The following is a 42877-nucleotide window of genomic DNA, read 5'->3' as shown; positions in this document are numbered from 1 at the left end:
AACCCGAAATATGCAATAGACAATCTATTAAGTGCTGAAATCGCTTCAAAATCAGCCACTTCCTTGCTGATTTCAATTTACCCATAGCGGTGCTATGCTAAAATCTCCAAACAGCCTGATTTTCTTGCGATTGCAACACTTATCACGAATTCTATTACATAATCCGAGTTAAAATTAGTCACCTTTTATTAATTTATTAAATGAAAAACCGAAAAATTAACTTAGAAGAAAGGGAAATACCAGAAAACTGGTACAATATCATTGCGGATATGCCTAACAAGCCATTGCCGCCATTAAATCCAGGAACCATGGAACCACTTGGGCCTGAAGCTTTGGCTCCTTTGTTTCCAGAGGCCTTGATCAAACAAGAGATGACCACTGATAAGTGGGTCTCGATTCCTGATGAAGTTAGAAATATGTATTCCATATGGAGGCCTACTCCAATGTACAGGGCTTATGGTCTGGAAAAAGCTTTAGATACACCTGCAAAGATTTATTATAAATATGAAGGAGTCAGTCCTTCGGGTTCTCATAAGCCAAATACGGCTATTCCCCAAGCTTATTACAATAAACAAGAAGGGGTAAAAAGAATAACCACGGAAACAGGTGCAGGTCAATGGGGTAGTGCTTTGAGCTTTGCTTGCCAGCATTTTGGGATTGAATGTGATGTTTATATGGTTAGACTTTCCTATAATGACAAGCCATATAGGAAAATGATGATGAATACCTGGGGGGCTAATGTATACCCATCTCCATCAGACAGAACCGAAGCCGGAAGAAGAATTCTGGCAGAGCATCCAGATTCTCCAGGAAGTCTTGGTATTGCTATTTCGGAGGCAGTGGAAATGGCTGCTACTAGGGAGGATACAAAATACGCTCTCGGAAGTGTCCTTAACCATGTGAAATTGCACCAAACTATTATAGGACTAGAGGCCATCAAGCAGTTGGAAAAAGCAGGTAGTGATATGCCCGATATTGTTATTGCTCCATTTGGTGGAGGATCAAACTTCGCGGGGCTTTCTTTTCCGTTTTTAAGATTAAACTTAGAGGGGGGGAAAAATATCCGTTGTATAGCGAGTGAGCCCTCATCTTGCCCTAAACTTACTCGAGGAGTTTTTAGATATGACTTTGGAGATACAGCAGGTATGACACCATTATTGCCAATGTATACACTTGGACATGATTTCATCCCAGCCCCTATTCACGCAGGAGGCCTTAGATACCACGGTGCAGGCGTGATTGTTAGTCAATTGCTAAAAGATAAGCTGATTGAAGCCCAGGCGCATGACAACCTGGAAATATTTGAAGCAGGTGTACTTTTTGCAAGGTCGGAAGGTATTATTCCAGCTCCTGAAGCCAATCACGGTATTGCCACAGCTATCAAAGAGGCCAAAAAGTGCAAGGAAGAAGGTGTTTCCAAAACCATCTTATTTAATCTTTGTGGACATGGGAATTTTGACATGAAGGCCTATGATGATTATTTCTCTGGTAAAATTAAAAGTCATGAACTTAGTCAGGAAGAGATAGATAAATCCATTGCAAAATTAAATACTCCCGAAATCCCTGCTTAAGGGAAGTGGAATTCACTAGATGGATAGGAGAACATTTATGAAAAAAGGAGGCTTAGCCTGTGGCGCATTGGCACTGCAGGATAGTGCTCCTTTTTTAGATTTACAGCACTTAGATAAGGATAAAATCCCTTTGATAGATACCCATCTTCATTTATGGGATTTAGGTCATTTGGATTACCCCTGGTTGAAAAATCCTGAAAATCCCCTTTCTCGAAATTTCTTAATAGCAGATTATCACGAGGCAACTGCAGGATTGCCAATAAAGAAAATGGTATTTGTAGAATGTGGGCGCGCACCAAACCAATACTTACAGGAGGTAGATTGGGTGCTGGGAATTCAAGAAAAAGACAAGAGAATTGCAGGAATGGTAGCCTATTTCCCCTTAGAAAAAGGAGCTTCTGGTCTGAGGGAAATGGAAGCTTTGGCCGAAAGAAAAATTGTAAAAGGTATTCGCAAAGCTTTTATGCCTAATCATAAGGCATTTTTAGAAGGGGTGAAATTGCTTAGCAGGTTTGGATGGTCTTATGATCTCAATATTCGTACAAAGGATCTTCCAGCTGCATATGTGTTTGCCAAAGCTCACCCTGATCAAATTATAGTTTTGGATCATATTGCAAATCCTGATATTGGAAACAATGAATGGCAAGACTGGAGGAAAGGCATCTCAGCCTTTTCTAAATTGGAAAATGTGTCCTGTAAAATTTCAGGAATGCTAACCAAAACAAATCCCTCAGAGGAAAGTATAGATCAAATGAAACCCTATTTTGAAACTGTTTTAGATGTATTTGGTATGGATAGAGTACTCTTTGGGGGAGATTGGCCGGTTTTATTAAGGGCTGCAAGTTACCAAAAATGGGTACATGACTTTTATGAAATGGCCCATGCCCTGACACCAAATGAAAAGCAAAAACTATATCACCACAATGCCAAACAAAAGTATAAGCTCTAAGGGGTTAAACTTTAATTAATATCCAAAAAGGAAATTATAGATAGTTTTTTTATATTTATTTAATCAAAAAAATTAACGATGCTTGAAAAACCAAATAATAATAAAACTCCTGATTCAAGGAGGGATTTCATTAAAAGTTCTTCCTTAGCAGCAGCGGGATTTTTTATTGTCCCAAGGTTTGTGTTAGGAGGTAAAGGACATGTGGCGCCAAGTGACAAGGTAAATGTTGGGATGATAGGGGTAGGGGGCAAAGGAAGGCAAAATGCCCAAGACTTGATGAAGTTAGATGATGTACAAATTACTGCTATAGCTGATCCTGCTGAATACTGGGACTTGGCTAATTTTTACTACAAGTCCATTGCAGGTAGACATCCAGTAAAACGAATGGTGGAAGACCATTATGAAGATAAAACCGAGAATTTTAAGGTAAATGAATACCTGGATTTTCGTGAAATGCTTGAGAAGGAAAAAGGCTTGGATGCAATTTGTTGTTCTACACCAGACAATACTCATGCTGTTATTACTTATGCTTCTATGAAGTCTGGAAAGCATGTCTATTGCGAAAAACCACTTACACATAATATATGGGAAGCCCGGATGATCAAAGACCTTACTAAGGAGACTGGTTTAGCTACTCAAATGGGAAATGTGGGGCACAGCACTGATGGTATTCGACAGACAGTAGAATACCTAAGAGCAGGTGTCATAGGAGAAGTAAAAGAAACTCACTCTTGGGTACCCGCCTCAAGGTGGATAGATGAAATGCAAGCAGTACCTACAGCCAATACCCAAAAACCTCATGGTTTTGACTGGGATCTTTGGCTTGGACCTTCTGCAAATAGACCTTTTCATGAATGGTATACTCCTGTAACATGGAGAGATTTTTGGGATTTTGGTTGCGGTGCTTTGGGGGATTTCGGATGCCACGATATGGATGCTGCTACTTGGGCTTTTGAACTTGGTCACCCGGATACCATTGAAGTTTTTCCTGCGGGATTCAGCAATGAAAATATCGCTCCATATGGTGAAATAGGCTACTATAACTTCCCGGACAATAATACTGGTAAACCTATACAGCTAACCTGGTATTCCGGAGGGCTCAAACCACAGTTGCACCAATATTTACCAGAAGGCTACAAGTGGCCTTCCAGAGCTACATTATTCGTTGGAGATAAAGGAATAATTGTGAATGGTGGAGATCGTGTACCTCATGTTTTCCCAGAGAGCTTGGCAGCAAATATGAAAAAACCTAAGGAGGTAATCCCTAGATCAAAAGGTCACTTTAGAGATTGGGTGAACGCAATTAAGGGTGGTCCTGCGGCGAGTTCTAACTTTGAATACGGGGCTCACTTGACAGAAATCACCTTATTAGGGGTGCTTTCCCTTAGGATGAAAGGACAGAAAATCAATTGGGATGCTAAGAACCTCAAAGCAACTGGAATAGGAGAAGCTGATCAATACATTAAAGAACCAGTAAGAACTGGCTGGGAGATGAGTTGATAACCCACTCTTCAATAAAAAAACCGACTTAGTAATAAGTCGGTTTTTTTATTGTTTTAATCCAAGAGGAAGTTATTGAAAAACGTACTTTTTAAAGCCATCCAAACAAAGAAAAAGAGTATGCCCCAAATGAGGTATGGTCTATAGTAATCCATCGTTTCCTTGTATCTGGATTCTATGATTTCAGCTTTTTCTAATTCATCTATTCGCTTAAATATATTTTCCAGGGCTTTGTCATCAGAAGCTCTAAAGAATTCAGCTTTTGTGATTCTGGCTATATTTCTTAATGTTTCCTCATTGAGGTAACTTTCGATCATTTGTGGCCGCCCAAAAAAATCAGTTCCATAAGGTACCATTCCGTCTTTACCGACAGCAATGGTATAGATCTTAACATCCATAGCTTCGGCTAACTGAGCGGCAAAAACTGGATCAACATTACCGGCGTTATTGTCACCATCACTAAGCAATACCATTACTTTGGATTTGGCTTCAGATTCTCTCATTCTGTTGATACCTGTAGATACCGCGCTGCCAATGGCCGTACCCTTGGCATCCATCATATTAAAAGTAATACTGTTGACCAAATCTGTCAGAAGTTCGTAATCTGTAGTAAGAGGAGCTAGGGAGAATGCTTCACCGGAGAATATTACCATTCCAATTCTGTCAGCAATTCTACCATTGATAAAATCTATGGCCGTTTCTTTGGCAGCTTCCAATCTATTGGGAGTGAAGTCCTGTAAATCCATGGATTCGGATATATCCATTACCAACATGATATCAATACCTTCAGTATACTGTTCTACTTTTTCATTGGTGCGCTGAGGTCTTGCAAGTGCAATCACCACCATCCACAACGCGAGAAGAAAGAAAAACGATGGAATGAGGCGCAGGTAGGTCCAAGGATTGTTGGAAGCAACAATTTTAGGAAGAGATAGTTCTAATACTGGTTTTTTCAGCAGTTTTATAAACTTTCTGATTAATAACACTATTGGAATGATCCATATTAAATGAAGCAAGGAATAGTTTTCCCACTCAAAGCTTCGGAGGGTTTCTGGCGTAAACCAACTCCAAGAGAAAAAGGAAGAGACATCAGTCATGATTGTAAATTTTTTCTATTTTTTCTTCCAATAGACCTTCTGATATTTTTAATAAATTATCACAGGCTTCCCGAATATTATCATCTACCCGATTGGCATATATAATCAGTTCGATTTTTCTAAAATCTTTTATTATTTCAGGTTTATTCAGGTGGATGGAAATTTCAGTGGAGGTCCACTCCTTATAGGGCAGTCCCGTTAAATTCTCCAAATAATTTTTCCACAAACCTAATAATTCATCAGCTTTCTTAATGTCCGGTTGCTGAACAAGGTCATTCATTGAGTTATCCCAATTGGAGATGAAATTGCGCCATTTTTTTCTTTCTCTATAGGCTTTCCACCGATTGAATACTCCCTTACCAAATATGACGAAAGCAAGTACTAGTAAGATTACCAGAATCAAGACGCCAATGATTAAATAAGGGTAATTGAATGCCTGAGGAATATTTAAATAGCTATTGTTCTCTTCAAAGGCCAACTCCTCGGGTATCTCATCAATGGTAAGGGTAAGCGCTAGGTTAGCAGCTGGAGGGAAATGGCTGATGCTGTCATAATTCAATACTTCATATACAGGCATTCGAAAAGCTTGCACGGAATCCAATGAAAAATTAGATATCCAATAAACAGCACTGTCTAAACTAATACTGTCCTCCGAATAGGAAGAAAATATTTGTTTGTCCAAATACTCAAAGTTACCAAAGTCATAGGTTGAGTCTGGAAATATTACAGGCAAATCACTTGGGTAGCGTGATTTTAAAACATAGCCTACCCTTTCACCTAATTTTGCAGAATCCTGCAAAAAATATCCCTCTACTACAACATCCTGGGCTTGAGCCAAAGGAATAGATGAGATAAGAAAGATAACTAAATAACATAGTTTTACTATTCTATCCACGTTTCATGGTTTTATTTCTCAACTTAAATAATTCCATCAAAGGTAGGACGATGTCTTGATCTGTGGCTATCTGTAGGTAATTGATCTGATTTTTTTTGCAAAAATCTTTAAGTTGCGCCCTGTCAGAAGTAAATGAGGTGGCGATTTTTTTCGAAAATCCACCAAATGCAGTATTTACCCAGGTGGTTTTACCCTCTTCTTTATCAAAAACAGGTATAATCCCTAGGGATGGTAAAGCAGATTCTATTGGGTCTGTCATTTGTAATACCACTAAATCATGTTTGAATGCCAGGGCTTTTAAAGGTCTTTCGTAACCTTCATCAATAAAGTCAGAAATGACGAAAAGAATTGATCTTTTCTTAATGAGGTTAAGACAAAATGTAAACATACCATTAAGGTCTGTCTTTTTTGATTTGTTGTCTTTGCTAAAGATCCCTTTTATAACCTTCACCGCCTGTCGAGTTCCTTTTCCCGGAAGGATGATACTTTCTTTTTGATCTGAATAACCTATTAGTCCTACCTGTGAACCGTCATGTATGGATGCCAAAGTCAATACACCGGCAATTTCTTTTCCAAGGTCGATTTTTTTACGCACTTTACTGCCAATATCTTGAGATCCGCTTACGTCCAAAAGGAAGTAGACGCTTTGATCTTTGTCCTCTTTAAACGTTTTAACAAAAGTGCCATGACCTTTTGCTGAAACTTTCCATTCTATGGTTCTTACATCGTCACCATACTGATAGGGGCGAAGATCATCGAACTCCAGCCCAGCACCTTTGAAAATAGACTGGTGATCCCCCTGAAGGTGACTATTAGCCACTTTTCTGAGTAGAATTTCATATTTTCTTAGCTTTTTTAACAGTTGGTTCATCTTTATTTTTTAATCAGAGGCCTAATTTAGCAGTCTCATTCGAATAATAAAACGACTTAGCCTTTACTTATTGCCAATTTTAAAAGGAATTAGGTAATTTTGGAATGTGAAACACCTATATATAGCTTTTGCTTTTCTTTTCGGGACGATCTCTTGTCATGAAAATGAAGGATCAGACAACATCTTGTCAGAGGATGATATGGTCAATATCCTTGTGGATATACATCTGACAGAGGGGTTTGTGCAGTCTCTCTCCATTCCATATGACTCTACTAAAATCCTTTATCCGATTTTAGAAAGACGCATTTTTGAAAAACATGGTATTCCTGATTCAGTTTACATTAAAAGTCTGGAATATTATTTGAGAGATGCTACCAAAATGGAATATTTATATGAACGGGCAATTGATTCATTGTCAGTTAAAGAAAAAGAAGCACAGCAAAACCTACAACCATAAATGAAATTGTATCCTGATAATTTGGAGGAAAAGATTGACTTTGATAAGATCAAAGATTTAATTAGACAAGAATGCACAGGTGTTCTGGGTGCTGACTTTGTTAAAAAAATAGCTTTTTCTAAGGATCGACGATTACTCAATAGATTGCTCACGCAGACTGAGGAATTCAGACAGATTTTAGTCTCGGGAGATCCTTTTCCTAGCAATAACTATATTAATATCTACCCTTACCTCAATAAAGCCAAGATTGAGGGGACTTTTCTTTTTGAAGAGGACTTTCATGAAATTCGCCTTGGGCTCAAAACCCTTGCGGGATGTGTACTTTTTTTTAAGAAAAATGCAGAAGAATATCCTCAACTGCATCAGTTACTTGGGATGGTAGAGGAGGATATACCATTGGAGTTTAGTATAAATAAGGTACTTGATGACAAAGGAAAAATAAAGGACAATGCCTCCAAGGAGTTAAACATTGTCAGAACCCAGCTTGCTTACGAAGAGAACAGAATTCGCAAGGTTTTGGATAGTATCTATAGATCTGCAAAATCGCAAGGGTTTACTCCTGAAGATGCCTCTATTACTATTCGGGGAGGCCGAATGGTGATCCCTGTACTGGCGGAGTATAAAAGGCGCATTAAGGGGTTTATCCATGATGAGTCTGCAACTGGGCAAACGGTATACCTTGAGCCAGCAGAAGTTTTGGATATCAATAATGATATCAAGGACCTCTTGTACATGGAACGAAGAGAAGTTCAGAAGATTCTCACAAAGCTAACTGATGAACTTAGAGCATACATTCCGACCCTGAGAAGGGCCTTTTATTTTCTTGGAATGATTGATTTCATTAGAGCAAAAGCCAAGTTTGCCATTAAAATTAATGGGATTAATCCGGAAATGGTTAAGGAGAGGGAGATGTCTTGGATAAAAGCAAGGCATCCATTGCTGGAAATGTCCCTGAAACAGCAACAAAAAGAGATTGTGCCGGTTACCATTAAGCTGGATCCGAATAACCGTGTTTTGGTTATTTCAGGCCCCAATGCAGGTGGTAAATCAGTCACACTTAAAACAGTTGCACTTGTTCAGTTCATGTACCAGTGTGGTTTGCTTGTTCCAATGGAACCCAAATCTAAATGTGCTCTTTTTGATCAATTTTTTATGGACATAGGGGATGAACAAAATATAGAAAATGATCTAAGTACATACAGTTCACACTTGATGAACATGAAGCACTTTACCTTTTATGCCCATAAGAAAACCTTGTTCTTTATTGACGAATTTGGGACAGGAACTGAACCTCAGTTTGGAGGAGCGATAGCAGAAGCCATTTTGATTGCATTAAATAAGTCTGGTGCTTTTGGATTGGTGACCACTCACTACGGTAACCTAAAGCAATTGGCCTCAAAAAGTCAGGGCATGGTAAATGGAGCAATGAGGTTTGATGTAGATCGGCTTGAACCGTTATATGAACTGGAAATAGGAAAGCCGGGAAGTTCTTTTGCCTTTGAAATTGCAGGGAAAATAGGTATTCCCAAAGAGATCGTTCTTCATGCCAAAGCCCAGATTGGAGAGACGCGTGTGAGGTATGACAAGTTGCTTTTGAAAGTGGAGAGTGAGAAAAGTAAATACGAAAACCTTTTGGCTGAGGTGGAGCGTAAAGATAGATTGCTGGCGATTAAACTTAGGGAATACAATTCGTTGAAAGCAACCCTGGACAGTCAACAAAAGGTCATTTTAAATGAAGCAAAAGCGCAAGCCAAGGTATTACTAGATGATACCAATAGGAAAATAGAGAATACGATACGATCGATTAAAGAGTCTCAAGCCAATAAGGAAGCGACCAAACAAATAAGGAAGGAACTGGATGAGCATAAAGAGGCCATAAAGCCAGAGAAGAAGCCAGTTGAGCGCAAAGAAACCATCAAGGTGGTTGGTGGCACCATAACAGCAGGAGATCAGGTTAGGATCAAGGACAATGGCGCCTTGGCTGAGGTGTTGGAGATTAAAGGAAAGCAAGCTTCCGTTACCATTGGGGATCTCAAATCTACAGTGAAGTTAAATCGATTGGAAAAAATATCAAATACTTCTCTTAAAAAGGAAAAGAAGGCAATAGCGAAAAGAATAAGCTATGATACCTCTTCTAAAATGGCCAATTTTTCACCTAACCTGGATATCAGGGGTAAACGAGGGGAAGAGGTTTTTATGTTGGTTCAGAATTTCATTGATGATGCATTTATGCTAGGCATCAATGATGTAAAAGTAATCCACGGTAAAGGGGATGGTATTCTTAGAGAGCTTACCAGGAATCTCCTTAGAGAATCATCTTCAGTAGCCGGGTTTTCGGATGAACATGCAGATAGAGGAGGTTCAGGGGTAACATTGGTGCAGTTTAAAGATTAAAAGCACCTTTTATTGCTACCCCTCAGCCTCAGCTAAATTATCTTTTGTATGCTTGGCGGGCAAGTAAAATCCAGGATTTTCCTTTCTTATGCCATACAGTTAATACACCAAGATTCACAGGTGCTGGACCACTGCCTTTGTTGAGTGTTTTTCCAATTAAAAAATGCCTTACTAAAGCAATTTTACCAGTAATATTTACTGTTTGATTTTCTATATTAATTTCAGTAAAATTGGAATTTCCGGAACTAAGTGCTTCAATGAATTCACTTTGATTTTCCAGAAGACCATTGGAGTGGCCATAGGATAAATTTGCATCTGTGATTTTTTCTAGGCGGGAAGCATCGCCTGCCACCATTGCATCCACCAATTCAGAAACGGCCTTTTCTACTGCTACTATTTGTTTGTCCTGAGCCATTAATGCTGTTGAGCTAAGGAAACATAGGATAAAGAGATATTTATACATATTTAATTGGGTTTGTTAGTTTAATTTAAAATTGTCAAATCAATGACATAAAAGCCTGCAAGGGCATTTACTCTCGCGTTTTGAGGAGCAGGAACTACAAACTCCAAACGCAATTTGTCTTGGTTTACGGTAAAAGAAATCTCCTTATTTGATGCTGGTTGTATGCCTGAAAGGATGATTTTGTCGTAGTTATCTCCTGAAAATGCCCAGTTTCCATTCGTGTCAAAAAGCAGATTACTGTTTTTTGCAGTGTAGGTTTTCCCAGCATTGTTAGCAATAAAGCGAATTTCAAATCCATCGAAGTCGTTGGTTACAATTATACCATCTTTAGAAATTGAACCTCCATTGTCCAATGACCAAGTTTGACTACCACTTGCACCAGCCAATTTTTCAATTGCGATTTCTTCAGCTGATTTTTTTGGATCTTCAGGGTCAGTTCCTGTACAAGCTGTGAAAGCAAAAAAAATAAAAATCAAATAATACTTCAAAACCGTTCTCATATCTCTTGTCCTTAAAAAGTAAAATTAATCATTTCCCGATTTTATCAAAGGGTTCGCTTTAGTTTATAATCCTCAATTGAAATAATATTTTCGCAAAAATCGAATTCTCTTTTATCATTTGAAGCAATAAGTACGCATTTCTCGCTACCATATTTTTGCATCAAATCCCTGTACCAGTTTATTCCTCTTTCATCGAGGTTTGAGGTTGGTTCGTCTAATAGCAGTAATGGTGCGTCAGAGAAAAAACAAATCCCCAATTTTAAACGTTGTTTCATTCCAGATGAAAAATAACTTATGGGTTTATTAAGGGAGTTCTCAAGGTACATTATTTCTATTAGTTGAGGGATGTCTATCCCCTTAATTAAGTTTTTGAACCTGAAGTGAAAATTTAAAAATTCCTTTAGTGACAACTCTTCTGGGAACTCCAGATAAGGTGCACTAATGGTAAGGTGCTTGTATATATCTTCTTCTAAGATATTTTTATTAAATTGAGTGAAGCTCAATTTTCCTTCAGTAAGGGGCATTTGGGAAGACAAACATTTCAATAATGTAGATTTTCCTGAACCATTACTTCCGATAATAGCCGTTTTTTTACCAACAGTGATGTCAAGATTTAGATTTCTGAAGATCCACTCACGCTGAAATTTCTTTCCCCCTCCCTCCAGTTTTACTGATAACATACTATTGAATGTATCCTTTCATTACACCTCTTTCAGAGGAACGAATAAAATTGACTATTTCATCCCGTTCTTTAGTGGCAGGAAGGTTGATTTCTATCTCTTCCAAAGCCCTGCTATTGTTCCAACTGTTTAAAAAGAGGAATCGGTAAACTTCTTGAATTTCACTGATGGTTTTGCTTTCGAACCCTCTTCGTCTCAATCCCAGTGAATTAACCCCAGCGTAACTCAAAGGTTCCCGCGCGGCTTTAGTAAATGGAGGTACATCTTTTCTTACCAGAGATCCACCAGAGATCATGCTATGCATGCCAATCTTAACAAACTGATGTATGGCACTGCTACCTCCTACAAAGGCCCAGTCGTCGATGGTGACATGTCCTGCCACTTGAACCGAGTTTGCAATAATTACACGATTTTGGATTAGACAGTCATGGGCTATGTGTACATAGGCCATTAACAAACAGTTTTCACCAATTTTGGTGGTTTGCTTATCGGCTGTTCCTCTATTAATTGTGACAAACTCTCTAATAGTGGTATTGTCTCCAATTTCTACCAGAGATGATTCACCACTAAATTTCAAGTCCTGAGGGATAGCAGAGATCACTGCACCAGGGAAGATCCTACAATTCTTACCTATTCTGGCTCCAGGGTAGATGGTTACGTTAGAGCCAATCCATGTGCCATCTCCAATTTCTACATCGGGATGTACAGACGAGAAAGCTTCTATTGAAACATTTTCTCCCAAACGGGCCTTTTCACTTATTTCGGATAGTTTACTGATCATGCGTCTTTTCTTACAATGCTGGCAGTCATAATGGCTTCACAAACCAAGGCATTACCTACAAAGGCCTCCCCCTTCATTTTAGCTATACCTCTACGGATTGGATTTAATAATTCACACTTGAAAATCAATGTATCACCGGGTAGAACCATTTTCCTGAACTTACAATTTTCAATGCTTAGGAAATAAGTCCAATAATTTTCAGGATCTTCAACAGTACTCAAAACGAGAATACCTCCTGTTTGGGCCATGGCCTCTACCTGTAGAACGCCAGGCATCACAGGATTATTAGGAAAATGTCCCATAAAAAAAGGTTCGTTGATGGTCACGTTTTTAACGCCTGCCACCACTTTATCATCAAGATAAATGACCTTGTCTAATAGTTGGAATGGGTACCTATGTGGTAGAATATTGCTTATTTGATTGATATCCAGTACCGGAGGGGATTTGGGATCATAATAAGGGATATGCATAGGGCCTGCTTTTTCCATCGCACGCTTTATTTTCTTCGCAAAGGCAACATTGGCAGCATGCCCAGGTCTGGCAGCTAATATTTGTGCTTTGAGTGGTCGCCCTACTAATGCAAGATCACCGATCACATCCAAAAGTTTATGTCTGGCTGGCTCATTTTTATACCTTAATTCCACATTGTTGAGTATGCCCTCTTTCTTGACCTCTACCTTTTGTTTGTTAAACATTTTAGCAAGATTGGCAAGTTCAGCCTCCTCTACTATTCGGTCTACCACTACAATGGCATTGTTGAGGTCACCCCCTTGAATCAGGTTGTTTTTATAGAGCATTTCTAGTTCATGTAAAAAGCAAAATGTTCTACATGATGCGATTTCATGGCGAAATTGGCTGATATCAGTAATTGAAGCGTGCTGACTGCCCAATACAGGAGAGTTATAATCAACCATTACTGTTACCCTAAAATCGTCCAATGGCAATGCGGCCATCTCTACTTCTCGGGCACTGTCTTTATAATGGATGCTTTCCGGAACTTCAAAAAACCTTCTTAAGGCATTTTGTTCCTCTAGGCCGGCATCTTCTAGTATGTTAATAAATTGAATGCTACTTCCATCCAAAATTGGAGGTTCAGGGCCATTCAGCTGAATAAGAACATTGTCTATTTCCATCCCTACAAGTGCTGCCAAAACATGCTCAACAGTAAATACCCTTGCACCGCCTTGTTCCAATGTGGTTCCTCGAGAAACGTCAACAACATTGTCCACATCCGCATCAATGATAGGCTGTCCTTCCAGATCCATCCTTTGGAATTTATATCCATGGTTAGGGCTGGCTGGTAAAAAGGTCATGTTAGCTACAATTCCTGTGTGTAAACCTACACCGTTCAGGGTAACTTGTTTTTTTATGGTATGCTGTTTTACTTTCATTAAAATAAATAACTATTTACTTGAGGTGGACCAATTCAGACTGCGAATTTATTGTTTTTTTTCCAGCTCTCTTAATTTGTCCTGAAGTAAAGGCAGTTTTTTGAAAATGGAATAAGATTTTAGGAAAGCTTTTACATCAAAACCTATAAAACCAAATAAAGTGGTTCCTGGTTCAGTTATTGATTTCATTACTCCTGTGTTGCCTCCCACTGTTGTATTATTAGCAAGTTCTATATGTCCTACAATAGATGATTTACCTGCGAGGACACAGTTTTTTCCAATAATAGTGGATCCAGCAACACCTGCTTGCGCAGCAATGACTGTATTTTCTCCAATTGTCACATTGTGTGCAATTTGAACATGATTGTCAATCTTCGCTCCCTTCTTTATAATAGTGGAACCTAAAGTTGCACAATCTACTGTGGAATTTGCGCCAATGCTAATATTGTCTTCTAAGACTACATTTCCTAACTGAGGGACATTACTGTATGTGCCATCTGCTTGAGGTGTAAAGCCAAAGCCATCAGCGCCTAAGATTGTTCCAGCGTGAATTTCACAGTTATTCCCAATCTTAGTTTGGGCATATATTTTAACCCCTGAATGAAAAACACAGTCGTTGCCTATTGTGACATTGTCACCGATATATACTTGCGGATAAATCTTAACATTGTCGCCAATGATACAGTTTTTCCCTACATAGGAAAATGCTCCTAGGTAATATTTTTCACCTATTACACTGTTTTCACCAAAAAAACTCGGTTCTTCTACTCCTTGAGGGTTGGGTTTGGTGAGTTCTGAATAACTTTCCAGTAACTTAGAAAAAGCAGTGTAAGGATCCTTTACCCTGACCAATGTCGTCGAATAAGATTTTTGTGGTACAAAGTCTTCTGAAACGATAATTGCTGAGCAATTAGTAGTGTAAAGGTGTTTCTCGTATTTTAAGTTAGAAAGAAAACCAATGCTGCCAGGTTTCCCTTCTTGGATCTTTTCTAAGGTGTGGATAAGCTGCGAACCATCACCTTCTACAGTTCCATCTAAAAGTTGAGCAATATGATCAATGGTAAATTCCATTAGGTATAAATTAATTTTTACCGTAAAGTTAAATTTTTAGCATGACAAGCATAGTATTTTTTAACAATTTTACTCATTGCTTTTATATTTGGTAAATCTGCAGCCGATGCTACGTCCAATACTTCCCCCTTTTTTGTTAGAATTAAAATTTTATTTTCAGTCAAATAGCCATAGTTGCTGATTTCTCCCTCAGAGAAAAAATAACTTAAATTTTCGTCAGAAACCATTAATTTTTTTTGAACTTTCAATTTTAAAGTTGTCGTTTCCTTAACATCCAAAGGCTGATTGCTAAGGTGGATTTTAAATAAATTTCTAGTCAAAAACATTTTGGAAATTTGACTTAGTACCAAATCGTCTATGTCCTTCCAAAGTTTTATTGCACCCCATACGTCTAAATCATCAAGCTGAGCAAAATCATCCAGCCAAGCAGGTGTTCCGGTACTAGTGTCTTTGGTTAAGTTCTTTGTTAAAAAACCCAAGAATTCAATGGATCCTGGAAGTTGAAAACCTGAACTTCCAAGATGCTTGGCTCTTAAAATCAGGTTAATTAGCATTTTTTCTGCGCAAACAGTTGTCTTGTGTAAATAGACCTGCCAATACATAAGTCTTCTAGCATTCAGAAAATTCTCAATGCTGTAAATGCCTTTTTCTTCGATCACCACTTCATCATTGATGATGGTCATCATTTTAATGATCCTGTCAGCACCGATAGTTCCTTCAGATACTCCTGTAAAAAAACAATCTCTTTGTAAATAATCTAGTCGATCAATATCCAATTGACTAGAGACGAGTTGGTGAAAGAATTTTCTTTCGTAACTTCCAACAAAAATTTTTCTAGCCAGTGAAAGCTGGCCATGAAATTGCTTATTTAATTCGTCAAAAAAGAGCAGTGACAATGTTTCATGGTGCTGGCCTTTTAGTAATATTGATTCTAGAGCATGGGAAAAGGGGCCATGACCGATGTCATGGAGAAGAATAGCAAGTAAAGCAGCTTCGTATTCAATGTCTGAAATTTCAATTCCCTTATTTCGAAGTTGGTCTAAAGTGATGCTCATAAGGTGCATCGCTCCAATGGCATGATGAAACCTAGTATGCAAGGCTCCAGGATATACCATATCTGTCAAACCAAGCTGCTTGATTCTACGTAACCTTTGAAAGTAAGGATGGTCAATGACTGCAAAAATCAGCTCACTTGGAATGTTAATAAACCCGTATACCGGGTCATTTATGATTTTATAACTTTTCAATGTCCTGTTCATAAAGGCAACTTGCCAAAAGTAATTAAAGTAAAAAAGAATTAAACCAATTGATATGCAAAATTTCAAAATATTATGGGCAGACGATGAGATCGATCTCTTAAAACCTCATATTTTATTTCTACAACAAAAAGGTTATGACATTGTTACTGTGAACAGTGGACTTGATGCTGTAGAAAAAGTGGAGGAGGATAATTTTGATGTGATATTTTTAGATGAGATGATGCCGGGCATGACTGGCCTTGAAACCCTACAGCAAATCAAAAGCCTAAAACCACAAATTCCTGTGGTAATGATCACCAAGAGTGAGGAAGAGCATATCATGGATGATGCCATTGGTGGTAAGATTGCTGATTACCTGATTAAGCCCATTAATCCCAATCAAATTTTGCTTTCTGTCAAGAAAATTCTACAGAACAAACAGCTGATAAGTGAGAAGACCAACCTTTCCTATCAGCAGGATTTCAGAAATATAAGTATGGCTTATAATGATGCTATAGATCATGAAGAATGGGCTGATATCTATAAAAAACTTACTTATTGGGAGCTGGAGATAGATGAAACGGAAAACAAAAGCATGCAAGAAGTGCTTGAAACACAAAAAGTGGAAGCCAATGCTAATTTTGCTCGTTTTATAAAAGAAAATTATTTGGATTGGTTAAACGTTCCTAATGTCAGTAAACCTGTATTGTCTCATCAGGTGATGAAAAAGCATGTTTTCCCAAAATTGAATAAAGACAAGCCATTGTTTTTTATTGTGATTGACAATTTAAGATTGGATCAATGGGAAATGATAGAAAACCAGTTAAGGGATTATTTCTTGGTAAAAGAAAATGGAACCTATTATAGTATTTTGCCAACCACCACAGCCTTTTCAAGAAATGCATTGTTTAGTGGAATGATGCCGCTTGAGATGGCGAAATCTCACCCTGACCTATGGGAGGGAGAAGATACTGACGAAGGTAAAAACAACCATGAAGAGGAGTTTTTAAAAGTAAACCTTAAAAAGAACAGGCTCTCTATTCGTTCTAGCTACAATAAAATTTTGCAGACCAACCAAGGTAAGGCAGTATTAGAGCAGTTTCCCAATCTCATGAAAAATGAGTTAAATGTATTGGTTTACAATTTTGTGGACATGATGTCACATGCCAGGACTGATATGAAAATGATCAGAGAGTTGGCCCCTGATGAATCCGCCTATCGTTCTCTAACCATAAGCTGGTTTCTGCACAGTTCTTTATTTGAACTATTCAAGAAAATAAGTGCTGCAGGTGCGGAGGTGATTGTGACTACGGATCATGGTACCAAACGCGTGAATAAACCTTATAAAATCATAGGAGATCGAAACGTTACTACCAATTTGAGGTATAAACAAGGAAAAAACCTTAATTTTGAATCGGGAAAAGTCTTTGAGATCAGCAACCCAGATGAAGCCAGGCTTCCTCGTTTGAATATTTCTTCCAGTTATGTATTTGCTGTAGAAGATTATTTCTTTGCCTATCCAAATAATTACAACTACTACGTAAATTATTATAGGGATACCTTTCAACATGGTGGAGTATCATTGGAAGAAATGATCATCCCTATCGTACATTTGCAGCCAAAATGATTTTCAATTGAAGCGAATACACTGCGATCATATTAGTGAGATTTCTACTACTGCAGAAACAATCATAGACTTGTGCAGGGAATTGAAAGTTTGGGTTTTTCAGGGAGCTATGGGTGCGGGTAAAACCACCCTCATAAAAGCAATCTGTGAAAAACTCAATATTCAGGAATCTGTAAGTAGTCCTACATTTTCTATAGTCAATGAATATACTGATGAGCAGGGAGAGCCTGTATATCATTTTGATTTTTACAGGATAGAAGACCCTGAAGAAGCATTGAATATAGGAGTTGAAGAATATTTTTCCAGTGGAAATTATTGTTTCATTGAATGGGCAGAAAAAATTCCAATGTTTTTGCCTGATAAATTTGCCCTAATTACTATTGAAAGTGATCAGGATGAGAAAAGAACTATCGCTATTAAAACCATCAACCAATGATAGGTAAAACAGGTTTTACCGAAATTGCCGAAGAGCCTCTAGTGTACACTCAGGAATCCATGGACCGATTGAAAAAGAAAGGTCCTCCGATTTTGATTGGGATTCCCAAAGAAACTGCAGATCAAGAAAAGCGAGTGGTTCTAACACCTGAAGCAGTAGCTTTATTGGTGAACAATGGGCAGCGGGTAATCGTAGAAGCCAATGCTGGTAAGTTATCCAAGTTTTCTGACAAGGATTATTCTGATGCGGGAGCTAAGGTGGTGTATACCAGTGAAGAGGCTTTTGATGCTGAGGTGGTGCTGAAGGTTGAGCCACCTTCTGAAGAAGAGATAGGTTATATGCGCCAAGGTTCTTGTTTGATTTCTGCTCTGCAACTAGGTAAGCAGAAGGCTGCTTTTATTCAGCAATTGAATAAGAGGAAAATTACAGCAGTGGCTTTTGAAAACCTGGAAGACAAGGTGGGAGGCATGCCTGTAGTCAGGGCAATGAGTGAAATAGCCGGTAGTACAGTAATGCTCGTTGCAGCAGAATACCTGAACAGTGTGAATGATGGTAAAGGTCTGATTTTAGGAGGGATTACCGGAGTTCCACCTACTCAGGTTGTAATAATTGGTGCAGGAACTGTAGCAGAATATGCTGCACGAACAGCTTTAGGTCTTGGTGCCAATATCAAGATTTTTGATAACCAAATTTATAAATTAAGAAGAATTAAGCAAGTTCTTGGGCAGCAAGTATTTACCTCAACCATCGATAATTTTGTGTTGGGCCAGGCATTAAAAGAGTCGGATGTGGTTATTGGAGCATTGAGGGCGGAGAAAGGCAGGTCTAAAATAGTTGTGTTTGAGGAGATGGTCTCCCAAATGATGGAAGGTAGCGTCATTATAGATGTAAGCATTGATCAAGGCGGGTGCATAGAGACTGCCGAGATGACCAGTCACAATCAACCCGTGTATAAAAAACATGGGGTTATCCATTACTGTGTGCCAAATATCGCATCAAGGGTTTCAAGAACAGCCTCCTATTCTCTAAGTAATATTTTCACACCTATTCTGCTTCAAATGGCGGATATAGGAGGCCCTGAGGAAATGGTATTTAACTACAAATGGTTTATGAAAGGTGTCTATACTTATAGAGGTAGCCTTACAAATGCACACTTGGCCCGTAAATTTCAGATGGCACACAAAGAACTGCAGCTATTGCTGGCTGCTAGATATTAAAGACACCAACAATTAAGTGGATTTAAGAAAGTAGATTTTGCCTTAAGAGAAATTCCAATTGATCGTTTGCTTTAAGCAAGCTATCGGTTAGTTGTTTGTTTTCTTTTCTAAGCGAAAAAACCTCAAAAGCATTTTTTACTACAGTTCTTAGATAGTCTTCTTCCCAGGGTTTTGTTAGATAATGATATACCTTCCCTTTATTAATAGCGTCTATTACTGCCTGTATATCAGTGTAGCCAGTTAAAAGAATACGCATAGGGTCAGGATGCATAGGAATAATTGATTCTAAAAAGTCTACCCCGTTTTCTTTGGGCATTCTTTGATCAGTAATGATAATATCAATGTCTTCCTGAAGCAAAATGTCCCTACCTTCATCAGCAGAGTCTGCTAAAAAAATTTTGTAATCTCTTCTAAAAGTGGCCTTAAACGCTTTCAAGTTATTGACCTCATCATCCACATAGAGGATTCTGATCTTATATTTTTCCATACCTTAAATTTCGAAATACCACGATAAATTCCAAAAAATCGAAAACTGAATTTTAATTTTAAGCAAAAAATCGCTCTTTTTCAAATATAATTCACTAGTTTAAACTTAATAAATTTTTATTCAAAAGTTTATTCTATAAATTAATGAATTAACACTTGAAATGCAAAAATTGTTAAATTAATTCTTCTCACTTGATTGTTTGTAACAACAAAAATATAACTTTACTTACATAATCACCTTTTTTAGTTATTAATATTTATGGAAAACTCAATTAAGAATAATGAGTTTAGTCAGGCTTATAGGCCTGTTTTGTTCTTTCCCAAAAATGAAAAGGACAGAAATGACCTCAAAAAGCTTAAAGAAACTGGTAAGGTAATGTTTTTCGACACTTTTGATTTGCAACTTACCGAGCTTATTAAATCTCAAAACCCTAAGAGAAAATTATCTCATGAAGAGACCGTAGAGAAAAAAATAGAATTCTATTCCAATTCGGATGTGCCAGAATCTGAAAATGGTGTGTGGGTTTATTATCCATGGAGAAATACTGTAGTTCGAATTTTGGAGAAAAAGGATTTTGTAAGTTTACGAACACTGCGGAATAGATACAAAATTACCGATGAAGAACAAGAAATGCTTCAGAATAAAATCATCGGTATTATAGGTTTGTCAGTTGGTCAAAGTGTTGCTTTAAGTCTGGCGATGGAAAGATGTTTTGGAGAACTCAGAATTGCAGATTTTGACACCTTGGACTTGACTAACATGAACCGAATAAGAACTGGTATTTACAATATTGGTTTGAAGAAGTCATGGATTGTTGCAAGAGAAATTGCTGAAATAGACCCTTATTTGAAAGTTACCTTATATAATGAGGGGATTATTGAGGATAATATCAATGATTTTTTTAACTTAAACGGAAAAATGGATTTGCTTATTGAAGAATGTGATAGTTTACCAATTAAGCTATTGAGTAGAATCAAAGCAAAGGCACTTAAAATACCTGTAATGATGGATACAAGTGACCGTGGAATGATCGATATCGAAAGGTTTGATTTGGAGCCTGAAAGATCAATTTTCCATGGACTATTGAGTGAGTTTGGTCCCGAAGAGGAACTGATGACTAAAATTCAGAGCAGTGCCAAAGAGATAATGATGTCATTGTTGCAATTTGACAGCCTTTCTCCAAGAGTAAAATTTAGTTTTTCAGAGCTGGGAAAGACCATTACTTCATGGCCTCAGCTCGCATCCTCTGTATTTTTGGGTGGGGCAGCTTGTTGTCACTATGCAAGGCTGTTGCTCTTGAATCAAAAGGTTGATTCAGGAAGGTTTTATGTTGATTTGGACAAGATAATCAATTTTAATGAAAGTTAGAGTTAGGATAGTTAGGGCAATTGATGATGTCGATGCTACCGAAAAATACATTTTTGGGCACCATAAGGTTCTGGAATCTTATGGAATTACCAAGGTTACATCTGCCGATAGATCATGGGCTTTAAATCCCCATGTGTATTTAATTCTTTTTGAGTCAATGGATGATCAAAGGATACTAGGTGGAGGTAGAATTCAACTTAGAACAAGCAATTTCCCCTTGCCTTTTGAATTGGCAATCAAGGAAATTGACCCTAAAATTGAAACGTATCTAGAAGAATTTGACGACTTGGAAGTAGCCGAATATTGTGGCTTGTGGAATAGTCGGGAAGTGGCCGGGTATGGCATAGGGAGTATTTATTTGGTTAGGGTTGGAATAGCTATTCTTCCCCAGTTAAATTTGAAGAAACTTTTTGGCTTGAGTTCACCAGTTACATTGAGTATTTCCAAAAGTGTAGGTTATGAAGTTATATCTGTATTGGGGGATAAGGGTTCATTTTATTATCCTAAAGAAGGGTTGATAGCTACAGCTTTAGAGATTAATGATATAGAAGAGTTGTCAAAAGCACAGGAAGCTGAAAGAAACTATATTTTTGAGTTAAGGAATAAAATTAATTTTAATACTGTAGAAAGTGGACCAAAAGGGAAAATGGAATTACAGTTTGAACTTCAAATCCCAAAGCCCGAAAATGAAAAACAATAAGTCTTATTTTAAATATGCCGCTTTAACTATTATTTTATTTATGGTTGTCATTTTGCCAATCATTTATTTTTTAGGAATGTTAAGGCAGTCGGATGATTTAAGGTTTAATAATTTCACTTATTTCCTGGGGGACAATGATTCAATTGAAGATACTCTTTTACCAGATGATTTCAGTTCAACGGCTATAGGCGGGATGGATCTCGGCGTTATTGATAAAGATTTATTTGTGAAGATTGATCTCAAAGATTTTAGTGATTTAAAAAAGGACAGTGTTTATGTATTAGAAATCAGTAACCCCTCATTTAGAGTGGTAGAATTGTTTAGGTTTGATACCCAGGGCAAACTTGTTTCCCAAGAAATGGCTGGAATAGTGGAAGGTAATCAAACCTTAATAAATCCTAACCCGTATTTTAATATTGATCTCGGTAGTGACCTGAGTACTTCATTGGTTTTAAGGGTAGAATCTAAGGTTCCCTTAAAATTTGAGGCATTTCTTTATCCATACTCCTCGTTTTTTCAAAATTACAGTTTACGTTTGATAATCGTAAGTGCCTACTTTGGAATAATGGTTGCGCTTTTTTTATATAATCTCATATTGTACTTTTCAGTAAAGGACAGGGTTTATTTATTCTATTGTTTTTATATTTTATTTATCGCTCTGGCTCAGCTATCTATATCAGGGCATTCATTCTTTTTGCTCCAGGAAAATGTCTTCCTCTACGAGATAAGTATAATAGGTTTTACCGCACTGTCGAGTATTTTCGTAATCCCTTTTATCCAGCTTTTTCTAAAGACAGATGTTTATGTTCCTAAATATGAAAAATACCTTTTCCTTATTCCCCTGTCCTATGTGATTACTTTGGTGCTTAGGCTGATGGGTATGATAGAGATTAGCTATTCCATGATGGATTTAAATGGGCTAATTCTTTCTATTTGCTTTTTCACCATAGGGATAATTGCTGCTAAGAGAGGTTTCAGATCTGCGTATTTCTTTTTGTTGGCGTGGAGCTTTTTATTGATAGGACTTGTTGTGTATATACTTCACAATCTTATGATTATTAATTTGGGGTCCTATGCCAATGCTCCACTGCTTGCTGGAACAGCAATTGAAGCTCTTTTGCTTTCCTTTGCACTGGCCGATAAGATTAATATTCTTAAAAAAGAAAAGGAAGTAGAGCAGATGGATAAGCTGGAAGCTGTTAAAGAAAATGAAAGATTAATTAAGGAGCAAAACGTGTATTTGGAGGAAATGGTTAAATCCAGGACTGAAGAATTGGAACTGACCTTGAAAAATCTTCAAAATACACAAACACAATTAGTTAACCAGGAAAAAATGGCTTCTTTGGGTCAGTTGACTGCTGGAATTGCTCATGAGATCAATAATCCCATTAATTTTGTAAGCTCAAATATTTCTCCACTAAAACGGGATTTAAAAGACATATTAGAGCTGATGGACGTTTACCGGGAGAAGGGTAAAATGGAGTTTACGGAAGAAACCAAAGAGGAGATTGAAGAAATGGAGGAGGATATTGAGTTTGAATACGTTTTAGAGGAAGTGGAACAATTGCTTAATGGGATGGAAGACGGAGCAAGGCGGACAGTGGAAATAGTTCGTGGTCTTAAATTGTTCTCTAGAGTGGATGAACAAGACGTAAAAGAAGTGGATTTACGTGAGGGGCTGGATAGTACATTAATCTTGCTTAATAGTACTATTAATGGGAGAATTAAACTGAATAAAAATTATGAGGAGGTTCCAATGGTGGAATGCCTTGCAGGAAAGATTAATCAAGTTTTTATGAATATAATAAGTAATGCCATTCATGCATTACTTGATCATCCAATTGAAGATCGGGAACCTGAACTTACAATTAATACTTTTTTGAAGGATGGTATGGTCATGATTCAAATTAAAGACAATGGAATTGGGATGCCTGATCATGTGAAGGAAAAGATTTTTGATCCATTTTTCACAACCAAAGCAGTTGGTAAAGGAACTGGTTTAGGGCTTTCTATAGTGTACACCATTATCATTGAAAACCATAAGGGTACTTTAAAGGTGGATTCTGAAGAGAATGTGGGGACAGTTTTTCAAATTGGATTACCAATTAATCAAAAGAATAGGACATGACGAAGAGGATCGATGTGTTGTACATTGATGATGAGGATAATAATCTGAATTCTTTCAAGGCAGCATTGAGGAAAGAGTTTAAAGTCAAAACAGCAATTGATGCTGAAGATGGATTGATTCTTGCAAGAAACAATGAATTTCAGGTAGTCATTGCTGATCAAAGAATGCCTGGCATGACAGGTGTGGAATTTTTTGAAAAACTTGTTGAAATTAACCCTGATCCGATTCGAATTCTTTTAACCGGTTATTCTGATATTTCAAGTGTCATTGATGCAATCAATAGGGGAGAAGTATATCGATTTATTGACAAACCATGGAATTTAGAGCAGATTAAAAATGCTATACTAAACGCTGCGGAGATCTATTATGCTAGAAAAGAGCTGAAAGAAAAAAACAACAGACTACAAAAGCTGCATTCGGAAATGAATCAGTTTGTTTACAGTTTGTCTCATGAATTACGTGGTCCTTTGATGAGTATTTCTGGAATATCCAAATTAGCTAAAATGGAGGTGACAGATCCTGGGATGATGGAATATTTTGACATGATAGATTCAGCCACTTTAAAACTGGATGATTTTATCTACAAAATGCTGGATTTTTATAGATCTACCAAGATTGAAAATAAAGTAGTAGCCATTAATTTTCAAGAAATTCTCAATCAATTACTTGATGAATACCGCTTGAAATGGGACCTTGATGAAATAAAAATTTCTTTAACCATAACGCAAGAAGATGTGTTTCATTCTGATGAATCTAAGATCAGAGTGATTTTAAATAATTTGTTTAGCAATGCGTTTAAGTTTCAGAAGGATGATTCTGGAAAATGGATTAAAATAAATATTGAAGTTAATTCTGCAGGTGCCATGATAGAGGTCTCTGATAACGGTATAGGGATAGAAGAGAGGCATAAAGAAGATGTTTTCAATTTGTTTCACCGAGCTACTCAAAGGAATGTAGGTTCTGGATTGGGCCTGTATATGGTGAAAGAATCAATAGAACAGCTCAACGGAAATGTGATTCTTAATTCAGAACCTGGAGTTGGTACCAAAGTTCACGTACATCTACCTGATTTGTTGGAACTTTGAGTATGAAAATCCTTTTTAGTAGGGGGATTATTAAGTATTAAAAATACTAACGTTCCCAATTATCTATTGTATGGAATGTAGGAATATACTTAAATCCTATTAATATTCTCCAAAATTCTTTGTTGAGATATAAAATGGAGGTAATTTGCAACATTAATTTTATTAATAAAAAAGTTTTTTTATGATTAATCCTTGGCATGATGTGAGTATAGGCCCAGACTCACCCGATTACGTAACAGGAGTAATAGAAATTCCCAAAGGAAGTAAAGGTAAGTATGAACTTGATAAAAAATCAGGTATGCTGCTTTTGGATCGCGTACTGTTTTCTGCAGTGCATTACCCTGCCAATTACGGCTTTATTCCCCAGACATTTTGTGATGATCATGATCCTCTAGACATATTGATTATATCCCAAATAGATATACCTTCAATGACCTTAGTTAAAGCGAAAGTTATTGGAGTTATGCGAATGATTGATGGAGGGGAAGCAGATGATAAGATTATAGCTGTAGCAGCTGATGATCAATCCGTGAATTATTATGAAGACATTTCCGAGTTACCTCCTCACCTTATGAAGGAAACACATCGCTTTTTTGAGGATTATAAAAAACTTGAAAACAAAGAAGTGAAAGTGGAAGATTTTCTTGGTAAAGAAGATGCGAAACGAATTATTAATGAGGCGATTGAACTCTACGATAAAACCTTTAGAACAGTAAAATAAAGGAATTAAGCCCGGATTGTAGTATAGTATAACTATTCTATAATCCGGGCTTAATTTTTAACCTAGTTTTTTAATATTGTCTTCCAAAGCTTTGACTTTGGACATTGCATCCTCCATTTTTTTCTTCTCTCTGGATACTACTGCTTCTGGTGCAGAGTTTACAAACTTCTCATTTTCCAGTTTTTTGGACACAGCCTTTAAAAATCCTAAGTTATAATCCAATTCCTTTTGAAGGTTTTCTCTTTCTTGTTCAAGGTCAATCTTCTCATTCAAAGGAATGAAAAACTCATCCGATTTTACAACGAAACTAACTGCATTTTCTACATTGTCACCAAAACTAATGCTGTTAATGTTCGCAAGTTTTGATATAATAGCTTCGTATTTGGTGTACAAAACTTGATCTTTAGTATGAATGGTAAGTTCAAAAGCCTCCTTAGGAGAAATACCTTTTGATGCCCTTACATTTCTTATCTGTGATACTATTTCAAAGATTTTTGAAGCCTCATCAATGGTTTTTGTGTCAAAAGAACCAGATTGTGGCCAATCCGTTAACATTATTGCTTCGCCATCCTTCCTCTTAGCTAATTGTTGCCAGAGTTCCTCGGTAATAAAAGGCATAAATGGATGTAAAACCTTCATCAGGTTTTCAAATAGGACAATTGATTTTTCTTTTGTCTCCCTGTCAATGGGGGCTTGGTATTCAGGTTTAACCATTTCCAGGTACCAAGAACAGAAGTCATCCCATATCAATTTGTATATCGCCATCAATGCGTCTGAAATCCGGAACTTATCGAAATGGTCAGAGATCTCTGCTAAGGATTGGTTGAATCGATTTTCAAACCAATCTATCGCTGTCAAGTTGGTTCTTTCCGCAACTTCGGTTACTTCCCATCCATCAATTAACCTATAGGCGTTCCAAATTTTGTTGGAAAAGTTTCGTCCTTGCTCTACTAACTTTTCGTCATAAGGAAGATCATTACCGGCAGGACTACTGAATAGCATGCCTGTTCTAACTCCATCCGCACCATATTTCTCGATCAAAGCCAGAGGGTCTGGAGAATTCCCGAGTGATTTGGACATTTTTCTTCCCAATTTATCCCTAACAATCCCTGTCAGGTATACATTTTGAAACGGTTTCTCTCCAGTGTATTCATAGCCTGCAATAATCATTCTGGCCACCCAGAAAAACAATATCTCTGGAGCTGTTACCAAATCATTGGTAGGGTAGTAATAGGCAAGATCTTCATTTTTGTTACCTGTCTTTAAGAAATCAGGATCAAAAACTGAGATGGGCCATAACCAAGAAGAGAACCAAGTATCCAAAACATCCTCATCTTGCCTTAGGTCTTCCGCAGTGAAGTTTCCCTCATGGTTTTGATTGGCTAAGCTTATCGCTTCCTCAATTGTAGCGGCAACTACATACTCTCCATTTGGAAGATAAAAAGCAGGTATACGATGCCCCCACCATAGCTGTCGTGAAATGCACCAATCTCGCACATTTTCCATCCAGCTTTTATACATATTTTTAAATTTTGGCGGAAAAAGCTTAACACTATCATCCATAACTGCTTTTAAAGCAGGTTGAGTGATTTCTTCCATGGCCATAAACCATTGCATGGACAATTTAGGCTCAATTACTGCATCAGTCCGTTCTGAGTGCCCTACATTGGAAGTATAGGCCTCTTCTTTTTCTAATAATGAGACCTCTTTTAGTAATTTTACAATCTTTTTTCTTGCAACAAATCGGTCTTCACCTACCAATAGCTGTGCTTTTTCATTTAAGGTACCATCATCGCTTAGAATGTCAATGACTTCTAAATTATGCCTGATGCCAATTTCATAATCATTTATATCATGAGCAGGGGTGATTTTCAAACAACCAGTACCGAATTCCATGTCTACATAGTCGTCTTCTATGATAGGGATGGCTTTATTGATCAAAGGAATGATTGCCTTTTTTCCTTTCAGATGAGTAAAACGAGGATCTTCAGGATGAATACATATGGCCACATCAGCCATAATGGTTTCCGGCCTGGTGGTGGCGATGGTTAGGTATTCGTCTTCACCTTCAATTTTATATTTGATATAATAGAGCTTTGAAGCAATTTCCTTGAAAAGGACTTCATCGTCAGATAATGCAGTGCGACCTTTTGGATCCCAGTTTACCATCCTGATTCCTCTGTAAATTTTACCTTTTTTGTGAAGGTCAACAAATACATTGATCACCGCGTCACTAAGGTCCTTATCCATTGTGAAGCGAGTCCTTTCCCAGTCACAAGATGCACCAAGTTTTTTTAGTTGTTCAAGGATTATTCCCCCATATTTTTCTTTCCATTCCCAGGCATGGGTCAGAAAGGTTTCTCTATTTAGGGATTTTTTTTCTATTCCTTGTTCCTTCAACATCGCCACGACCTTTGCTTCAGTCGCAATGGATGCATGATCAGTACCAGGTACCCAGCAAGCATTCTTCCCCTCCATTCTAGCCTTACGGATTAGAATGTCTTGAATGGTATTGTTGAGCATATGCCCCATATGGAGCACTCCTGTCACGTTAGGAGGGGGGATCACTATGGAGTAAGGTTCTTTATTAGGGTCTGGTTCGGAATGAAACATTCCATGATCCATCCAATATTGATACCATTTTGATTCAATGTTCGAGGGTGTATATTTGCTAGGTAGTGCCATTATCTATTCAATTTGAGGTGCAAAAATAATACAATTATACTTTTTGGCGCACCTTTAAGAAAAGGATTGCCAAAAGATATGTTTTTTTGCAAGAGGAGAGTTAAGGAATTAAAAGAAGTTCGTTTATTTATTTAGCTGAACTTTTACCATTACAGGGAAATGATCTGAAGGGTATTTTTTTCCGTAATTGTCTGAAAGAGTGCCGTGATGAAGTGTTTTCACTTTGTCGTTGACAAAAATATAGTCAATTCTTTTTTCCGGAAGGATGTCCCATTTAAACCCTGTGAAAGTACCCAATGGGCCATATGAAGGAAGTTTGGATTCTTTTTTGCTGTCTTTCATTAGGTCTCCCTTTGTTATTTCATGGTAAGCAGGATTGTCGTCTTCTATATTAAAATCTCCAGTAAGAATACACGGAAGATTTTGCTTATTAATCGATTTGATTTTTTGGATTACCAACTTGCTGCTTTCCTCTCTAGCTTTTTGACCTCTATGATCATAATGAACATTAAAAACATAAAATTCCTGCCCTTCTTGGGTTTTGAATTTACCCCAAGAGCAAATTCTGTTTAATGAAGCATCCCAACCTTTTGAAGGTTTCTCAGGGGTGGGAGATAACCAAAAGCTATTTTGCTCCAGTAGTGTGAATTTTTTAGGGTTGTAAAAAACTGCGCTAAACTCTCCTTCCTTTTCGCCAGTATTCCTTCCCACACCAATATAAGGGAAGTCCAAACCCTCCTTGATCATTTCAAGTTGGTTGAATAGTCCTTCTTGAGTTCCTATGATATCCATTTCATGAAAACGGATAAGATTAATTAAATGTGGTGCTCGATCTTCCCACAAATTACCCTCATCACTTGAATTGGCATAACGGATATTATATGTAGCAATTTTATAGGTCTCCTGGGCCATTATTGCTGGGGCCTGAAAAAGGGTAAACATTAAGAGAATTACCTGGAGTTTTAAGCCTGAAAGTTTGAAATTAGACACTTTAAATTCTGAAAAGTTAAAATTATTCATTGTTACAGTTAATTATTTTATCTCTGATTGAAAAGGTAATAGAACCATTCTTCCTTCTAATTTTTCGAGTTTTTCAATGGTTTTAAAAATCTCGTAAGAATAGCCCATTTTGATACGTTGATAAGTGCTTTGTACATCACTACTCATATCCTCCATTAACTGTTCTAAAATGCTCTTTTGCTTTGGGTAAACCACTAATCTGTAATCTTCCTCAATTCCGGCTTTTTTAGCAGCAATTTCTATGGCATCGTCAAAATCTCCAAGCACGTCTACCAAGCCATTTTCTTTGGCTTTTTTGCCGGACCAAACTCTGCCTCCTGCGATGGCTAAAACTTGCTCCCTGCTCATGTTTCTGCCTTCAGAAACCCTGCTTATAAAAGTATCATAACCTTCTTCAACCTTTTTTTGCATAATGGCTTTTTCTGCTTCGGGAATGGATTTGGTAGGATCGAGCAAGTTTGAATAGGTGCCTGTTTTGACCTCATCCGTAGTGATTCCTAGTTTGTTGTTTAATAATCCTTTGGCATTGAACCATAGTCCGAAAATACCTATAGATCCAGTAATGGTATTGGGATAGGCCACTATGGTGTCCGCTGGGGCGGCGATGTAATACCCTCCGGATGCAGCATAGTTGGACATGGATGCGATCAAAGGTTTTGCTTTTTGGGCTTCCGAAAGTTCCCTCCAGATTACCTCAGAAGCGACAACAGATCCACCTGGAGAATTGATCCTTATTACGATGGCTTTAACGTCCTTGTTTTTTCTTGCTTTCCTGATTTCTTTTAAAAAGCGTTCAGAGCTAATTTGATCCAAGGCTTCGCCACTTACTATTTCCCCATCTGCAATTATCAGAGCAATGGTGTTTGGAGAGAGCCTGTTTTTTGACGTGGCAGATTGATTGATTCCATTAATTCCTATACTATTGATTTCGTCTTCATCTTCTTCAAGTCCCAGTTTTTCCTTTAGGCGTGCCTTTACCTGATCATCGTACCAAAGTCCATCAATCAGGTCTAAATCCATGGCGTCTTGAGGCTTTCTTACCAACATGCTGTCATTTATCTGTCCAACCTCTTCAATCCCCAGACCTCGGCTATTGGCAACTTGCTCAATCATAACCGTATTCATGTCATTTAAATAGGTCATGGTTTGCAGGCGGTTTTCTTCACTCATTTTGTCTAAAATGAAGGGCTCAATGGCACTTTTAAATTCACCTACCCTAAAAATTACTGGTTCGATCTCCAACTTTTCAAACAGCCCCTTAAAAAATATGGGCGCACTGGAAAATCCGTTAAATTCAATGTCCCCTATTGGGTTGAGGTAAATTTCATCTGCTACAGAACTAAGAAAATATCCCGGCTCTGAATAGTATTCTGAATAAGAAATAATAAATTTTCCGCTTTCCTTAAATTCACTTAGGGCATTTCTGATTTCCAAGATATGGGCTTGTCCAGCAGTAAGCATTCCGCTTTCAAGATAAATACCCTTAATGTCATCGTTTTCTTCAGCCGTTCGGATGGCTTTTATTATTTGATTAAGCCCTACAGTGGTGGTCTTCCCCAGGTAAGGTAGTGGTGGTAAGCCAATATCATCGTCAGGGGCGCTTTCTACAATAGGTATACCGTTAAGTTTTATATGTAAAACTGAATTTTCCTCAATTGTCGCTTGGTCACCACTTGAACTTATTGCTATTATCCCAGCTAATATAAAAAAACCAGCTACCCAGAAAATTAGCAATCCAACAATGACAGCCAATACATTGCTCAAAAATTTCATATCTTTATCCTCTTTTTATAATGTTCAAAATTAACTTATTTTTCACAAAACTGTTGATTTTGATTTAATTAATTCTTTATGCACCAGGTGGTATTGAGCTTAGGCGGAAATATGGGAGATAGGCTTTCTTTGTTAAATAATGCAAGGGAACTACTTACCCGACAGATGAAATTGGAAAGAGCGTCAACAATATATCAAACAGCAGCTTGGGGAGGGAATTCGCATGGAGCGTATCTCAATCAGGTACTTGTTTTGAATACGGCTATGGGGGCTGAAGATTGCCTAAATTATATTCAACAAATAGAAAATCAATTGGGTAGACAACGGATTATGAAGTGGGGAGACAGAACCATGGATATAGATATTCTATATTTTGATGATGAAATAATTAATACCGAAAGATTGAAAGTGCCTCACCCTTATTTGATAGATAGAAACTTCGTATTGGTGCCTTTGGCTGAAGTTTTGCCTGACTTTGTACATCCACAGATGGGAAAGTCATCCATGGTTTTGATGGAGGAATGTGAGGATAGCTTGAAGGTCAAACAATGGACTGATTTGGATTAAGAGCCAACATTGTTCTTGGTGTCGACTACCAAAAATATGACTCGTTTTTGGGTTAACAAAAAAAGGAGCATAGTCTAAACTATACTCCTTTCTGTACTTTTTGATTTCTTTACGTAACAGTAGGGCCATTACATATTTTAATTTTAATCGAGCGATTTGGTCTCAGCTTCTTTATTGATCTTTTTCACTAAACCTTGCAATACTTTTCCTGGGCCACACTCTATAAATAAAGTCGATCCATCCTTGATCATGTTTTGTACAGATTGTGTCCATTTTACAGGAGCTGTAAGCTGTTCAATTAGATTTTCCTTGATCGCATTGACCTCACTAACGGCAGTAGTGCTTACATTTTGATATACAGGACAAATTGGATCAGAAAAGGTGGTGGAATTGATTGCCGCTTCTAGTTTAAGTTTGGCAGGTTCCATCAATGGAGAGTGGAAGGCGCCACCTACAGGCAATGGCAAGGCACGCTTGGCACCGGCTTCTTTTAGTTTTTCGCAGGCGATCTGAATGCCCTCTAAGCTACCGGAGATAACCAACTGTCCAGGACAGTTGTAATTGGCAGGTACTACTACATGACCTTCTATGGAAGCGCAAATTTCTTCCACTTTCTCATCGGCTAGTCCAAGGATTGCTGCCATTGTAGATGGGTTGATTTCACAAGCCTCCTGCATGGCCAAAGCTCTTTGGTGAACCAGTTTTAAAGCATCTTCGAATTTCAGTGCTTTGTTGGCTACTAAGGCGGAAAACTCTCCTAAAGAATGTCCCGCTACCATGTCAGGATGAAAATCAGGTGCCGTTAAGGCGGCTATAGCAGAATGAAGGAAAACGGCTGGTTGGGTTACATTTGTTTGCTTTAACGCTTCTGGGGTACCATCAAACATGATGTCTGTAATACGGAAACCAAGAATTTCATTGGCCTGATCAAATAGCTTTTTGGCTTCTGAACTGCTCTCATAAAGTGACTTTCCCATACCTGGGAATTGGGCTCCTTGGCCCGGAAACATATAGGCTACCATTTTTATTGCTTCAAGTTTTAAATAAAGCCTCAAAGATAAGCAAAAAAATGAGTAGGCTCAATTATTTGTATAGTGGCCTTTTAACCCGGATTATGTAATAGAATGTCTATTGCATATTTCGGGTTTAAGAAAACAGGTTGGGATTTAATTCAAAGAAAAGGAAATTTTTGGGTGGGAATTAAAGACCATTGAATAAAGCCAAGGATATCTTATAGCTTTATTCAATGGTCTTTTGATTTTTTAACTTGTTTTTATTTCAAAAGTTGGATGGTGCCTTTAATTTTCTTCTGTCGCTGTGTTTCATCCAGGACATCGAATATGACAATTGCTTCATAGTAATAGGTGCTTGCTGGAAGTTCATTCCCATTTAGATCTTTTCCATCCCAATTGATGTAAATATTGTTCTCGGAAGCTTGTTTGCTATTGTAATCATGAACCAATCCTCCCCATCTGTTGTAAATCTTTATGGCTACAGCCTCAACAAATCTAGGACATTTGGCATAAGGGTTGTCAAATGCTTGGAAAGTTTCATTGACATTGTCTCCATTTGGTGTAAATACATTAGGTAATTCGTAGTAAGGACAATTGTCAATGCAAACAATATTGCTTGGCTCGCTTTCATTTCCTGATCGGTCAATGGCTGTGATGTAATAGCAGCCTTTTAAATCAGTTAGGCCTTCTATTCTGGTTTCATTGTTTATTACAGATACATCTTTAACAAAATTGAAAGTGCCTTCTTCTCCAGTTTCTGAGAAATAGATTTTATATCCATTCAACTCGGTATCACAGTTTCCTGAAAAGTCGGGTACCCAACTAAGGTCATGATAGAAGTCGCTGAAGTTACATGGCTTGTCGGCTAAAAAAGCCTCGCATTCAGGTCCTTCATAGGAAAGTACCGGAGGGCAAGGTAATCTGTCATCATCAGGTTTTGCACATACGATTTGAGATTTGTTCGCCAAAGGATATTCCAATATATCTAAATTGTAATCCCCATTTGTAACCACATAATAGCAATACTCTTTGTCGGTATCCAAAGGAATGCCATTGTGACTTCCATCATCAAGAAATACAAATCCTTGCTGGGTAACATCCACCTGACCTATTAGGACAAAATTGTCAACTTCATTGGCGTCCGGATCTGTTCTGTTCCTATAGATAAGATGCGGGTATTTGTCAACTTCATTGTTCCAGGAAACCGTAAAGTCCCATTTTAACTCAATGGCTTCGTTGATGATCGTTGGTTCTAGACGAACAGAGGATGCTGTATTTGAGGAGTCAGTCTTTATTCCTTGAGACAATAGAACTACCTGGTAATTGTAAACCAAATTCTCCGTGTTGAGATTGGTGTCGGTAAACAATGTATCACTCGTGGTAATTATTGAAGTGCGGTCATTTGCTCCTGTGAACCCTTGACTTCTTATTAGTTCATAGGTGTATGGCCCAGGGTACAATTGCGTGTCAATGTCATAAGGAGGGGTCCATTTCACTAAAATTTCACCCTCATCAGTGCTGGTTTTCTCTACACTCACATTGGTGATAAGAGGCACATCAACGTCTATAGTGATGCAAATTTCGTTAGACACATAACTCTCCCCACTTCTCGGGGCTGGAAAGGCTGCTACTAATCGGTAACAGTAGGTATTTCCAGGACTTAATCCCATGTTGTCATTGTTGTCCAAAAAGTCTACTTTATCCATTGATGTGGTGCCCACTAGCTCATATCCTGATCTGATTCCAGTTTCACAAGAGTCGGGTTGGTAGTTGTCGCTATTGATCCTTCTCCATACCTGCATGGTTTCAGCCGTGTTGGCACAGGTATAGGGATCCCATTCTAATTTTACTGAACGGCCTTGTTGTTGCTCAATACTAAATGGACTTGGAGGTGGAGCTACTACAGTAATGTTCCATGTTTTAATGTCAATCAATGAGGGTCCTGAATCAGGGTCATCTGCTATTCTTACCCTTACTTGATAGGTTCTAGCTCTGACATGATTGCAAACCGTCTGCCATCTAAAACTGACCACACCTGGTGAAGATTGAAATATGGAAATAGGGTTGTAACTCGCTGGAGATGAAGTGATTTCAATTGGGTCTCCAAAAACTTCAATTAAAATAGGGTCCCCATCCGGGTCCATACCTTGGAAGATTTCTGTAATTTCAGTTCCTGCTTCTACACAAATGTCATCAGGCATTATCAATTCTGGCCTGCGGTTGTCCGTGTTTTCAATAATGATCTGCATGTCCCGCAAAACATAGCCAATTCTGGTCCATTCACCAGCTACCATGCGCCACTCTTCTATTCGAAAAGCTATATTGTATTGACCGGCAATACCAGGAGCATCCCAAATCAAATCCCCGGTAATAGGGTCCAATTCCAATATTGCTGGTGTAGAACCATCTTGTTTGGTAAAGCTAAATTCACCTGAAGCAGGACTTCTATAGTTGTTTACTTGTCGCTGAAAGGCTTGCTTAGGGATGTCTAGCACATAAGCCAAGCTGTCTCCATCAGGGTCATAAGCTCCAGGGTTATGGATATAGGTCTGATTTACAGCCCCATTGTCTACAGGAGCTATTGTGAGGACCGGTGAGTTATTGACACCTAAAAAGGGGTCAATATTTATCATAGTTTCAATATAAAACGGAGTGTCTACAGACTGGTCCATGTTCAGCGTATTGGCATTCCTGTTGAACTCCATAAACCGAATGGTGTAATTTCCAGGGCCCTGGTAAGTATGGGTGATTACAAAAGTGTTTTTTTCAATGTCATTCCCTAGATTTTCAGTACTAGTAATGTCACTTTCGGTATTGAGTACCTCAACTCTTCCATCTCCAAAATCAATTTCTCCAGGACCAAAAACCACAGAAGACCTTGTGTCGGTATACCCTACTACAGTGATTTTATAAGTCAATGTTTGAGTAGACACCCTTTCGGCAATGATTTCTCCTGCTCGAATGTGGGTGGCCTGGGAAGAGGCTGAAACTAGCATTAATGCCATCAAGCCCAAAAGAAAATAGCAATATTTCATATTATGATTAATTTCAGCGCGTTGTATTATTCAGGTTTATAGGGAATTAGTTCCAATACCATTAAGGTGTAGCGGTTCAACCCCCTTCTCATAGGAACAAAACGTTTTTATTTTTTCAATGGTTACCCTAAATTATATCTTTATAGTGAATTTTTCATTCTCTATACTGTTTAATTATAGTATGTATTGTTATAAAACCTTCTCAAAAGTGTTTTTAAATCTAAACTACATGGTATTTGAGCGATTTAGTGAGCCTTCAAATTCTAAACAAAATTACTTTCATGTCAAATGAACTTTTTTTTTTTAAGTTCATAGGCTGAACGCCAGAACAAAAAGGGAATAGCCTAGTTTAAACATTCAGAAGCTAATTTTATTTGGGTTTATTTAGAACTAATTAAAATAAGATGATTGACAGTTGATTGATTGTTTGCTATCGATTACAAATGTAAATTTGGCGTCAATATAAAGATCAAACCGTAATAACGAAAAATTATATGAGTTGGGTATCTAAAACCTTAAATAGTACGCTGGGCAGAAAATTATTAATGGCCCTGACGGGATTATTTCTTATTTTGTTTCTGGTAGTTCACCTTGCGGGGAACTTGCAATTAATCATTCCAGACGGAGGAAAATCCTTTAACATTTACGCTGAGACAATGGCCTCGAATCCATTGATCAGAATTGTTTCAATTTTAAACTTCGGTTTTATTCTTCTTCATGCGGTCTATGCCGTTATCCTTACCAAGCACAACAAAAAATCAAGACCGATTGGTTATGCCGTAAGTAAAGCTTCAGAGAATAGCTCTTGGAGTTCTAGAAGTATGGGTATTCTCGGAACTTTGATTTTGATTTTTATCCTGGTTCACTTGAGAGGTTTTTGGTATGAGTTAAAGTTTGGTGAAGTGCCAATTGCTACCTATGATGGTGTGAGTTACAAAGATAGCTTTGCCATTGTATCAGCGGCCTACCAAAACATCTTTTATGTAATTTTCTATGTTGTAAGTATGGGGATATTGGCATTTCACTTATCCCACGGTTTTGCCAGTGCTTTTCAAACTTTAGGAATTAATCATAAGAAATACACCCCTTTTATCAAAAAATTAGGATTGGCATTTGCCATTATAGTACCAGCATTATTTGCATTGATTCCCATTGTGATGTTTATTCAGGGAAGCTAAGGAGACTAAAATTCAAGAAATTAAAGGGAAATTAAATTTGAATATTGATGAAACTTGATTCAAAAATACCCAATGGTCCTTTGGCTGAAAAATGGACCAACCATAAGTTTAATGTGAAATTGGTCAATCCGGCCAATAAAAGAAAATACAATATTATAGTAGTAGGTACTGGCTTGGCTGGAGCTTCTGCTGCAGCCTCACTTGCTGAGTTGGGTTATAATGTTCAGGCTTTCTGTTTTCAGGATAGCCCAAGAAGAGCACACTCAATAGCCGCTCAGGGAGGTATCAATGCTGCTAAGAATTATCAAAATGACGGTGATTCTGTTTACCGATTGTTTTATGACACCATAAAAGGTGGCGATTATCGTTCAAGAGAAGCTAATGTTTATCGTTTGGCGCAGGTATCTGTCAATATTATTGATCAGTGCGTGGCCCAAGGAGTTCCTTTTGCAAGAGAATACGGTGGTTTGCTTGCCAACCGTTCCTTCGGTGGTGCTCAGGTTTCCCGTACATTCTATGCAAGGGGCCAAACTGGGCAACAATTACTATTGGGAGCCTATTCGGCACTAAGTCGACAGGTAGCCAATGGTAAGGTGAAGTTATATCCTCGTACAGAAATGATGGATGTAGTGACCGTCGATGGCAAAGCCAAAGGAATTGTTACAAGGAATCTGATTACAGGAGCGATTGAGTCTCATAGTGGAGATGCTGTCTTACTTTGTACAGGAGGTTATGGGAATGTGTTTTTCCTTTCAACCAACGCTATGGGATCAAATGTTACCGCTGCCTGGAGAGCACATAAAAAAGGAGCTTACTTTAGCAACCCTTGTTATACACAGATACACCCTACTTGTATTCCGGTTTCCGGGGATCATCAGTCGAAGTTAACCCTTATGTCAGAGTCCTTAAGGAACGATGGCAGGGTATGGGTACCTAAGACGGTAGAGATGGCTGAAAAGTTAAGGAAAAAGGAAATAGCACCTAAAGACATTAAAGATGAGGACAGAGACTATTACCTTGAAACAAAATACCCTTCTTTTGGTAATTTAGTACCTAGGGATGTTGCTTCTCGTAATGCGAAGTACGTTTGTGATGAAGGAAGAGGTGTAAACGAAACAGGCGAAGCAGTATTCCTGGACTTCAGAGACGCCATTTTACGTGATGGAGAAGATGCGGTAAAAGGCAAATATGGTAACCTGTTTGATATGTATGAGAAGATCACAGGAGAAAATCCATACAAAACACCGATGAAAATATACCCAGCTGTTCACTACACTATGGGCGGTCTTTGGGTAGATTATAATCTAATGACAAATGTGTCAGGATTGTACGCACTTGGTGAAGCCAATTTCTCCGATCACGGAGCCAATAGATTGGGAGCTTCTGCACTTATGCAAGGTTTAGCTGACGGTTATTTTGTTATACCTTACACGCTAGGTGATTATTTGGCTGGAATTCCAAATGAAAAGGTTTCGGTTGATCATCCTGAGTTCAAAAAGTGTGAGGATGAAGTAAAAGCGAAAATCCAGAAATTATTAAGTATCAATGGTAATAGAACAGTAGATCATTTCCATAAAAAATTGGGTAAGATCATGTGGAACCATTGTGGAATGGCTAGAAATGCTGCCGGACTTACCAAAGCCAAAGAATTGATCAAAGAATTGAAAAAGGAATTCTGGTCGGATGTGAAAGTTTTGGGTACAGGAGAAGAGCTTAACCTTTCTTTAGAAAAAGCACACAGAGTGGCAGATTTTCTAGAATTGGGAGAGTTAATGGTGGTTGATGCGCTTCATAGAGAAGAGTCTTGTGGCGGTCACTTTAGAGATGAACACCAAACGCCAGAGGGCGAAGCTTTGAGGGACGATGAAAATTTCGCCTATGTAGCTGCTTGGGAGTATGCAGGAGAAGGGAAAGAAGAAGTCTTGAATAAAGAGGAGCTTGTTTTTGAAAATGTTAAGCTTACACAGAGAAGCTACAAATAATTGATTGAACCTATAAAATTCATCATAATATGAATCTTACATTAAAAGTGTGGAGGCAGAAAAACCCATCTGATAAAGGGGGCTTTAAAGATTATAAATTAAGTGGAATTTCTTCAGACATGTCTTTCTTGGAAATGTTAGACGTTTTGAATGAAGACCTTTCAGAAAAGGGAGAAGATCCTGTTCATTTTGATCATGATTGTAGGGAAGGAATTTGTGGCATGTGTTCATTGTATATCAATGGGCAGCCTCATGGACCAACACAAACAACCACCTGCCAATTGCATATGCGTTCTTTTAAGGATGGAGATACCATCACTATAGAACCTTGGAGAGCCAATGCATTTCCAATAATCAAGGATTTGGTAGTGGACAGAAGTTCTTTCGATAGAATTATTCAGTCTGGAGGTTATGTATCTGTCAATACTGGTGGTGTACCTGATGCAAACGAGATTCCTATTCCAAAAATAATTGCGGATGAGGCTTTCGATTCGGCTACATGTATTGGTTGTGGGGCTTGTGTAGCTGCATGTAAGAATGCTTCGGCCATGCTTTTTGTGTCTGCTAAAGTTTCTCAATTGGCCTTGTTACCTCAAGGAAAAGTGGAGAAAAGAGAGCGCGCTGAGAAAATGGTCGCTCAGATGGATAGTGAAGGATTTGGAGCTTGTACAAATACAGGCGCATGTTCTGCAGAATGTCCTAAGGAAATTGACCTAAGCAATATTGCGAGACTAAATAGAGAGTATTTCGCAGCGTCTCTGAGTACAGAGGAAAGTTGAAATTTACCACATTGAAATATTAAAGACCGGACTTCCGGTCTTTTTTTTTGCTATACCATAATGAATAATAAATGTTTAACCCGGATTATGTAATAGAATGTCTATTGCATATTTCGGGTTTAATTTATAGTTCTTGTCTAAGGAGCTAGGTTTTGTGAGATATTTTTTTATTTATAGGTAGCAATTAATCAAAAAACATATACTAAATGTCAATTATAGATTTATCTATTTTTATTGTCTACATGCTATTGATGCTCGGTGTAGGCTTTTATTTTATGAGAAAAAATACTGGGCAGGACGACTATTATGTTGGTGGTAGAAATATAGGGAGCTGGCATATTGGGCTTTCTGTAGTTGCCACTGATGTAGGCGGTGGCTTTTCAGTTGGACTAGGTGGTTTGGGTTTCATGATGGGGCTCTCAGGTAGTTGGATGTTGTTTACGGGGCTGTTGGGAGCTTGGTTAGCTGCAGTATTTTTGATTCCCAAAGTAAGGGCCAATCCTGCTTTTGAAAAATTTTACACCTTGCCCCAGATCTTTCAGCATTTGTTTGATAAAAAAGTAGGAATCGCTGCTGCCATAATTTCCTTTGTGGGTTATCTTGGGTTTACTTCCTCTCAACTTCTTGCAGGAGCCAAATTAGCTTCTGGTACCTTTCCAACCTTAGATTTAAACATGGCCTTACTTATCATGGGCATCATTGCAGTGGTTTATACTGTATTGGGTGGTCTTAAAGCTGTGATATATACGGATACTATACAATGGATTGTGTTAATGGCGGGCTTTATATTTATAGGTTTGCCGGTCTCTTATTATCATGTTGGTGGATGGGAAGTTATTAGAAACACCCTTCCAGATGAATATTTCTCTTTGACCAATATAAAATGGCAGGATCTTGCCAATTGGGGCATTACCATACTACCGATTTGGTTTGTTGGGATGACCCTTTATCAAAGGATATTTGCTAGTACAGACGTAAAGTCGGCCAAGAAAGCATGGTTTATTGCAGGTTTGTTTGAATGGCCTATCATGGCTTTTATGGGTGTGTCTTTAGGTCTTTTGGCTAAGGTCGCGTTTGAACAAGGACTTATTGTAGAAGGTCTTGAAACGTTGGATCCGGAAATGGGATTACCTATTTTATTAAGTACTGTGTTGCCTCCGGGTATAATGGGTTTGATGATGTCTGCCTATTTTTCTGCAGTGCTTTCTACGGCTGATTCTTGTCTTATGGCTGCATCAGGAAATCTTACTACCGATATATTCGGTCGATTTTTGAAGACAAAAAACGATCAATACGTAATGCGGATGAGTCAGTTCTTTACATTGCTCATTGGAGTTATTGCATTAATTTTAGCCTTACAAATGACCAATGTGTTAGAACTCATGTTATATTCCTATGCTTTTATGGTTTCCGGATTATTCGTTCCCATTATTGCAGGCCTTTTTTGGAACATGCGCTCTCCCATGGCTGCCTTGGTATCCATGGTGATAGGGGGAGGAACAACAGCTGTTCTGTCTGTTTTGGAGCTTTCACTGCCATTTGGTCTTGATCCCAACTTTTTTGGGGTATTTGCATCTTTAGCAGTGTTTTTGCTTGTATACAAGATTAATAATTGATTAGTTAAAATTTAATTAAAATATAATTCATAAATGTTTACCTTAGAAACACTATCGGCCATTGACAATGCCACCTATCTGCAAAAACTTGAAATTGCTGACTTTTTATTTGAGCACCTTGATCAATATGGTGACCCCAAAGAGGATATCATGCGCTGCCTTGATTATGCACTAGATCAGGCAGGAGATAAAGGTGGTTTTTCTGTTTTGGCCAGAGAAGAAGGGAAATTAGTAGGGGTTGTAGTTGTCAATAAGACAGGTATGTCTGGCTATATTCCTGAAAATATCCTTGTTTATATAGCAGTGGATGCCTCACAAAGAGGTAAAGGCGTAGGTAAAAAGCTAATGAAAACAGCCATTGATATGGCGCAAGGGGATGTCGCCCTTCATGTTGAGCCGGATAATCCTGCAAAATTTCTCTATGAAAAATTGGGTTTTGAGAATAAATACTTAGAAATGAGATTGAAAAAATAATATGGCATTCTTAAATCTATATAGGGGCAAGCTGAAATCAAACTTTGAATTTTTGAAAAAAGAGTTTGAGGAAAATGATGTGTCATGGGGTATTGTGTCCAAAATTCTTTGTGGTAATCGAATGTACCTACAGGAGTTAATTAATATGGGGACCAATGAAATTCATGATTCCAGAATAAGCAATCTGGCAAAAATTAAGGAGTTAAATCCTGATGTTCAGACTGTTTACATCAAGCCTCCATCTAAAAGGAACCTGGGAGATGTGGTAAGGTATGCGGATGTAAGTCTTAATAGTGAATTAAATACCATTAAGTGGATTAGTGAGGAAGCCGTAAAGCAAAATAGAAGCCATAAGATTATTATTATGGTAGAAACTGGAGACCTTCGCGAAGGAGTCATGGGAGACCATTTGCTGGATTTCTATGCGGGAGTTTTTGACTTGCCTAATATTGAAGTGATAGGTTTGGGAACTAATTTGAACTGCCTAAATGGTGTACTTCCTTCGGCGGATAAACTGATTCAGCTTTCTCTTTACAAACAGATCATTGAGCTTAAGTTCAATAAGAAGATACCTTGGGTGTCAGCAGGGACCTCGGTTACCATCCCGCTTATGCTTCGCAAGCAATTGCCTAAGGGAGTTAACCACTTTAGAATAGGGGAGACCCTATACTTTGGCGTTGATTTGGTTGAGGAAAAAACCATTGAGGGAATGCATGACAATGTCTTTGAACTGTTTGCTGAGATCATAGAAATGCAAGAGAAGCCTTTGCTTCCCACAGGAACATTGGCCTCGAATCCTCAAGGAGAGGTGACAGAAATAGATGAATCTCTTTATGGGCAATCCTCCTTCCGGGCAATTTTAGATTTGGGTTTACTTGATGTAGATCCGAAATACCTTTTACCTGATGATGGGGCATTCGAAATTCTGGGAGCCAGTTCTGATATGATCATTATTAATTTGGGTGAAAATCCTAAAAATTACAAGGTTGGCGACCTTATTAAATTTCAACTCAAATACATGGGGGCTCTAGCCATTCTCAATTCCAGTTATATTGAAAAAAGAGTTGTTTGATCTGACTTAATCAGCCAAACAGCAAGGATGAAATATGGGGAAATATTGTGTTTTAC

36 protein-coding genes are annotated in these 42877 nt (G+C 38.0%); 20 read left to right on the top strand and 16 right to left on the bottom strand.

Features of this window, described 5'->3' with window-relative positions; translation table 11 throughout:
* Positions 1-200 precede the first annotated feature (200 nt).
* The 3 genes from AC13EX_RS21695 (at position 201) to AC13EX_RS21685 (ending at position 4020) form a co-directional block, all read left to right on the top strand.
* Positions 201-1571, top strand: coding sequence for a TrpB-like pyridoxal phosphate-dependent enzyme (locus AC13EX_RS21695; protein WP_482894308.1), 1371 nt, complete (start codon positions 201-203; stop codon positions 1569-1571).
* 19 nt (positions 1572-1590) lie between these two features.
* Positions 1591-2520: an amidohydrolase family protein gene (locus AC13EX_RS21690; RefSeq protein ID WP_482894307.1), complete on the top strand. Its 930-nt coding sequence runs from the start codon at positions 1591-1593 to the stop codon at positions 2518-2520.
* 78 nt (positions 2521-2598) lie between these two features.
* Complete coding sequence (locus AC13EX_RS21685; RefSeq protein WP_482894306.1) at positions 2599-4020, top strand: Gfo/Idh/MocA family protein; 1422 nt, start codon at positions 2599-2601, stop codon at positions 4018-4020.
* 56 nt (positions 4021-4076) lie between these two features.
* Here the strand turns inward: AC13EX_RS21685 and AC13EX_RS21680 are convergent, their stop codons facing one another.
* Genes AC13EX_RS21680 through AC13EX_RS21670 form a run of 3 tightly spaced genes read right to left on the bottom strand, consistent with a single transcriptional unit; the run spans position 4077 to position 6883 of the window.
* A complete protein-coding gene (locus tag AC13EX_RS21680; RefSeq protein WP_048640750.1) occupies positions 4077-5117 on the bottom strand; it encodes a vWA domain-containing protein in 1041 nt (346 codons plus the stop codon).
* Positions 5110-6012: a hypothetical protein gene (locus AC13EX_RS21675; protein WP_482894305.1), complete on the bottom strand. Its 903-nt coding sequence runs from the start codon at positions 6010-6012 to the stop codon at positions 5110-5112. The genes AC13EX_RS21680 and AC13EX_RS21675 overlap by 8 nt, the downstream gene beginning before the upstream one ends.
* Positions 6005-6883 (bottom strand): DUF58 domain-containing protein, encoded by an 879-nt coding sequence (locus AC13EX_RS21670; RefSeq protein ID WP_482894304.1) that lies wholly within the window; start codon positions 6881-6883, stop codon positions 6005-6007. The genes AC13EX_RS21675 and AC13EX_RS21670 overlap by 8 nt, the downstream gene beginning before the upstream one ends.
* A gap of 106 nt (positions 6884-6989) precedes the next feature.
* On the opposite strand from AC13EX_RS21670, the gene AC13EX_RS21665 reads away from it, so the two are divergent.
* Together AC13EX_RS21665 and AC13EX_RS21660 are read left to right on the top strand one after the other, a co-directional pair.
* The gene (locus AC13EX_RS21665) at positions 6990-7340 is read left to right on the top strand and encodes a DUF4296 domain-containing protein (RefSeq protein WP_482894303.1); all 351 of its coding nucleotides are present in this window, start codon (positions 6990-6992) and stop codon (positions 7338-7340) included.
* Positions 7341-9734 carry an endonuclease MutS2 gene (locus tag AC13EX_RS21660; RefSeq protein ID WP_482894302.1) on the top strand — a complete coding sequence of 798 codons (2394 nt, stop codon included), beginning with the start codon at positions 7341-7343 and terminating at the stop codon, positions 9732-9734.
* Between the two features lie 37 nt (positions 9735-9771).
* Here AC13EX_RS21660 and AC13EX_RS21655 read toward each other — a convergent pair whose 3' ends face one another.
* From AC13EX_RS21655 to AC13EX_RS21625, 7 genes are read right to left on the bottom strand one after another with little or no spacing between them, the layout of a single operon-like run.
* Positions 9772-10197, bottom strand: a complete 426-nt coding sequence (locus AC13EX_RS21655; RefSeq protein ID WP_482894301.1) for a nuclear transport factor 2 family protein — start codon at positions 10195-10197, stop codon at positions 9772-9774.
* A gap of 20 nt (positions 10198-10217) precedes the next feature.
* Positions 10218-10697 carry a hypothetical protein gene (locus AC13EX_RS21650; RefSeq protein WP_482894300.1) on the bottom strand — a complete coding sequence of 160 codons (480 nt, stop codon included), beginning with the start codon at positions 10695-10697 and terminating at the stop codon, positions 10218-10220.
* Between the two features lie 44 nt (positions 10698-10741).
* Positions 10742-11377 carry an ABC transporter ATP-binding protein gene (locus AC13EX_RS21645; RefSeq protein ID WP_482894299.1) on the bottom strand — a complete coding sequence of 212 codons (636 nt, stop codon included), beginning with the start codon at positions 11375-11377 and terminating at the stop codon, positions 10742-10744.
* A gap of 1 nt (position 11378) precedes the next feature.
* Positions 11379-12158, bottom strand: coding sequence for an acyl-ACP--UDP-N-acetylglucosamine O-acyltransferase (gene lpxA, locus AC13EX_RS21640; protein ID WP_048640742.1), 780 nt, complete (start codon positions 12156-12158; stop codon positions 11379-11381).
* On the bottom strand, positions 12155-13549 hold the full coding sequence (locus tag AC13EX_RS21635; RefSeq protein ID WP_048640741.1) for a bifunctional UDP-3-O-[3-hydroxymyristoyl] N-acetylglucosamine deacetylase/3-hydroxyacyl-ACP dehydratase: 1395 nt from the start codon (positions 13547-13549) through the stop codon (positions 12155-12157). The genes lpxA and AC13EX_RS21635 overlap by 4 nt, the downstream gene beginning before the upstream one ends.
* Before the next feature lie 48 nt (positions 13550-13597).
* The gene (gene lpxD / locus AC13EX_RS21630) at positions 13598-14620 is read right to left on the bottom strand and encodes a UDP-3-O-(3-hydroxymyristoyl)glucosamine N-acyltransferase (protein ID WP_048640740.1); all 1023 of its coding nucleotides are present in this window, start codon (positions 14618-14620) and stop codon (positions 13598-13600) included.
* A 17-nt stretch (positions 14621-14637) separates the two neighbouring features.
* A complete protein-coding gene (locus AC13EX_RS21625; RefSeq protein WP_205749801.1) occupies positions 14638-15879 on the bottom strand; it encodes an HD domain-containing protein in 1242 nt (413 codons plus the stop codon).
* A gap of 52 nt (positions 15880-15931) precedes the next feature.
* On the opposite strand from AC13EX_RS21625, the gene porX reads away from it, so the two are divergent.
* From porX to AC13EX_RS21610, 3 genes are read left to right on the top strand one after another with little or no spacing between them, the layout of a single operon-like run.
* Positions 15932-17485, top strand: coding sequence for a T9SS response regulator signal transducer PorX (gene porX / locus AC13EX_RS21620; protein WP_048640739.1), 1554 nt, complete (start codon positions 15932-15934; stop codon positions 17483-17485).
* Positions 17486-17492: 7 nt separating this feature from the next.
* Positions 17493-17921, top strand: coding sequence for a tRNA (adenosine(37)-N6)-threonylcarbamoyltransferase complex ATPase subunit type 1 TsaE (tsaE, locus tag AC13EX_RS21615; RefSeq protein WP_048640738.1), 429 nt, complete (start codon positions 17493-17495; stop codon positions 17919-17921).
* Positions 17918-19138, top strand: coding sequence for an alanine dehydrogenase (locus AC13EX_RS21610; RefSeq protein WP_048640737.1), 1221 nt, complete (start codon positions 17918-17920; stop codon positions 19136-19138). Before tsaE ends, AC13EX_RS21610 begins: the two co-directional genes overlap by 4 nt.
* A 22-nt stretch (positions 19139-19160) precedes the next feature.
* Here AC13EX_RS21610 and AC13EX_RS21605 read toward each other — a convergent pair whose 3' ends face one another.
* Positions 19161-19625, bottom strand: a complete 465-nt coding sequence (locus AC13EX_RS21605; RefSeq protein ID WP_048640736.1) for a response regulator — start codon at positions 19623-19625, stop codon at positions 19161-19163.
* 258 nt (positions 19626-19883) lie between these two features.
* Here AC13EX_RS21605 and AC13EX_RS21600 point away from each other — a divergent pair, with 258 nt between their 5' ends.
* The 5 genes from AC13EX_RS21600 to AC13EX_RS21580 all read left to right on the top strand — a co-directional run bounded on the left by AC13EX_RS21600 (position 19884) and on the right by AC13EX_RS21580 (position 25627).
* Complete coding sequence (locus AC13EX_RS21600; protein ID WP_482894298.1) at positions 19884-20993, top strand: ThiF family adenylyltransferase; 1110 nt, start codon at positions 19884-19886, stop codon at positions 20991-20993.
* Complete coding sequence (locus tag AC13EX_RS21595) at positions 20983-21693, top strand: hypothetical protein (RefSeq protein WP_048640734.1); 711 nt, start codon at positions 20983-20985, stop codon at positions 21691-21693. Before AC13EX_RS21600 ends, AC13EX_RS21595 begins: the two co-directional genes overlap by 11 nt.
* A complete protein-coding gene (locus tag AC13EX_RS21590) occupies positions 21680-23821 on the top strand; it encodes a 7TM diverse intracellular signaling domain-containing protein (protein ID WP_482894297.1) in 2142 nt (713 codons plus the stop codon). The genes AC13EX_RS21595 and AC13EX_RS21590 overlap by 14 nt, the downstream gene beginning before the upstream one ends.
* A complete protein-coding gene (locus AC13EX_RS21585) occupies positions 23818-24906 on the top strand; it encodes a hybrid sensor histidine kinase/response regulator (protein ID WP_048640732.1) in 1089 nt (362 codons plus the stop codon). Before AC13EX_RS21590 ends, AC13EX_RS21585 begins: the two co-directional genes overlap by 4 nt.
* Positions 24907-25087: 181 nt before the next feature.
* Complete coding sequence (locus tag AC13EX_RS21580) at positions 25088-25627, top strand: inorganic diphosphatase (RefSeq protein ID WP_048640731.1); 540 nt, start codon at positions 25088-25090, stop codon at positions 25625-25627.
* Positions 25628-25684: 57 nt separating this feature from the next.
* On the opposite strand, the gene AC13EX_RS21575 is transcribed toward AC13EX_RS21580, so the two are convergent.
* The 3 genes from AC13EX_RS21575 to sppA form a co-directional block, all read right to left on the bottom strand.
* Positions 25685-28312, bottom strand: coding sequence for a valine--tRNA ligase (locus tag AC13EX_RS21575; protein ID WP_482894296.1), 2628 nt, complete (start codon positions 28310-28312; stop codon positions 25685-25687).
* A 123-nt stretch (positions 28313-28435) separates the two neighbouring features.
* Positions 28436-29332, bottom strand: a complete 897-nt coding sequence (locus AC13EX_RS21570; RefSeq protein ID WP_053086643.1) for an endonuclease/exonuclease/phosphatase family protein — start codon at positions 29330-29332, stop codon at positions 28436-28438.
* A 12-nt stretch (positions 29333-29344) separates the two neighbouring features.
* The gene (gene sppA, locus AC13EX_RS21565) at positions 29345-31105 is read right to left on the bottom strand and encodes a signal peptide peptidase SppA (protein WP_048640729.1); all 1761 of its coding nucleotides are present in this window, start codon (positions 31103-31105) and stop codon (positions 29345-29347) included.
* A gap of 78 nt (positions 31106-31183) precedes the next feature.
* Here sppA and folK point away from each other — a divergent pair, with 78 nt between their 5' ends.
* Positions 31184-31672: a 2-amino-4-hydroxy-6-hydroxymethyldihydropteridine diphosphokinase gene (folK, locus tag AC13EX_RS21560; protein WP_482894295.1), complete on the top strand. Its 489-nt coding sequence runs from the start codon at positions 31184-31186 to the stop codon at positions 31670-31672.
* A gap of 143 nt (positions 31673-31815) precedes the next feature.
* On the opposite strand, the gene fabD is transcribed toward folK, so the two are convergent.
* Together fabD and AC13EX_RS21550 are read right to left on the bottom strand one after the other, a co-directional pair.
* On the bottom strand, positions 31816-32694 hold the full coding sequence (gene fabD, locus AC13EX_RS21555) for an ACP S-malonyltransferase (protein WP_048640727.1): 879 nt from the start codon (positions 32692-32694) through the stop codon (positions 31816-31818).
* 251 nt (positions 32695-32945) lie between these two features.
* Positions 32946-35720 carry a T9SS type B sorting domain-containing protein gene (locus AC13EX_RS21550; RefSeq protein ID WP_482894294.1) on the bottom strand — a complete coding sequence of 925 codons (2775 nt, stop codon included), beginning with the start codon at positions 35718-35720 and terminating at the stop codon, positions 32946-32948.
* 494 nt (positions 35721-36214) lie between these two features.
* On the opposite strand from AC13EX_RS21550, the gene AC13EX_RS21545 reads away from it, so the two are divergent.
* From AC13EX_RS21545 to AC13EX_RS21520, 6 genes are all read left to right on the top strand, one after another.
* On the top strand, positions 36215-36898 hold the full coding sequence (locus tag AC13EX_RS21545; RefSeq protein WP_048640725.1) for a succinate dehydrogenase cytochrome b subunit: 684 nt from the start codon (positions 36215-36217) through the stop codon (positions 36896-36898).
* Positions 36899-36945: 47 nt separating this feature from the next.
* A complete protein-coding gene (locus AC13EX_RS21540) occupies positions 36946-38880 on the top strand; it encodes a fumarate reductase/succinate dehydrogenase flavoprotein subunit (RefSeq protein ID WP_482894293.1) in 1935 nt (644 codons plus the stop codon).
* A 29-nt stretch (positions 38881-38909) separates the two neighbouring features.
* Entirely contained in the window at positions 38910-39659 is a 750-nt protein-coding gene (locus tag AC13EX_RS21535; protein ID WP_048640723.1) for a succinate dehydrogenase/fumarate reductase iron-sulfur subunit, read from the top strand.
* Positions 39660-39865: 206 nt separating this feature from the next.
* Positions 39866-41275, top strand: a complete 1410-nt coding sequence (locus AC13EX_RS21530; protein WP_482894292.1) for a sodium:solute symporter family protein — start codon at positions 39866-39868, stop codon at positions 41273-41275.
* Positions 41276-41308: 33 nt separating this feature from the next.
* Positions 41309-41749 (top strand): GNAT family N-acetyltransferase, encoded by a 441-nt coding sequence (locus tag AC13EX_RS21525; protein WP_482894291.1) that lies wholly within the window; start codon positions 41309-41311, stop codon positions 41747-41749.
* A 1-nt stretch (position 41750) separates the two neighbouring features.
* A complete protein-coding gene (locus AC13EX_RS21520) occupies positions 41751-42821 on the top strand; it encodes an alanine racemase (protein WP_048640720.1) in 1071 nt (356 codons plus the stop codon).
* The last annotated feature ends 56 nt before the right edge of the window (positions 42822-42877 follow it).

Source organism: Cyclobacterium sp. L-R (genome assembly GCF_056859355.1).
The sequence above is the reverse complement of the archived record's forward strand: the minus strand, read 5'-3'. Positions and strand labels throughout refer to the sequence as shown.

Coding starts and splice junctions, on each gene's coding strand:
- AC13EX_RS21695 (WP_482894308.1), top strand. CDS start 201: ATGAAAAACCGAAAAATTAACTTAGAAGAAAGGGAAATACCAGAAAAC.
- AC13EX_RS21690 (WP_482894307.1), top strand. CDS start 1,591: ATGGATAGGAGAACATTTATGAAAAAAGGAGGCTTAGCCTGTGGCGCA.
- AC13EX_RS21685 (WP_482894306.1), top strand. CDS start 2,599: ATGCTTGAAAAACCAAATAATAATAAAACTCCTGATTCAAGGAGGGAT.
- AC13EX_RS21680 (WP_048640750.1), bottom strand. CDS start 5,117: ATGACTGATGTCTCTTCCTTTTTCTCTTGGAGTTGGTTTACGCCAGAA.
- AC13EX_RS21670 (WP_482894304.1), bottom strand. CDS start 6,883: ATGAACCAACTGTTAAAAAAGCTAAGAAAATATGAAATTCTACTCAGA.
- AC13EX_RS21660 (WP_482894302.1), top strand. CDS start 7,341: ATGAAATTGTATCCTGATAATTTGGAGGAAAAGATTGACTTTGATAAG.
- AC13EX_RS21655 (WP_482894301.1), bottom strand. CDS start 10,197: ATGTATAAATATCTCTTTATCCTATGTTTCCTTAGCTCAACAGCATTA.
- AC13EX_RS21650 (WP_482894300.1), bottom strand. CDS start 10,697: ATGAGAACGGTTTTGAAGTATTATTTGATTTTTATTTTTTTTGCTTTC.
- AC13EX_RS21645 (WP_482894299.1), bottom strand. CDS start 11,377: ATGTTATCAGTAAAACTGGAGGGAGGGGGAAAGAAATTTCAGCGTGAG.
- lpxA (WP_048640742.1), bottom strand. CDS start 12,158: ATGATCAGTAAACTATCCGAAATAAGTGAAAAGGCCCGTTTGGGAGAA.
- AC13EX_RS21635 (WP_048640741.1), bottom strand. CDS start 13,549: ATGAAAGTAAAACAGCATACCATAAAAAAACAAGTTACCCTGAACGGT.
- lpxD (WP_048640740.1), bottom strand. CDS start 14,620: ATGGAATTTACCATTGATCATATTGCTCAACTTTTAGATGGAACTGTA.
- AC13EX_RS21625 (WP_205749801.1), bottom strand. CDS start 15,879: ATGAACAGGACATTGAAAAGTTATAAAATCATAAATGACCCGGTATAC.
- porX (WP_048640739.1), top strand. CDS start 15,932: ATGCAAAATTTCAAAATATTATGGGCAGACGATGAGATCGATCTCTTA.
- AC13EX_RS21610 (WP_048640737.1), top strand. CDS start 17,918: ATGATAGGTAAAACAGGTTTTACCGAAATTGCCGAAGAGCCTCTAGTG.
- AC13EX_RS21605 (WP_048640736.1), bottom strand. CDS start 19,625: ATGGAAAAATATAAGATCAGAATCCTCTATGTGGATGATGAGGTCAAT.
- AC13EX_RS21600 (WP_482894298.1), top strand. CDS start 19,884: ATGGAAAACTCAATTAAGAATAATGAGTTTAGTCAGGCTTATAGGCCT.
- AC13EX_RS21595 (WP_048640734.1), top strand. CDS start 20,983: ATGAAAGTTAGAGTTAGGATAGTTAGGGCAATTGATGATGTCGATGCT.
- AC13EX_RS21590 (WP_482894297.1), top strand. CDS start 21,680: ATGAAAAACAATAAGTCTTATTTTAAATATGCCGCTTTAACTATTATT.
- AC13EX_RS21585 (WP_048640732.1), top strand. CDS start 23,818: ATGACGAAGAGGATCGATGTGTTGTACATTGATGATGAGGATAATAAT.
- AC13EX_RS21580 (WP_048640731.1), top strand. CDS start 25,088: ATGATTAATCCTTGGCATGATGTGAGTATAGGCCCAGACTCACCCGAT.
- AC13EX_RS21575 (WP_482894296.1), bottom strand. CDS start 28,312: ATGGCACTACCTAGCAAATATACACCCTCGAACATTGAATCAAAATGG.
- AC13EX_RS21570 (WP_053086643.1), bottom strand. CDS start 29,332: ATGAATAATTTTAACTTTTCAGAATTTAAAGTGTCTAATTTCAAACTT.
- sppA (WP_048640729.1), bottom strand. CDS start 31,105: ATGAAATTTTTGAGCAATGTATTGGCTGTCATTGTTGGATTGCTAATT.
- folK (WP_482894295.1), top strand. CDS start 31,184: ATGCACCAGGTGGTATTGAGCTTAGGCGGAAATATGGGAGATAGGCTT.
- fabD (WP_048640727.1), bottom strand. CDS start 32,694: ATGGTAGCCTATATGTTTCCGGGCCAAGGAGCCCAATTCCCAGGTATG.
- AC13EX_RS21550 (WP_482894294.1), bottom strand. CDS start 35,720: ATGAAATATTGCTATTTTCTTTTGGGCTTGATGGCATTAATGCTAGTT.
- AC13EX_RS21545 (WP_048640725.1), top strand. CDS start 36,215: ATGAGTTGGGTATCTAAAACCTTAAATAGTACGCTGGGCAGAAAATTA.
- AC13EX_RS21540 (WP_482894293.1), top strand. CDS start 36,946: ATGAAACTTGATTCAAAAATACCCAATGGTCCTTTGGCTGAAAAATGG.
- AC13EX_RS21535 (WP_048640723.1), top strand. CDS start 38,910: ATGAATCTTACATTAAAAGTGTGGAGGCAGAAAAACCCATCTGATAAA.
- AC13EX_RS21530 (WP_482894292.1), top strand. CDS start 39,866: ATGTCAATTATAGATTTATCTATTTTTATTGTCTACATGCTATTGATG.
- AC13EX_RS21525 (WP_482894291.1), top strand. CDS start 41,309: ATGTTTACCTTAGAAACACTATCGGCCATTGACAATGCCACCTATCTG.
- AC13EX_RS21520 (WP_048640720.1), top strand. CDS start 41,751: ATGGCATTCTTAAATCTATATAGGGGCAAGCTGAAATCAAACTTTGAA.